This window comes from Chitinophaga sp. (assembly GCF_017745275.1).
Classification (GTDB): Bacteria; Bacteroidota; Bacteroidia; order Chitinophagales; family Chitinophagaceae; genus Chitinophaga.
Genome location: NZ_JAGHZS010000007.1, coordinates 370,093 through 427,763, shown reverse-complemented (window position 1 = coordinate 427,763; position 57,671 = coordinate 370,093). Strand labels below are relative to the sequence as shown.

The window sequence follows — 57,671 nt, the reverse complement described above, 5'->3', positions numbered from 1 at the left end:
GGTGTACCAGCCTCCCGTGGTAGCGTGGCCGAATATTTTCTCACGATAAAAGGGAATACCCCTAAGCACAGCTTATTAGATGACGTAAACACCAGTTGGTCGAGGATTCCAGGCGGTAATAAAGTAGGAGCGCTTGTAGATGCGGCTCTCGCGGCTTACAACATGGAAGACCCTTCGGCTTCCGTTCCTGCGTTGCTGGAAATACGCCGTGCCATACAAGCCTTGCCCGATGGTTACTGGCGTAATCTCAAACTGAAAGAAACCGAGCAGTTGATCTATGCCTGCGCAGGTATCTGGGCAGAAGCATATAGCGCTACTCCTACGGTGGTACCTGGCTATAATATGGAGGCTACTGTGCAACTGATCAACCGGGGAAATGTAAAAGTAACCCTTGAGCAGGTAGACCTGCCTGGTAAGCCAAATATAGCAGGCAAGCAGGAACTGGCCTACAATAAATTTACCAGCATCTCCCAAAGCCTGGCCATACCCGCTGGCACCCCGGAATCACAGCCTTACTGGTTGGCCGCCGCGCACCCGGTAGGCATGTATGTATTCAGCGATCCGTTGCTGGTAGGCAACCCTGAAAATGTGCCGGCGCTGCAGGCTACCATACGCCTGCGTATTGGCGACCAGGATTTCACCATCAGCCGTCCCCTGCAATACAAATACACAGACCCGGTAAAAGGAGAGATCTACCAGCCGCTGGTGATAGCACCGCCGGTAGTAGCAGACCTCAGCAACCAGGTATACATCTTCACAGATACCAAATCACAGGCTGTTCCCGTGAAAATAAAAGCGATGGCAGATAACGTGAAAGGTACCGTACATCTGCGGTTGCCCACCGGGTTCACCTCCGCCAACAACAACGCTACCTATGCGCTGGCACAAAAAGGCGACGAGGTAGAATTACGTTTTAATATCAACCCTGTAAAAGGAATTACTGATAATCACGTAGATACGTTCACGGTAGTGATGGAGAATAACGGGAAGGAATATACGCAAAGTATGCAGCAGATCCGTTATGATCATATCCCGCTGATTACCCTATTCCCTGCGGCCCAGGCCAGGCTGGTATCGGTAAACCTGAAGCATAATGGTAACCGCCTGGGCTATATCCCCGGCGCGGGCGACATGGTTGCTGCTTCTCTGCGCCAGGTAGGATATGATGTGACTGAGCTCAGTGAAAAAGATATCATGAACGGTAACCTGCAACAGTACGATGCCATCATCTCCGGGGTACGCGCCTATAACGTGAATGCACGTATGAAATACTGGCAGCCTAAACTGATGGAATACGTGAAGAACGGTGGCAAGCTGGTAATTCAGTACAATGTAAACGATCCCCTCGTTATCAACGACCTGGGACCTTATCCCTTTGGGCTTTCCCGCAACAGGGTAACCGACGAAAATGCCCCGGTGAATTTCATTAACCCGAAGAACCCGGTATTTCATTATCCCAATGAAATTACCGATACTGACTTCAACGGCTGGGTACAGGAAAGAGGATTGTATTACACTGTCAACGCCGACAAAGCATACGATAAACTCTTTACGATGAACGACAAAGGAGAATCACCACTGGATGGTTCCACACTGTTGGCGCATTATGGCAAAGGATGTTATGTATACACCGGGATATCATTTTTCAGGCAATTGCCCGCTGGTGTGCCTGGTGCATACCGGTTATTTGTAAACCTGATTTCTGTTAAATAGACGAGGAACGAACATGAGTAAGAAACACGAACAACACCGGCCCAAATTAAGAATTGCGGCTATATTCTGTATCATCCTGGGCTTGCTGTTGGGCTTTACCATTAAACGGGTACAGGTGGGATTGGTGATAGGCATTGCACTGGGCCTTTTAACGGGAAGCATGTGGAGTAAATCAAGCGATTAATACCATGGCATCGGATAATTTACACGAAGAGAAGCCTCCATTATTTCCAACGTGGAGGTACTGGTATGTATTGGTAATAGCGTGGCTGCTATTGCTGATCATATTGTTCTACCTATTCACCAAAACGTTTTCATGAGTCCTTTAGACTGGATGGTGCTGGTTAGCACACTCACAATAATCATTCTATATGGTGTCTGGAAAAGCCGTGGCCAGCGAAACATGGACAGCTATTTCCTGGATAACCAGTCTATGCCCTGGTATATAGTACTGTTGTCTATCATTGGTACACAGGCCAGTGCCATTACTTTTGTATCGGCACCAGGACAGGCTTACACCGATGGGATGCGTTTTGTGCAATATTACTTTGGCCTGCCCTTAGCCATGGTAGTGCTTTGTATCACCTTTGTACCCATCTTTCACCGGTTAAAAGTATACACTGCTTACGAGTACTTGGAGCAGCGGTTTGACCTGAAAACACGTACCCTCGCGTCTTCACTCTTCCTGATACAACGGGGGTTGTCTACCGGCATCAGTATTTGCGCGCCTTCTATTATCTTATCGTCGCTCCTGGGCTGGAATCTTTACTGGACCAATATGATCATGGGCGGATTGCTGATTATCTACACAGTAGCGGGAGGCACCCGCGCGGTAGCCTATACACAAACATTTCAGCTGGTGATCATTTTCGGGGGCATGTTCCTGGCTGGTTGGATGGTTGTGCATTTGCTGCCTGAAGAGATTGGGTTTAAAGAAGCGTTACAGGTATCCGGTAAAATGGACAAGCTGAATGTGATTGTCACCAAATTTGATTGGAAAGATAAATACAACATATGGAGCGGCGTTATCGGTGGGTTCTTCCTGGCCTTGTCTTACTTCGGTACAGACCAGTCGCAGGTAGGGCGTTATCTCACTGCCAGGTCAGTGAAAGAAAGCCGCCTGGGCCTGTTGATGAATGGACTGGTGAAGGTGCCCATGCAATTCCTGATACTCCTGATTGGGGCATTGGTGTTCGTATTTTACTTGTATTTCAAAGCGCCTATCTTCTTTAATGAAGCACAACTGGCGAGGGTACACAAAACAGAACAAGGTCCGGCGCTGAAGAAGCTGGAAGATAAATACAGTGAGCTCGGGCAACTGAAGCAACAGCAGGTAAAGCAGCTGGCGGCCGCCCTGGAAACAGATAACAGTAACCAGATTGCTATCGCCAAAAAGGCGTTACAGCAAACAGATGATAAATCGCAGGAGGTAAGAACAGCGGCATTGACGCTCATTAAGTCGGCCGACCCTGCAGCAGATACCAACGACACCAATTATATCTTCCTGCATTTTGTGGTGAATAGTTTACCTAAGGGCCTGGTGGGCTTGCTCATTGCCATTATTTTCCTGGCGGCCTGGGGAAGTATTGCAGCGGCATTGAATTCACTGGCATCTACTACAGTAGTAGATGTATACAAACGAATGTATAATGAACACGCCAAAGAAGATCATTACTTTAAAATGTCTAAACTGTGGACATTGATATGGGGAGTGTTTTGCATTGTAGTGGCGCAGTTTGCCGGTAGCCTGGGTAGCCTGATTGAGGTAGTGAATGTGTTGGGATCCTGGTTCTATGGCGTCATCCTGGGCATTTTTATGGTGGCTTTCTACCTGAAAAAAGTAGGAGGTACGGCTACTTTTTGGGCGGCTATTATCTCCGAAATAGTGGTGTTGGTTATTTACTGGACGGGTACTGTATCATTTCTGTGGCTGAATGCCATTGGTTGTGTGCTGGTACTTTTGCTGGCCCTGATTTTCCAGTATACTATTCCGTCTTCGGCGAAACAGGAAGTAGGTCGTTGACACAGTTGCATTAATCATATAAGAAGGCCTTGAAGTAACGGTTACTTCAAGGCCTTTTAACAATGATCAAAACAGCTGTTACCGGAACGGTTTAAAATGCGCATGCTTCGCTAGTGCCAGCATGGGTCTGTCGCCCTCACTGTCGCCGTAAGCATATATCTCTGAGAAGTTCTCGAGGCGATAAGCCTGACGGATGCGGCGTACCTTTTCTTCTCCGTTACAATTGATATCCTGTATTTTACCTGTCATCAGTTTATCTTTCACTTCGAGACGGGTGCCTAAACATACAATGTTTTCTTTCCTGCACCATGGCGCTACCCAATCTTGAGCGGAGGCAGTTACCACTACCACATGATGTCCCTGTTGCTGGTGTTTTCGTATAGCCGCCAACGCGAGCGGGCGGATCAGCAAAGGTAGACGCTCCCGGCAAAATTTGTCGCAGCCGGAGGTAAATTCGGAGGCAGGCATCTCCCTGAAAAAATATCCCAACACCTCTTCTTTCATGGCCTGTGCCGGAATCATCTTTAATTTAAACTGTAATAAAGCGGGTAACAACTGCACGATGCCGGCATACATGGCGGCCCGGCCCCTATGGAAACGGATGATTTCCCAGAGCGTATCCCGGTTGGTAATAGTGCCATCAAAGTCGAAAAAGGCAATTGTCACAATGAAAGTTTTTTGAAAATACCTTCTGGTATTAATTTGATAATGAGCATAATATATTTCCAATGCCACTTTACATACAGCACATTTTTTTTCTTCTTCATAGCTTTAAAGATAGCCTCAGCAACAGCTTCCGGTTGTGCAGTGAGCAGGGGAGGAAGTGTTAAATGTTGCGTCATACGCGTATCCACAAAGCCTGGTTGTACACTCATCACGTGTACGCCACTACGAAAAAGGCGGTTTCTCAATCCGCTCAGGTAGGCAGTAAAACCCGCTTTGGCGCTGCCATATATATAATTGCTTTGCCGTCCTCTTTCTCCGGCTACAGAACTGATACCTATAATGGTACCTTCTTGCTTTGCCGCATAACTGTTAGCCACTACATTTAATATAGATACCGCGCCGGTATAATTGGTATTGATAATGGCGGCAGCTTCCGGCCAGTTATCCTGGGCTTTTGTTTGCTCACCCAGGTAGCCGAATATACAAATAGTGATATCCGGTTGCGCTGGCAAGCCGGCGAAGAACCCGGGATGAGAATTAAAATCGGTGGCGTCAAATGCATGAACACTTGCCGTAACGCCGTAACGTACCTGCAGGTCTTGTTGCTGCGCCTGTAACGCAGCGGTGTGACGACCCGCTAATTGAATATGATATTGTTGGGCAGCAAATTTCCTGGCAATGGCTACGGCCATGTCCGAACCTGCGCCCAGTAATAAAACTATCGGCATGAGAGGTGTTTGGTTAATCAGGGGAAAACTATTTTATTAAAGATAATCTTTCAGACTGCATGGATTCAAACCGGCCATCCGGATTATACTGCTTTACAATGTCTGCAAACCGTGCCGCATTAGCATAGCTGTTGCGGAATATCCCGGGCTTCATACGGGCATCTTTTGACAGGTACAGGCGGCCACCATATTGCAGCACAATTTCATCCAGCTCATCCAGGAATTCGAATAATCCTTTACGGATAGGGAAGTCCAGCGCCAGCGTATAACCTTCCATCGGGAAAGAGATCAGGCTATCCTGTTTACCAAAAACTTTCAGCACCGCCAGGAAAGAACCCCAGCCTTTGTCGCTTATTCTTTTAAGAATAGCAATCAATCCATCCTTCTGCTCCAACGATACCACAAACTGATATTGCACAAACCCCGCTTTGCCATATCCCCGGTTCCAGTGAAGAATAGCATCCAATGGATAAAAGAAAGGTTCATAAGGAATTACCTTATGCATTACCTTCCTGTAATTCTTGTTATAATATAACCAGTTGAATGCTTTTACGGTGAAAGTATTCAGCACAAAAGAAGGCAGATTAAAGGGAATCGTCAGTTTTCGTTTAGCCGGGAGAGTAAGTGGCGCTTTTCGTTGGTGCTCACTTAGTTCTTCAGGGGTAGCATGTTCCCCTACAATGAGGATACTGCGACCGAAAGAATCGCCTTTCTGCAGGCAGTCGATCCACGCCATCGAGTAAGTGTAATGCTTATACTCGTCGAACAGGCGGATCACCTCCTCCAGGTTACCCGCTTTCAGTTGTGTTTGTTTGATATAGGCGGTGGAGATTTTCTTTAAGTCGAACTTCACCCGGGTAATCACCCCGGTTAAACCCATGCCGCCACAGGTAGCCCAGAACAGGTCACTGTGGTTATTGGCAGAGCAGCAAATAGTTTCGCCGGAAGCGGTTAATACATCCATATCAATGACGTGGCCGGAGATCGCTCCATCTACGTGGTGATTTTTTCCATGTACATCTGAAGCTACTGCACCACCCACGGTAATATATTTAGTACCCGGGGTTACCGGTAAAAACCATCCTTTGGGAACAATGATATCCAGGATCTGGTCGAGCGTTACGCCAGCTTGTACATCTATAATGCCATTTGTCGTATCCAGGGATAACATTTTATCATACTTCAGCATGGAAATGCTGTGCTTGCCCAGTGAGGCATCGCCATAACAACGACCATTGCCCCTGGCAATCATTTGGGAATGCCCTGCTATATATTCGCGGAGCTGATCCTCCTGGGTGAATGCGATTTCATCACTGACCACGGCGGGGTAATTTCCCCAATTGGATAACCGTTTTTGCATTATTCAAAAAAAGTTTTATCTGTCGGTAAATAAATTAATACATAAAAACTAAGTACCCACAGGATGATGGTCAATTGAATAAAACGGTCTTTATATAGGATTTTGGTGGGAGAACCTGTATTGTTCTCCACGTAGGTTATTTGCAAATATCGTAATAATCCGCCAATTACAAACAGCGTGGTATAATACAGGCGATAAGTCTTGAACCTGGCCTCTGTTTCCGGAGAAATAGTATACATTAAATAACATACAATCATCACCGCAGATACCAGGGCGAGCATCACATTCAGGAAATCCATGTTGTAACCGCTGGCGGCTTTCCGCATTTCCTTTCCCAGTTCCTGTTTGATCAGGATGTCATCCCGGCGTTTGGCAATGGCCATAAAAAGGGCCAGGAGGAAGATCATGATCATAAGCCATTCAGATATGGCCACATCAGCGGCAATGCCGCCTGACTTCACCCGAAGCACAAATCCGATCGACAGGATCAGGATGTCCAGTATAGAAATATGCTTTAAGCCAAAGCAATAAAGGAGGTTTAATACGAAGTAAATGCCTAGTACAAACATAAATTTCACGCTCATAAACCAGGCAATGGCGCCGCCGGCCACCACACATACAACAAAAAGTAACAGCGCACTGGTTTTGGAAATTGCTCCTGAAGCCAGCGGGCGCTTGCACTTCACGGGGTGTTGCCTGTCGGCCTCAATATCCTGGTAGTCATTGAGAATGTAAATGCTACTGGCGATCAAACAGAAAGCAGCAAAAGCAATTAACAGGTGCAATATTTTACCGGCATTGAATATTTCTCCGGCAAAGAAAAGAGGAATAAACAGAAATGCATTTTTTACCCAATGTTTTGGTCTAAGTAATTTGATGTATTTCATGGGGAACTAAAAAGTTGATTCTTGACGGGCCAAGATACAATTTATTCAATTACTTTTGCCCCGTTCCCGTCACCGGAACATTACTCTTATAGCAAATCCCAAATGTCTATGCCAGGTATTTCCCTACAAGGTCGGAAGTGGACCATTACCGAAAGTTTGATCATTATTGTGTTGGCACTGGTGCCTTTGTTCGTAACATTTCCTTACCGGGTGAATATCTTCCTCTCCTGGGAAGGAGCCTATCGCATCTCCTCCGGCCAGATTCCATTTAAGGATTTCGGCTCGCCGCTGGGATATGGATTCTGGATGATCCCCGCTTTATTCTTCAAGATCTTTGGTCCTGAAATGATTTCCCTGGTAAAAGCACAGGTCCTGGTGAATATCATGGCGGGCTTCGCTTTCCGGTCTATTCTGAAAAGCCTGGATGTTCGCCCGGGTATCAGGTTGTTATCCGTACTGGTGTTCGTACTGTCTTATTCCTTCTTTAATTTCTGGCCCTGGTATAATCATACGGTGATTGTGTTTGAATTGGTAGGACTTAGTTTCCTTTTTAAGTCCTTCTTTTCAGATAGCCGTGTACGTAGTTATATATGGATGGCCGCCGCGGCCTTATTTATCTTCCTGTCTCTTTTCACCAAGCAGGACGGCGGGGGCATGGCTTTTATGCTAAGCCTGCTTTTCCTGGCCTATAACAGTTTTCAGACCCGTCGCTGGATCGACCTGCCTGTCTTTGTAGCGATGTATGCATTCATCGCGGTTATCTTCATTGCCCCCCTGATGCCGGGCTTTGGCTACTGGTTCAATCATGGTCAGGCGCCGCACAGCTCCCGCCTGGCTTTTAACGACTTTACAGATGAAATCCTGGGTAACTCCAACTGGATCAAGTTCTGGGTGGTGTTAGTGATCTTCTGCCTGGTGGCAGGGGTGAAACAATGGAGCACCTGGTTACAGCAACGGAAAGACGTGTTATTCTTTTTACTGACCCTGGGTATCCTTGGAGAGGCTGCCATTTTCCAGGTAACCAGTTATACGCCACCGGATAATAATATCTTCTTCCATAGTTTCGCATTTGCATTTGTGGCCACGTATCTCTGCCGCCTGTTACAGGTCAACCTTGACCACATAAAGCCGCTGCTGGCTGCCACCGTGCTGGTGCTGTTCTGGTGGTCCGGTACCTGGTGGAAATATGTAGGCCGTTTTACTGATCGGCTTTTTCCTGTTCCGGAGATGGCAGATGCCCGTCATCCTGATCCTAATCATGAGAACGTGGTGAATCGTCGCAACTTTATGCTCAATGATGATAGTACAGACGTACCTGTTTCTACCTGGGTTTTCTCTGACCTGAAGCCATTCCGTAAAATATATATGCCGGAATCGACGGTGAAGGGAATGGACCGGCTCATGAACCTGCCGGTGGTGAAGGACCATAAAGAAGAGTTGAAGGTGCTGAATATGACGGAGCTGACGCCGTTGGCTGTGGTTATTCCTTACAAACCGGAAACGGGACCAGATTGTCCGCTATGGTATCACCTCGGAGTAGGGATGTTCAACAAGCAGTTGGCCATTTACAAACAGAAGGTACAGGATCATTATTATGACCTGGTTATCTATGAATATGCACCGGGCTTAAATAACTTTTTCCCGTTTGCATTGAGAGATGAATTGAAAACACACTATCACCAGGTAGACAGCTTTCTGGCACCCAGAAGACCGACAAATGCAATTATTGAAGTATATGTAAAATAATTTATGTATCTTTCAGCATGATTTCCTGGAATCAGCAACATGACGGCGTTGACGCAAATTAAAATACTATCAGTAATCAATAAAAAACAGCTCCTGGAGGGGCTGTTTTCGTTTTTATAACTTGTTGATTTATATATTATTATATCTGTATTGTTTAAGCGTCATTTTAGGTAGATAAATAACTGGTTTTTGACCACTTTTTTATTAACCAGTAAAATAAGTTTTACCGGTTAATGAATAGGTTATACCTTTGTTGGGTAAGACTAAAAACGAGGAGATATGTCTGTTTCCAAATCGATTTCTACGCTTCGGTTCGACGGTGGCATCCTGTGCCTGGATTTCGTCAATACGATTGATAACCGTAAAAAAGTAAGCACCAGCGACTACCTGGCTACGTTCAAAGATTTGTTGCTTTGGTATAGCCGGACAGGCGCCTTATCTCCCAAAATTATTCATACGCTGGAAAGGCTGGCCAAAGATTATCCGCAAAAGGCAGCCATTGTTTTTGAAAAGAGTCTGACACTACGGGAATTGCTGCATCGTTTATTCGTGGCCGTGATAGCCGGCAAATCCCCGGCCCCCGCAGACCTGATGCAGTTCAACAGCTACATCGGGGAAGCTTACGCCAATATCGAACTGACGGCGGCGGGAAAATTGCAGTTTAACGCTCCGGTACTGGAACAGGTGTATTGGTGGCTGGTGAAATCGGCCGTGGAATTATATACCGCCGGAAAGCCGGCACAGATAAAGGAATGCCCCGCCTGCGGATGGCTGTTCCTGGATAAGAGCCGTAACGGCTCCCGTAAATGGTGTAGCATGAGTACTTGTGGAGATGTAGACAAAGTAACCCGCAACTATCAACGTACTAAAAGAAAGAAACCATGAGCCAACGAAGCAGTCTGTCTTCCAAACTGATCTTTTGTCTTTTAGCGGTATACATCATCTGGGGATCCACCTACCTCGGTATGAAGATCGCCACTAAGGTGGTGCCGCCTTTTTTCCTGTCGTCACTGCGCTTCCTGGCAGCGGGAAGCCTGCTGCTGATCTTCGCCTACTGGCGGGAACGTACGTGGCCTGACCGCCGGCAGTTGCTGGCTGCTTGCGGGATCGGTATCGCCCTGATTGGCATTGGAAATACCACCGTGGCGTTAGCCGTACACTATATGCCTTCTGGCCTGGTAGCGCTGATGGTAGCTGCCATGCCCGCCTGGATCATGGGAATGGACTGGGCTTTTTTCAGTAAACAACGTCCATCCGGGTTAACGCTGGTAGGTATTGCCATCGGCTTTGCAGGGCTGTTTCTCTTGTTTAATCCTTTTGCACAACATGAGGCCCGCACCTTTCCCTTATGGCCGGTGATAGTAGTAGTGGCCGGTAATATTTGCTGGGCTATAGGTACCTTATTGGTACCGCGTCTCCCGATGCCTGCGCAAATCACCAGCACCGCCATACAAATGCTGGCGGGAGGTATTTTCTCTTTTGCGATAAGCCTTGTATTGGAACCCGGTGCCATTCATACTTTGTCAGCCATGCCCACAGAAGGCTGGCAGGCCTATGTATACCTGGTGCTCATAGGGTCACTGGTGGGATATACTTCTTATAGCTGGTTGTCGAAAAACGCGCCGCCAGGACTTACTGCTACTTATGCCTATGTTAACCCTATAGTAGCTTTACTACTCGGTTGGGCTATCGGGAATGAAGCCATTACGCCCATGGTAGGGCTTTCCGCTGCTGTGGTTATCGGCGGGGTGGTGATGATGACCCTGGGCCGCCGGTAGACCCGTTATAGTCAAATTGTATTTATTTATATGTGTTGGTGCCAGTCTTTTGGGTGCATTTTTTGTTCCACAGTGCTACTTCAACTGAATGTAATTAGCTAATAGATTATACAAACTGACTATGCGAAAGACTATTATTGTATCGAACAGGCTCCCCGTAAAGATCACAGAAACAAACGGTGAATACACCCTACAACCCAGTGAAGGAGGACTGGCAACAGGCCTTGGATCTATTTACAGAGAAGGAAACAACATCTGGATAGGATGGCCCGGACAGGAAATCGCGGACCCTAAGGAACAGGATAACATGACGAAGCAATTACGTAAAATGAACCTGATGCCCGTATTCCTGACACAAGATGAGATTAACAACTTCTATGAGGGCTTTTCCAATGAAACACTGTGGCCGGTTTTCCACTATATGGCGGTATATGCCCACTATGAACAAACACATTGGGATGCTTATTACCAGGTAAATAAAAAATTCAGAGATATTATTATGAAGGTAGCCGCACCTGGCGACATTATCTGGGTGCACGACTACCAGCTATTACTACTACCGGGAATGATACGGATAGAAATGCCGGAGATCTCCATCGGCTTCTTTCAACACATCCCATTTCCTTCTTATGAATTATTTCGCCTGATACCCTGGCGCACAGAAATCCTGGAGGGTATGCTGGGCGCAGATCTCATGGGCTTCCATACTTTTGACGACACCCGGCATTTCCTGAATGCCGCCAGCAGGTTGCTCCCTGTTAACACGTCCGCGAATGTTGTTTCTTATAACGACCGGGCCATCGTAGTGGAAACATTTCCAATGGGTATCGACTTTCATAAATACGCTGAAATGGGTAAAGAACCTGAGGTGCAGAGGCAATTGCAACAGCTCAGGGAAAACTTCCAGGAAGATCGCCTCATACTTTCCATTGACCGTCTTGACTATAGCAAAGGTATCCTGCAAAGGCTCGAAGCCTTCGAATTATTACTGCAACTGCATCCCGAGTATATCGGTAAAGTGGTGTTGTACATGATTGTAGTGCCATCCCGCGATACCGTTGCTCAATATAAAGAGCTGCGTGACCAGATAGACAAGTACGTAGGCAATGTGAATGCCCGCTTCCGGACACTTGCCTGGCATCCTATTCAATATTTCTATCGTTCTTTTCCTATTGAAACATTATCCGCCCTGTATAATTTCGCGGACATCTGTCTCGTTACGCCCATGCGCGACGGCATGAACCTCGTCAGCAAAGAATATGTGGCAAGTCGTAATAACAACGATGGTGTGTTGATCCTGAGTGAGATGGCGGGTGCGTCTAAAGAATTAATAGACGCCATCATCGTGAATCCCAATAATATAGGCGCTATTACCCGGGCCATAGTAGACGCTCTTAATATGCCGACGGCCGAGCAACAGCGGCGCATGAAACAAATGCGCTCCGTGGTGGCGAAGTTCAATATTCATCACTGGGTGAAGTTGTTTATGGCACGGCTGGATGAGGTGAATGAAATGCAACAGAACATGCTGGCCCGCCGTGTAAACCAGGAAACCGCAGTGTTAATCAGGCAGCAGTATTATAATGCCCGCAAACGTATCATCTTCCTCGACTACGATGGTACCCTGGTTGGCTTTCAGCCCAATATAGATATGGCTTCGCCGGATCCGGACCTGTACCAGCTGCTGCGCGAGTTGTCCGGTATACCAGGCAATGACCTCGTGATGATCAGCGGCAGAAACCATGAAACGCTGGGGGAGTGGTTCGGCCACCTGAAGCTGGACCTGATTGCAGAACATGGCGCATGGCAAAAGACCAAAGAAGGAGAGTGGTACCAACTTCCGGGCTTAACGGATCAATGGAAAAAGGAATTACTCCCTATCATGGAACTGGCCACTGATCGTACGCCTGGTTCATTTATAGAAGAGAAAAGCTATTCCCTGGTATGGCATTACCGGAAAGTAGAATCCGGCCTGGGCGAATTGCGCGCCAATGAATTAATGAATACACTTCGCTACTATACCGTAGAAAAAGGATTACAGGTATTGCCCGGTGATAAAGTGATTGAAGTGAAAAATGTAGAGATCAACAAAGGTAAGGCTGCCCTTAGTTGGCTCAATCATAAGAAATATGATTTCATTATGGCTATGGGGGATGATGTAACAGATGAAGACATCTTTAAAGCCTTACCCGCCAAAGCCATTACTATCAAGGTGGGAAGCCAGGTATCGGCAGCACAGTATTATTTAAGAAGTTATCATGAGGTACGGCATTTGTTGCGGACACTGCGCAACAGGGAAGCCTGAAATAGGTTTTAGCCATTAGGTTTTAGCTTTTAGCAAAATGCAGCGAAGAACATTATATATATTAATCTTCGCTGCATTTTGCTAAAAGCTAAAACCTAATGGCTAAAACCTAAAGGAATATTGGTACATCCAGTTTCATGGCAATCCGGTAAGCGGCATTCATCAAACCCACATGGCTATACGCTTGCGGGAAATTACCCCACTGGCTGCCGGTTTCGGCTTCCACATCTTCACTGAAAAGCAGTAAGTGATTGGAGTACTGGAGCAGCTTTGCAAATTCCCGTTGTGCGTCATCCAGCCGTCCTACGCACGCGAGCGCTTCAACATACCAGAACGCACATACAAGAAACGTGGTTTTGGGTTTCCCGAAATCATCGGAATGACGATAACGGTAAAACAGACCTTCAGGTGTTTTGAGTTCTTTCTCCAATGCTACCAGGTGATCACGGGCACGTTCAGAGGTCGGATCCAGGTAGTTCATCATAATAAGTTGTAACGTGCTGGCATCCAGGTGTTGACTGCCTGCTGCATTGGTATATACTTTCCTTACCGGGTCGTAACAGCTTTCAATATGTGCGGCCGCCCGGTTTTTGAGGGCCACGGCTCGTTCCAGCAAGGCATTGTTACCAATGGTGCGCGCCATCTTTTCGGCGGCGGCACAACCCGCCCATTGGAAAAGATTCGTATAGCAGTGAATGTTAGCCATATTCCGGAACTCCCAGATACCTGCATCTTTTTCATCAATGGTTTTCTCAATTTTCTTCAACAGCAGTTCTATCCATCGGTCGGAGTCTTTCCGCTCAGAGAAAATAAAACGATGGTCGGTATATAAAGGCAGCATCGAGATAAGTACCTGTCCATATATATCGTTCTGAATATGTTCGTATGCCTGGTTGCCTATACGTACCGGTTGATTCCCCAGGTACCCATCCAGGTGCGGAAGCACCGTTTCAGACAATGTTTTCTGGCCGGTAATACCGTATAATGGCTGGTAGCGGAAGTCGCCCGAAAAAGAGATATCTGTAATATATCCGAAGTAGCGCTCCATTTCTTCAAAGTGGCCAATGTGATTCAGCGCCGTGATTACATAATAGGTATCACGCATCCAGCAATAGCGATAGTCCCAGTTACGGCCACTATCGGGGAACTCCGGCAAACTGGTGGTGCTGGCGGCGATAATGGCGCCGGTGTCTTCATACTGGTGAATTTTCAGGGTTAAGGCGGCCCGGATTACATAAGGCTGAAAGTAATTGGCAATGGAGGAATGTTTGATCCATGTGCGCCAGTAGGCAATGGTTTCACGGAGAAACCGCTCAGCAGTGCTTGCCAGTGGTGCTTCCAATGGATGTCCGTAGGTGAGAATGAGATAGCGGGTATCATTGAGTACAAAGAATTCTTCATCAAAAAGATAGCTCACAGCAATATTTGTGGTAAGCCGGAGGTTTTCATCACAGCCGCCAAATTCAATGTGGCTGCTGCCGCGAAGGCGTCTTAGCTTCTCTGCACCATAGTCGCATACGGGTGTACATTTTACGCGGATACGGGGAGAGCCTTCCAGGGGTTCTATTTTACGGATCAGCATCAATGGCTTGAAGAAGCGTTCGTATTGCAGAAAGCGGGGCGCAAAATCTGTAATGCGGTAACTACCTTCCGTAGTGCTGATTTCTGTACAAAGTACATTGGTATTTTCGAGGTAGTATTGATGCGTAGCATAATCCGCTGCAGGTAATATCGAGAATTCACCTCCTTTTTTTTTGTCAAGCAGTCCGCCGAAAACAAAGGAGCTATCCATGCGGGGCCAGCAGAGCCAGTCGATATTTGTATTCTTGTTTACATGCGCCAGGAACGCGCAGTTGCCAATAATGCCTGTCTGATACGTATGTCTTTCCATAAAACCGTTAATTTTTTTGAATTACACTTTTTACCTGAAATTGTTCATGCCGGAACAAAAGCTATTCCAATAATGCCAGGTGGGGAGACGGGTCTACATTTATTAACAAAACATATCATGCTGCAATCTTAATGGAAACCCTTATTTTTAAGTATAAAGTTCCACAGCGATGCAAACAATGAAAAAGCAGCATTATCTGCCTCAATTTATAGCACCACCGCAAACAGGGGATACCCAAACTTATTTATTAGCCGGTGACCTGGGAGGTACCAAAACAAACCTTGCACTGTTTAGCAGCGCTGAGGGGCAATTGGATATGATCCGGGAGCATAAGTATGCATCGCGCGATTATGCTAATTTTTCGGAGATCATCCAGCACTTTATCAGTGAAAGCAATGACACGCCACCGCAGCGTATATGCATTGGCGTAGCCGGACCAGTAGTAAAGGGGAAAGTGGAACTGACTAATTTATCACGTGAACTGAGTGAAGATGAAATCCGTCAGACTACCGGTATACAACAGGTAGCCCTGATCAACGACCTGGAAGCCACGGCTTATGGACTGGCTACTTTATCGCCTCAACAGCTAACCACGTTACACCGGGGGGCTGCCGAACATACGGGTAACATGGCCATCATTGCGCCTGGAACGGGTTTGGGTATGGCCGGGTTGTATTGGGATGGCAGGTATCATCATCCATTTCCTACAGAAGGAGGCCATACCGATTTTGCACCCAGAACCGACCTGGATATTCTGTTGCTGCGTTATCTGCAGGAGAAATATGATATTGTAAGTTGGGAACGATTGATCAGCGGCCCGGGGATATATGATATTTACGAGTTTTTGAGAGATATAAAAGGGATGGAAGAACCTACTGCACTGCGTGCCGCGATGAATGCCGGGGATCCTTCAGCCGAAATCAGTAAGGCAGCTATTAGTGATAAGATACCAGTTTGTGTGAAAACGATGGACTTGTTTGTGCGTTATCTTGCCAGGGAATCCTGTAACCTGGTATTAAAAATGAAGGCCACCGGGGGCCTGTTCCTGGGAGGTGGGATTCCTCCTAAAATAGCAGTGCTGTTGGAAACGGGCGAGTTCTATCATCACTATATGCAAGGCGATCGTATGGCGGAGTTGCTGGCTAGTGTACCTATTCATATTGTCAATAATGATAAGTCGGCCTTATGGGGCGCAGCATTTTTTGCTGGATTATTAAAAGATTAATATTACTTTTACCGGTAACAGGAAATGGTGTCTTCCTGATCCCAACCGTCAGCCATAGGCTGTCTGATGGCGCCTACAAATATTAGCATGGTAGCTGCTGCCATATCACATTGCTATTTGTAGGATATGAATAAACTGAAAAATTCGCTGGAACAATTGACGGTAGCTTATCAGCTACTGCGCTGGACTGTATTGGTAATACCGGTAGCCATCATTGTGGGCTCACTGGTCGCCTTGTTTTTGTGGTTACTGGACCTGGTAACGCATATACGTTGGGAACACGAGTGGTTATTATTTGCATTGCCACTGGCAGGCGTACTTATTTATTGGTTATACCGGATTGGTGGCAAACAGGCCGACAAAGGGAATAACCTGATTATGGAAGAGATCCATCAGCCTGGCGGTGGCGTGCCCGCCCGAATGGCGCCGCTGGTGTTGCTCACGACTATTATTACCCATTTATTTGGTGGTTCTGCCGGGCGGGAAGGAACGGCGGTACAGATCGGTGGCAGCATGGCCGGCCTGATCGGTAAAAAACTGGGACTATCAGCAGCGGATATACGAATTTTACTGATGACAGGAATAGCTGCCGGTTTCGGCGCTGTGTTTGGCACACCACTGACAGGCGCTGTATTTGCGCTGGAAGTGCTGGCTATCGGCGTGATGCGTTATGATGCGCTGGTACCTTGCTTAATTGCCGCCGTTTTTGCAGACATCGTTTGCAGCGCCTGGAACATTCATCACACGCATTATGCTATTCATTATATAGGAGAACCCCTTACCGCTGCTATTCCTTTTATTCACTTGGACCTCTGGCTGTTGGGAAAAGTAATAGTAGCAGGGGCAGCATTTGGACTAAGCAGCGCCCTGTTTTCCAAATTGATGCATCGCATTAAGCATCACGCGAACGCCTATATTAAAATACCCTGGTTAATCCCTGTGGCAGGCGGTGTAGTTATTATATTGTTGAGCTACCTGGCCGAAACCACGGATTACCTGGGTTTAGGCGTCAGCAGTAAATCGCCTGACGGCATCAGTATATTGGCTGCTTTCGACGCCAACAGTAATGTAAACAACTGGAGTTGGCTCTGGAAGCTGGTTTTCACGGCCATCACTTTGGGAATGGGATTTAAAGGGGGAGAAGTGACACCACTTTTTTTCATAGGTGCCACTCTCGGGCATACGCTCGCACTGCTGATGGGAGCCCCGGTTGATCTCTTTGCCGGACTTGGGTTCATTGCTGTTTTTGCCGGCGCCACCAATACACCCATTGCCTGTACCTTGATGGGCATCGAATTGTTTGGCACTAATCACGTATTGTATTTCGCCATCGCGTGCTTTACAGCCTATTATTTCAGCGGACACTCCGGCATCTATGGTGCACAGCGACTGGAGGTCAGGAAGTTGAACTAACAATTTTGTTAGTACAGATTTCTTTACGCCATAGCAGGTACCTTTGACAGATGACAAATATTACAGGCATACATCACATCGCCATACAAGCGAACGATTATAAAGCCACCATACGTTTTTATGAAGGATTGGGGCTACGACAGTTTCATAGTTGGACACTGCCAGAGTTTAATATCGAATATGCAGCGCTGCTCAACATTCCAGGTAGTAATGGTTATATAGAAATATTTGACCGGAACGCTCATATTCCGGCACAGGGACGCCGTGCGTTGCCAGGGGAATCTCCTGTAACTGGTGCGCTACGTCATTTTGCGCTCACCGTGAAAGACGCCACCGTGGCTTATAACGAGGCCATTGCTTTAGGTGCTAAGAGCTGCGTGCCACCGTCGGTATTGCACCTGGGGAAACCACCGCTAACCATTCATAATTCGCTGGTATATGGACCGGATGGCGAAGTCATTGAATTTATTGAACCGCATGGAAACGTGACTGTTATGGGGGATCGATAACATTCTGTATCGGTTTTCCTGTAACAAATTCCTTTTACTTTGCAGGATAAATAAAAAATCAATAGCATGGAAAATGACATCAAAACCCCACAGTTGATTAATCCTGCGGGTTTATACGATCCAACCCCCAATGCATATTCTCACATGGCCGTGGTGCCTGCTGGCCATACATTGGTATATATCTCCGGACAAGGCGGTGAAACCGCTGATGGCCACCTGGTCAACGATTTTCGTACACAGGTTAAACAAGCTTTCGCCAACCTCGCCACGGCGCTGGCGTCACAGGGATTAACCTTCCAGGATGTAGTAAAGCAAACCACGCTGGTAGTAGATCACACTGAAAACAAACTGCATATCCTTGGGGAGGAAACATCGCTGATCTGGACGGATAAAAAGTTCCCGGTAAATACATTGATTCCGGTACCACGTTTAGCCCTTGACGGTATGTTGATAGAAATCGAAATGCTTGCAGTGAAACGTAGCTAATTTTTTTCCGGCGTTCCGGATTGAGATAGTTTTGAACCGTTTGAAATGAGATGAAAAATTCATCCTGTTTCAAACGGTTTTTTTATGCATTTTAAATGGGCTGAGAATGCAACATCCTGTGTATAGTCGGGACTGAACTTTTTTATTCGATTCTCAGCTCGTTCATTTTCAACTGTTTAGACGCCCGAAGAACCAATCCTGGATTAGGCAGCTGAATACTTCGTAATAATATCGAAGCGGCAAGAAACGAAAGATAGTCTCAGTAATAGGGGGCGCAGCATTTTGAAAATACGCGGACGCTCATACGAAATTTTCAATTTGGCGATATAAGGCAGTTACTGAGAGTGAAGTGAGATTTTGGTACAGATTATCAGCTCACTAATAATTCTGAAAATCACCGCCTCGGAGGACCTAAAAGATGAGCAGATTTTTAAACAGCTAGAAAGGCCCGCAGATAACTAAGAACTTTTTTTTAGTCATCTTTTGTGCTCAGGATTATTCCTATAATTTATAGTATATAAAATGCAGAAGGAGAATGTTTTAGATGGTTTTAATGTTCTCTCAGGAGAAGAAGTGCCTTGATAAATTTAAAGTTTATCATATTGATAATATTATTGTTAATTAATATTTTATACATGATAATTTTAAAAAATATTCAACTGATATTTTGTGAAAGTACTAAATTCTTCGTCATTAAGCCACATTAAAGTGTTCTTTGATTTATGAGAGTCAACCGCAAAGTCGCGCCTATGCTGCGTAACTGTATCACATTCCCTATTACCAGTCACCAAAAAATCAGGTCGGCATTTGTTCTCCAACTTGATTGGGGGTATATGTCAGATGCCTATCTTGATTACTATGTGAAAGAAGTGCCCCGTTTTTTTTGGTGGGAAGGATTGGGCATTACGAATGCCCGCGCCTTTAGAAAGTTCCTTACCTACCATGGGATTGAAGCCCAAGCTGTTCACCGCCGTTTTATTTACTTTCCACGCTACAAAATGCCCGGTAGCCAAATCCCTGACCGGTTATTTTTTATTGATGATGGAACAGTAAACATTTATTCCTCGAAGTTTCCGGGAATCTGCGTTAACGTTTCGTTCTACGAATCACGTTTCATGTATCGCAAATTAGTGAAGCATCTAGGTTTTAAAAATTTGGAAGTGCTGGATTGGGTTTAGCTACACTGCCTTACAAATACAGAAATCTGTATTATTTAGAGTCTGTAAATATAGAATTCTGTATAGTAGGGTAGCGCGACTCCCGTAAAGTAAAACGGGAGTATGTTTGCCATCAATTGTGGGAGCATTCATTTCGAATGAACTCATAATGAATTATGTACATGCTGTGGATTGGCTGCAAATCCACGTGAAATGCCCGGTTACTATTCAGGCCATTGATACCTTCAGGTATCATACTGAAAAACTGGATTACCAAACAAGGCAGTTCCGGGAGGTATACGAAATCTCTGTTCTTATGCCTTCCGGCGCCTTTGAAAAATGCGCCTCGCTCGTCTGCAAGCCTCATGCAAGTTTCCTCGGCGGCGATATGGGGTTACTGAAAATTGAAAATAAATTTCTCTATCAAGATAATTTAAAAGGCTTTGTTATAGAGTTGCTCCGGCAATATCATTTAAAATTCCACGCTATTAGCCGGCTCGATCTCGCGTTAGATTTTACCAGCTTTGCTGGTGACCTTAACCCGGCGGATTTCATCCGCGGGTTCCTTAACGGAACATATGTTAAGAAGCACCGTGCAAACTTTGCAATTCTCGGCTCTCATAAAGACAGTACCAACCTTTTTGAATACCTGCGCTTTGGCTCCAAAGTAAGTGAGGTTAATTACTACCTCTATAACAAGTCAGTAGAACTTGACGCCAAGAAAAATAAACCTTGGATAAGGCAAATGTGGCAATCTGCCGGGTTTCCGGCAGATGCGACTGTATGGCGTTTAGAGTTCAGCTTGAAATCAAGTTGTAAAGAACTGGTAGAATATGACTTCGGAGAAGTCACACCTGTAAAGGCTTTGGCGATTTTAGATCCTAATCAAAGTTTCACATTTTATAAGACACTTTTTCATAAACATTTCAGTTTCTATGAATCAGGTAGGGGAGGGCGTAAAGACCGCCTCACACCGGTGCTTCTGTTGGAACTTGACAAGCCTAATACGGTATTAATGAGGCTTACAGAAAAGGCAGAGTCATCGCGTATGGATAAGATATTTATTAAGCGGTGGGAAGCTGAAAACCACACTGCTAAAAGGATTGATAAGAATTATTTTATCTATGGGGCACGTATGCTCATGGAGTTTCTAATAAAGCGGGATTTGGTTACATGGTATTTACAGCATTTCCCAGGTGGATCAGCTGAACTTTCCATACTGGGGCGAAGAGCGGGACTGATTAATGAAACTTATGAACAAGCAACGATTTTCTAAGATGAGAATAACAATAAAGCTACTGACCTATAAAGACTATCAGCGTTTATTCGCTGTATGTGAAAAGACTGCAAAGCGAATGATAGCAGGGGATAGGAAGGAAATTAAAATTAAGCGCATTACACAATATCACCTCCATATATTGTATGGTGTTCCACTGGATGTAATAGAGGGGCAAAATAAGGCTAAAAAGGGGTCAGAAAGGGTATAGGCCGGGCATTAGTGCTGGTTGTGAATAGTTTCTTTGCTGTAAATCATATTTATAACATGAAACTATTATCAAATTTTACCGGTGCTGCAAAAGATGATATTTATCTTCAGAGTTCCGCACATGGAATCGGGATTTCGTTGGCTGATACAGCCCCAATTGATCTATCTAAAATTACTCTTAAGGTGGATTTTTTTTCCAAAAATCGCGGCAGCAAAGAAATTTATCCGCGCATGTCGCTCGCGACAATGTTGGAAATGAATACGTTTGAAGAAGGCTTCTATTTGCGTGACGAGAAACTTGTAAAAGGCTTGGTTAAATTGAGTCCTGATGGCTCGCTGCATTTGGAGGAGGGGGAATATATCCGCATAGCATTTGATAACGCCAATGCTACAACAGTAACGAACATCAGTTCTATCGATGCACCCATTCTGTCCAGCACCTACAAAGCAATTTCCGCCGTCACTATTACAGGTCAAACAAAAGACCTCAATGTTGCTGATAGCGTAATGCTGCATTTGCCTATTTCCAAAATCGATGAAATAGATATTGTGTATCCAACAAAAACAACCAAGTACACAGGCGCAGAACTGGAATTTTTAGCGCGCGCCATTAACGATCTCGTGTGCGTTAACAGCACCGGAAGCGACGTTGTTGCAGGCTATGATAACTACATTTCGTTAAGCTGCTTTGATGCGCTTAAAGTGGCAATCACCCCAAAGGATTATAACGCCTTCGTGATTTACACTGAAAAACACAAAAACTTTTAAGCATGTCTTTTTTAGGGAATCTTTTCAAACGTAAGCCCGGCGGTACCTTCATGGGAAATCTGCTGCGGAAAACTGCTAATACTGTTGCCGGTGCAATCCCTTTTGTGGGAGGGATCGCGAGTAAAATCGTAGGTCAAGGAGCAATGATGATTTCACAGGAGGAGGCGGATAAACGTGATTTATCTGATGCTGACTATATGACAAAATACGGACAGCAGAAAGACGGCCGCCCGATACCTGTTTTCAATCCAGCAGGCCAAACACTTCTTGCTACTGCTGCGGGCGGTGCTGTTGCTGGTGCAAATGCCGCTGTTAGCGGTTTGGAGGCACAAAAAGCCGCAGAGAATGCAGGTGTATGGCAATACCTTAAATGGCTTCCTGTAGCGGGTTTAGCCTTATTAATCTACAAAGTTTATAACAACAAAAAACGTCATAGATAATGCAAAAAATAAAAGAGTTTCTGACAACGACACCCGGTAAGGTGGCCGCAGGTTTAGCAGCTGTTCTCGTGGCTGTATTCATTTGGAAAAAAACGTCTAAAAGAAGGTAGTTATGGCTTACGGAAGGTATACAAATAGCAACTATAGCCGTGGATGGTCGAATAGATGGTCGAATAATCGACCATCATTCGACGGAGGCAAACAGCGAAAAAAAAGCGGCTGTAAAATGCGTACAGGTTGGACCAGCAGACGAACCGGTGAAAGGGTAGACGATAACCTTATCAGCGGCTGGAATAAGTCCCGCACACGTGGGTTTATCTCATTCGTTGCGATTCCCCGGAAGGAACGCGAAACTGCAAATCCAGTATATGAACATTGGGTGGTTAGTGTCCAGTTCAGCACAGGGAAAAAAACTTTTACAGGATTTTACAACACTAATCGCCGATTGTTAACTATTCCTGATCTCGCAATGGTGGCCAATCCGGGTGCACCTAACGGTGGGTATTTTGGTACATATAGAAAAAAATAAACAAGATGAAAAGTTTACTAAAAGCATTGAAATACGCCGGGGTTGTAATTATCATTTTAGAGGCAGTAAAAACTGTGGTCACAAAGGTTTCGGAAGATTACCCGGAACTGTTGGGATCCTCTAAACCTTCAAAACCTTCAGCTGATGTTGAGTAATTATGAATTAAGCCTTATCCTATCCATTGAGCAGCGCCTGGCTTTTCCGGCGCTGTCTCTTGTCCGGTCGATTGCATTTGAAACAGGTGGTACTTTTAGTCCGTCGATAAAGAACAAGAATAGTGGGGCAACCGGGCTAATTCAGTTCCTTGAATCAACTGCTGAAAAGCTGGAGAAAGGGTTGTATAAACGCCTTCCTTCAATGTCAATAGCGGAACAGCTGGTGTATGTAGAAAAGTATTTTTTGCAGTGGCAAAAGGTTTTTAAGGAGAAGCCCAAAGAGGCATTTGATGTATACGCACTGATGCTCCATCCGCCATTGTATAATAAGCCCGACAGTACTGTATTTGGTTCCTCCGGGAGCAAAATTTATGAGGGAAATAAAGGATTCGATACTGATAAAAGCGGCGTAATTACTAAAGGTGAGATAAAAAAGAAGTGGGAAGCTGCCACTGGTAAGCTGTTGAATAGTTCAAAGATTCCCATTACAACGGTAAAAACAAACAGCTTTATAGCTATGTCAATAGCTATTTTTCTGTGTGCTATGTATTACGTTTTAAAAATGCCACGATGAATAAAAAGCAAGGGTTTGAAAGCTGGAAAAAGTATCTGCTGGTTGGAGGGGCTGTATACGTCATATACAAGGTATTTGCTGGCATCCGGTCTGCTGGCAATGCTGTTAGCAGTATTGCAGAGATGGAAGCTATAGCTAAACAAAGCAACGTTAGTTCGGAGCGTATAGCGGTATGCAAAGATGTAGCTGAAAAATGCGAAAAAGCAATTTGGAATTATCATCCAATGTTTGGCGTTATACCGATTATGGATTACAGCATTGGGGAAGATGAGGGCGCCGTAATTCAGAACCTCAACCGTTTAAATACAGTGCAAGAAGCTGCATTAACAAGCCAGTTTTATGCACAAAAGGCCCGTGGCCATAGCCTTTTAGCGGATGTGCGAAAATACCTGAATGCTGATGAACAGGCCCAAATTAACACCACCGTAATAAACTCAATTTCATGATGCAGAATTACGTATTTACTGACAGCTTTTTTAAGCATATTAAAGCGCCTGCATATAAGCTGGAATTGACCACTCCAAATGTTATTAGCCGGGCTGTTATCCCTCCATTAGAGAAAATAAAATTTCAGTTTGTAGGCGAACCGGGTGTGTGGAGATCAGCTGTAGAAATCGGAGCTGTAATTGATAGCCGTAATGTAACGGACATCCCGTATCCCGGAAACAACGCTAGTGCTTCATTGTGGCTAAAGATTCCGGCATCTTTGCCGAATGTTCTTGCCGTTAAAGGAATGATTATCCCAGAACGACTAAGTAATACGGTTACCTCATGGGATGTGATGGGTATGAATGGGAATATGCACGAGATTGAGGACTTTGAGGACTTGGGTAATGGATATGTTCAAGTCATTCATTCATCGCGATACTCACATGGAAATGAAGGTGAAAGTCATGCAAATGATGTGAGGTTCGGAGTAGTATTTTCTACCCCGGAATTACCTGCAGGTGTTTCGGAGGTTGATAATTTCAAATACACTGTTGACTACCAGCACGTGCTATTAATGCCGAACAATGGAGATATAATTGATTCATTGAAAACCCTTAACTGGCAGGCATCTTGGGACTATAGTATCTTGCATAAACCGGCAGGTACTTACGCGGTTGTGAAAGATTGTCAATATATTTTGTTACGATGTTTGTAAAATATTTATATTTGCCGCGTACAACAACTAGTTAAATATCTCACCGAAGCGCCCAGCCCCGGACAGAATTTCTCATGCATAAAAGTTCTGGGGTTTGGCACGAGGTGAAAGTCCTTAACACATGGTGCTTCGGTACTACGTTGTTGTACGGTGACCAAACCCCATTTTATGGCTCGTAAGTTTAAGGCAAAACTTGTATTGTTCAAAGCATTGAGGCGGAAAAAGATACTGGAAACAGCGGCTACCGCTGTTAGTCTGCCTTTGATTTTTGATTCTCCACTTTCCCCGCATATAGTCGAATCTACGCTGTTTTTTATCTCACTATATCCAACATTGGAACACTATGCCAATACTGGCAAAATCAAGCGTTTCAATATTTCTCGCGACCCTAAAAAGGTTGTCTATTTCTCAGACATATTTCCGAAGGAATCAGTGAACGAAATGGTATTCAGTTTCATGGAGGCATTCTGTGCTACACCTGCATTTGGTGATTTAACCGTGGATCAAAATACTGAAATGGTAGCGTTTGAGTATGGACTGCGCAAGCTGGCAATGGGCTTAACGGATAAGAACTATAGATAAGCCCGTAAATATAGGCCCCCATTGTTTGGAAACCCCCGCCGGGGATGGGGTCAAGGGGAAGTGGCGCGGCGGCAGCGCCCTTCCCTTGAAATGAGCGGGTTGCTCTAAGGAAAGGAAATACCGAAGCACTATGTATTGGTATGTGGCGAAAGGCCGCGGGGATTGCTTTCCAGCAGTCCCCAATATTTTAAGCCTATAAATATCACCTATATGAGTCAAAAAAGTGATCCAAAATTAAGTGAACTAAAGATGTACAATCAACTATTATCATCTGGTCATACAACCTTTAAGGAGGCTGTTAGCTGCGCCTGTGGGTGGAGTACTGCAACTTACTATAGAAAAGTACGGTCAGGTGATTTGAGTGCAGCGGAATCGAAAGCCGTCAGGACTTCATTTTTCGAGGTGCTGGACATGATAAATCGGGTTGCAAAGAAACAGGGTTCATAAAATCAGCCTGATAGGGCATAGGGTTAATTTAAGCTGGTAATCTTACCGGCTTTTTTTGTGCGTTTGAAAAAATACCATACATTGGCAGCGATATTTTAATTAGTTGCTCTTTGATTTTTGGTTAAACAAGCGCTGTACAAACTCAATTCTTTACACCCCAGGTGCACAGCCCAGCATGACCCTCTAAAACAGCGGCCGAAAAATCAGATTTTTTCAACTCCCTAATTTTTAATAAAAAATACTTGAAACTTTCTGATAATATTGTGTCCACATTTTTCCTATAATTTATATTATGTTAAATAAAAAATTATCATTTCAAGACATAAAATTCTTTAGTCTACTCCACTTTAGCCGCCCCTGATTCAACGCTGCGACACCATTTAGCCAGGCGATTTTCGTATCGAATGATACTACCCAGCTCAAACTAACACGCCCTTCACGCGCCTAGATTCGCAAAAAACATTTTTAAACCGGATCATGCGTGAATAAATAATACTGTCGGTGAATTTTTCTTGAATCCGGGAGCCCTCTTCCCTGGCGCCTGTACAACAAATTTTCCTTCTAAATCCGCCGCGAATCACAAATAGAAATCCCGTATCGAATCAGATGCCCAATTTTTTACTGTAAAATCATTGGATGATTTTGGAAGAACCAAATCAGTGACGCTGCCCATAAAATCATAAAAGCGTGTAACCTTTATGGTTATGAACGCAATGAAGCCTTTATATAGCAGCTCTCCGACAAAACACCGGGGTTACAATCAATTCTCAGGCGACTTAGCTTACATCGTAGCTGCCGCGGGCTGCTTGGCTTTCACGTTAATGACTGTGCGATTAATGATATACGGCGTAGCCACAATCAGCAACATCAGTATTAAAATCAAAATCGCCACCAGTTCATAATAATCCATCGCATACTTCAGAAAGGCTTGCTTCTGTACTGCTTTATCCAACAACCCAGGCGCCAGCCTAGCCGCCTGATCAGCCATGAGCCCCCGCGATTCCAACGCGCCCTGGTAAGTGTGTAGTCGCTCCGATAGGCCATTATCTGCCCCCGATAAGCCATCACTTAAACGCATAGCGTGTGTTTTGGTGAAGTAGAGTGAAAAGTAATTGATCAGCGCTGTACTCATACCAAAGAAAGTATATCGTATAAATACCCCCGCTGTAGATGCAGACACACTAATACTCTCCGGTACAGAAGAAATAATGAATAACACAATCGGCGTTAACAACATACCGGCTCCCCAACCCTGAATCAGCAACGGCAAAATAAAAGTAGACTGATCTGCTTCTGAGGTAAACAGGAAATACATCACACTATGAAACACCAGCAAGCCAAAGAATCCGACCAACCAGATAAATTGTAATGGCCTTTTCCTGATCACCAGTCGTGTTGACATAACAGATCCGATAACAATCCCTATCAGGTTGTAAATCAGTAATTCGTATGTATGCAGCGGATCCAGTCCCAATACCGTAGCAAAGAAGCTGGTCGTGATATTGAAGGATCCACGGATCAGGTAAAGTCCCGCCAGTAACAAAATCCCAAATAAAAATGCTCTTGATTTAAATACGTCTATATGGATGAATGGACGCTTCCGGTGCAACTGTCTTACAACAAAAGTGATGGTGAGCAGCACAATTCCAATAAGGCATCCAATAATGCGTGGATCCTGCAGCCAGTAGTACTGCTGTCCGTAAATCAGGATATATCCCAGCATAATCAGCATAGGCGCATACAGAAAGAAACTGGTCCAATCCAGTTGATACAATGGTACCCGGCGCACCAGGTGCACGCGGTTCATCAACAGCAGCAACAATACAGCACCCGGTACAAACGAATAAATGACCATCTTATAAAGGGCATTATATTCGAAATCATCTACTAAAGGCGCAGTAATTAACGATGTTAACGATCCGGAGCAAAGTATCATCCCATAAAAAATAGCATAACCTGTTTCACGGGCATGCTCTGATTTCAGGCGGCTGAATAACAACGTTAAACAAATACTGGTGACACCACAATTCAATACCCCTTGCAAAAAGCGACAAATGAAAAGTGCAGGCAATTCGCGTGTGTGATAGCACCAATACGTTACCGCCACCTGCAGCACCATACAAATCAGGAAATACTCTTTCGTGGCAATACGGCTGAAAAAACGTTTCTCCATCGGCGTGAAAGCCACCAGCGCGGCGTAGTATACCAGCATGGAAAATTGTATATCCTGCGGCTCTGCCCCATAAAATCCCGTAGCGGCGTTCACGTTAGCCGTCGACAATGCAAACAACATCACCGTAGGAAACAACACCAGGAAAATGGTTAGCCGGATCAACCATTCCGGCACCCAGGAACGAAATATCTGCTTACCCTGCCCCATAACTATTTACGTTCTTTTGCAATAGATACATTCACATTCATACCGGCAGACAGTAATTTCAATTCTTCGGGAGAGCCGTCGAGGCGGATACGCACCGGGATACGCTGGGCTATCTTCACAAAGTTACCCGTGGCGTTGTCTGGCGGCAACAGGGAAAACCGGCTGCCAGTGGCACCTGACAAGGATACTATCTTCCCGGTAATTTTTTTCCCCGGATAGGCATCTACTACAATTTGCGCCCTTTCACCTACATTCATATGGCGAATTTGTGTTTCTTTAAAGTTGGCAACTACCCACTTACCTGCTTCCCAATCCACGATGTAGGCCATTACCTGTCCGGCCTGCACCAGTTGTTTGGGCTGAATGGTCCGGCGGCCCATCTTTCCATCATATGGCGCAGTGATAATGGTATAGGATACATTGAGATCGTTTTTAGTCACCACTGCCGCTCTACGTTTTATTTCTGCTTCCAGTGCGTTCTGCTGCACCCTGGCATCATTGATTTTAGCGAGAGATGCCTGGTAGGCATCGATGGCGGTATTATAATCTGAACGGGCAACAGCCAGTGCTGCCTCTACCCTTTCCAATTGCTGTTTGGTGGCGGATTCTACGTCGTATAGCTTTTTATAACGATCATATTCCTGTTCCTGGTGAGTGAGCTTTGCTTTGGCTGCCGCAATCTGCGACTGGTACACTTTGGAAGATTGGGCGGTTGTAGTAACATTACTTTCCAGGATACTTACCTGTGCTTGGGCATTTAACAGCGACGCTTCTGCTTCCTGCTGTTGTGCGGCATACTCCCTGTTGTCAATGATAATCAGTGTGTCCCCTTTTTTTACTTCCTGATTTTCTTCATACCGGATCTCTTCAATATAACCGGTCACCTTTGCCACTACCGGGTTGATATATTCATCTATCTGTGCGTCGTTGGTTTCTTCGAACTTCATCTGGTACAGCAATGTCCTTATTCCCCAGATAGCCAGGCATACCACTACAATAGATGCAATGATGGTAGTAATACGTGAAATAAGCCTGTCCGTTTTATTCGTAGTGGTGTTTGTGTTCGTCTTCATATATTAAAGGTTGCCTGTTGCTTTCAATAATTGATAGTATTGTAATTGTGCGGTTACGGCCGCAGTGGTAAGGTCGAAGCGGGATTGCAGCAATTGTGTTTCTGCATCCAGCAGGTCTGTCAGTAACGACAACTGGTTGAAATAGGTATTATTGACAATCCGGTAATTCTCTTTGGCCTGTGTAATATTTTCGTTGGCTACGCCGATGCGGGTCAGTGCTTCGGTATAGCGCAGGTAGGCGGCTTTTACATCTTCCCTGACATGATCTTTGGTATCCGCATGTTCAATTTCCTGGCGCTCCAGGTTGATCTTTGCTTCCTGCTTTTTATGTTTGTTCTGGTATAATGCGGAGATGGGTACCCCTGCTTTAACCCCTACTTGTCCAAGGCCATATAAGGCGATGGAGTAAGGATAAAAGAGGATTTGTGGATACGTATAGGCATACTCCGCATAGAGCCCTACTTTGGGCAGAACGTTACTTTTCACATCTTTCAATTTCAGTTCACTCAGCGCCGTTTCTTTTTCTGATATCTTAAAGGCAAAGGAATGCTCATACGCATCTGCCAGGTAATCTTCGTAGGTGCGTGCAGGTGCCTGCGGCAGCAGCAGCGTGTCTATGGCCAGGTGGTTTTCTACACTATCGGCCTGCCCTATCATGATATTCAGCCGCTGGTTAGCGATGGCGATCCCATTTCGTATTTCCAGCAGCGTCATTTTCTGTTTAGACAATTTCAATTCAGCGCGGAGCAGGTCACTTTTCAGGACGACGCCATTTTTATGTAGCTGCCGGATTTCCGTTAATTCCTTTTCGCGTTCCGCGATATCCTGCAACATCACTTTTTCGTACATCCGTCCCCGGTAGACATCGAAGTAAAGCGCAGCGGCCTTATAGCGTATCTCAGTACCAGTAAGGTTTTGCTGTTCTTTTGCCAGCTCAGCTTCTGTTTCCCGCACTTTAATTTCGCGGGTTGTTTTGCCACCGTTATAAACGTTGAGATAGGCATCGGCGCCGAACTGGTAATAGCCATGTACAACAGGATATTGTGTAGGTGCATTAAAAAGACCATCTTCATAAATGGCCAGGTTGGAAACACGGGCATATACCCCATTGGCCTTTACTTCCGGCAGGCGCTCGTCTTTGGCCGCTTTGGTGCGTGCTTCCATGCCCTGAACACGCAAATACTGCATTTGTAGTTGCCGGTTATATACATCTGCTTTCTTCCATACATCCGTTAACGTTAGGGTATTTTGCTCAGGGTTCTGACTGGCCGCCGTTTGGATACTGAAGAATGCAAAGAGCATCACTCCGGCCAGCCACTTATTAGTAATTGTAGACATATCTATTGTGATGAAGATGCAAAGTTCCAACCCTATCAGTTAATTTATTTTCTATAAATTGCCATAAAATTGTTAGATCCGGCCAAATGAAAGATATTAATCCACAACTGGTATTGGAAGACGTTGATGCCATCCCGGAATCCGCGTATGTGTGGCACTGGAAAACGGAACATCACTTTTCCTATCATCAACATAACAAAGGACAGCTCACCTATGTTGAGGGAGGAGCCGCTTTTTTGTACACAAAAGATAAAACCTATTTCCTCCCTGCCCGCCACTACATGTGGGTGCCAGCGGGCGTGGAACATTACTTTCAACACCGTTATCCGGCTAACTTTGTCCGCACCATCTACTTCTTCAGCGAACCGGAAGATCAGCTGGATCCTTTTTACACTAAGACGGGCATCTACCCTGTCAGCAACCTCCTACTGGAAATGATCCTGCACACTGCCACCTGGGATGGCGACATATTGCCCAACGATAAACGTTTCATTTTCATCAAAGCCATCAAAAACATGTTACCGGAGATCAGTTCGGTACCATTACCTATTACTTTGCCTACCACGGAAAACCCGCGGCTGCGCCCTGTATTGAAGTATATACAGGAAAACCTGGGAGAGCCATTATCGCTGGAAAGTGTAGGCCACGAATTCAACTACAGTGAACGAACCCTCACCCGTTTATTTCGTTCTACCATGGATATTTCCTTCTTCCAATACCTGAAACTGGCCCGGATGATCAAAGCCATGGGATACCTGCTGGAAACACAGAAAACCATCAATGAAATAGCGTGGGACACCGGTTACAACAGCGTTTCCGCCTTCAGTAATACCTTTTACAAACTGGTGGGTAAAAGGCCGAGCGACTATCAGATGTGAATAGAGCGGAAAGCATAAAGCAGAAAGCACAAAGCTATTGCAGCGAGTGGATCAAAGCGAATATTATATCTGCGACAATCATCCGCTGCAATAGCTTTGTGCTTTCTGCTTTCTGCTTTCCGCTCAAATAAATTTGTTTGCATTTATCAGGGGTTTTACTAATCTTGAAAAACAATCAAGATCTGCTTCATGAACTTAAAGAGAACACCGTTGATGCTACCATTGCTGATGGCGGGCATCGTAAGCCTGTCATCTGTACAGGCGCAACAAAAGAAAAACACGCCCGCTTCACCGGCTCCCTCGCTAAAGGAAGACATCCCGTCGCACTGGTCGGTAACGCTTAACCCGGATACTACGGTAACTACCTATCACGACGTCACCGTGAAAGGCCAGAAGATCCCCTATAAAGCTATTGCAGGTACGCAACCGGTGTGGGACCAGGACGGTAAAGTATTAGCCGGACTTTTCTACACCTATTACGAAAGAACAGATGTGAAGGACCGCAGTACGCGGCCCTTGGTCATCTCTTTCAATGGCGGTCCCGGTACGCCTTCAGTATGGATGCAGATAGCTTATACCGGTCCTCGCCTGCTGAATATAGATGCAGAAGGCTACCCCGTACAACCCTATGGCATACACGAAAATCCTGAATCCATCCTCGACATCGCAGATATTTTATACGTAGACCCGGCTAATACCGGCTTCTCCCGGTTAATCGGGAAAGACGTCCCCAGGGAGAAATTCTTCGGGGTGAATGCAGATATCCATTACCTGGCCGAATGGATCAACACATTCGTGTCACGCCAGAACAGGTGGGCATCTCCCAAATACCTGATAGGCGAAAGTTATGGTACCACCCGGGTATCCGGATTAGCCCTGGAATTGCAAAATGCACAATGGATGTACCTGAACGGTGTCATCCTGGTATCGCCTACAGAGCTGGGTATTGCACGCAGCGGTCCGGTTGATGCAGCCCTGCGTCTGCCCTACTTTGCCGCAACCGCCTGGTACCACAAAGCGCTGCCTGCGGATCTGCAACAGAAAGACCTCACCGCCGTTTTACCTGAAGTGGAAGACTTTACCATCCGCGAACTGATCCCGGCTATCAGCCAGGGTGGGTTCCTGGACGACCAGCAACGTAAAACCATCGCCGCTAAAATGGCACGCTACTCCGGGCTCTCTGAGAAAGTAATTCTGCAGCATAACCTGGACGTACCTACGGGATTTTTCTGGAAAGAGTTGTTACGGGATCAAGGCTATACGGTAGGCCGGCTCGACTCCCGTTACCGTGGCATTGACCGGGAAGATGCCGGCAACAACCCGGACTATAACGCAGAGCTGACGTCCTGGTTACATGCCTTTACACCCGCTATCAATATCTATTTGAGAGGAGAACTGAAATTCCAAACCGACTTAAAATACATGATGTTTGGCCAGGTATTTCCCTGGGATAATAAAGGCGATAACACCGGCGCCAATCTCCGCGACGCTATGGCCGCCAATCCTTACCTGCATGTGATGATACAATCCGGTTACTATGATGGCGCCTGCGACTATTTCAATGCCAAATACAGTATGTGGCAAATGGATCCAGGTGGCCGTTTGAAGGACCGCCTCTCCTGGTATGGCTATCGGAGTGGTCATATGATGTATTTAAGGAAAGATGACCTTGCAGCAGGGAATAATGATATCCGGGCATTTATCAATGCCTCGATACCGAAAGCAGGTCAACCAGCGAAATATTGAGGAAGCCGAAAGCATAAAGCTATTATAGCGAATGAAAAGAGCGGGCATTATTTAGTTATCCGCTTTGATCATTCGCTATAATAGCTTTATGCTTTCGGCTTTATGCTTTATGCTTTATGCTATATTTTATATGTTACTCCCAGTGTGAGATATACGTTATACAATGGGAACGACATTCCCTGAAAATCGCCCGGGAAGACAGGACGCAGCCCCCAGTTAAGGTTACCATTCACACTGAGTTTTTTACCTACCCGGTAAGCAGCGCCACCTTGCAAACCAATATCAAATGTGCGCATGTTTTTACCGAAGTCGAAGGTGGCTTCAGAAATAATCACCTTTTCACCGGTAGGTCCGCCATTACGGATATAACCATCGGACACCGTACCATGGAAATTAGAACTGAATAACCAGGCAGCATAACCACCCAGGTTAAAGCGCCATCTGTTGTTAGGCGTAAATACCGCACTTACCGGGAACGACACATAAGCATTGCGTACAATAGTTTTGTTTTTACCGGAGAAATCTCCCTGAAAACGGCCACCATCTTCAGTAGTGATGATGGTAGGGAAATATTGTACTTCATCTTTTGTACCCATTCCTTTATAATCCAGCTTAACGGCTACAGCAGCGCCCCATCTACCGGTTACGCGGTAGGATAATTCATACCCCAGTGACGGAGAGAATTCAGGCCAATAACCATTTACTTTACGGATGGTATTGGGAAAGCCTATTGGCGTAGTGGCCCCGAAATTAAGGCCAGCAAGAATGCGATGCTCAAACCCGGGCGCGAAACCACTGTTTTTCGTTTGTTCTTTTCCGTTATCCTGCGCAAAGGTGTTAGTTGCTGCAATCAGCATACCCAGCACCAGTCCTGATATTTTGATTTTCATATTCTCTGATTAATCTTTTACTCGTGTACAATTTCAACGTTATCCAATATCAACCTACTGCCTACTGCGCCCCTGTAATGATCTCCTTCTTTACTGGAGGACGCAATGATGGCCATCATTAAAGGCTGGCCTGATAATACGCTTTTACCCGGAACGGCAACAAACGGAATATCAAAATGAGTCCAGTCATTTTTCGCGGTGCCATCTGCTAACACCGCAGTAGCTACTACCCTGTCGGAAGTCAGGATGTTAGTGGCATCCAGGCGGGTGGTACCGGTATACAATACTGCGTAAATGGAGCATTCATCCGTTTTGCCTGGTACTGGTGTCGCATCTTTATCGATGAAAGTGGCACCTGGCTGATATTTATAATCACCTGTAAAGCTCTTAGGAATAATACCTGTGTATGATTGTCCGAACTGGGTGCATTTCAGCGGGTTCTCCAGCAGGTAATCTGTTACGAAATTACCCATGAACATAGAACCGGCGAATAAATGAATCCCCATCCATCCCGACAAAGCATTACCTGGCTTGGTTTCCATCACAGCGGCATATTTACCGTCTTTCGCTTCCGTAGTTGCATGCAACGGGAAATCACTGATTTCATTTACACCCGTGATAGCAATACCAATATTACCGGAAGCCCAGATATTGCGGCCATCATCAGATAATGGATTCACGTATTTCCAGGAAGCGCCTGCAGCAGAAACGGTATCCCATCTTTCAAATCCAAATTTCCATACACCTGTCTGCACTACTTCTACCGTATATTTTCGTTGGGTACCGGTGGCTGAAGTGACTACATACTCTTTCAAACCGCTTTCATTAAACTTCAGCGAATCACCGGAGGCAGGCGATACGCGTCCTCCTGCGCTCACTTTGATCAGGGGCGCGATTCCTTTCTGATATGCTTCTTCTGTCAGGTACAAGCGGATTTGAGATTTTGTCTGATCAATAAAAACATCACTGGTTATCTGATCAGGTGCTACAGTAAAAGTTTCGATGTCTGCTTCCGGGTTAAGTGGTGCATCCTTAATACAGGACTGTAGCGCGCCCACCGTGGCCGCTACATAACATAGTTTCCGTACATTCATTTTCCGTTCGATTTGTTAAAACGTCGCGAAGGTACGAAACATGCAGTAGACGCCATGGTGATACCAGAACATGAAAAATTTATTGCTGCACAATTCGCAGGCTATCCACTACCAGGCGACTGCCAATGGCGCCTTTATAGCTATCACCATCTTTACTGGAAGAAGCTACAATAGCCATCATCATTTTATCATTCCCTGTATATTGACGGACCTGTACAAAAGGTACATCAAATTTTGTCCAACCGGCCCTGGGACCACCATCCGGAATGCTGGCACGAGCCAGTATCCTGTCGGATGTTTGAATATTAGTGGCATCCAGGCGCTCTGTACCAGCATATAATACAGCATAAACAGCACAACTGTCTTTCATGCCTGCTACAATATTTCCTGCTTTATCCTGGTATTTCTCTCCCGGTGTATATTTATAATATCCTGTGAAACGGGCCGGCTTACCCAGGTAGGGCTGCCCGAATTGAGTGGCTTTCAATGGCGCTGTTAAGGCATTCATCGGATCAAAAACACCGAGATATAAGGAGCCGGCAAATAATTTTATACCTACAAGATTGGATAACGCAGTACCTGTACGGGTAACCAGTTCTGCAGCATATTTCCCATGATAAGCATCCGTAGTAGCCCGCAACGGATATTCCAGCGGATCTTTCTTTACGCCTGATAAGGCCACACCGGGGTTACCGGAAGACCATGCCTGGGCAGTATCCACACTACTACTATCTATCTCTACGGTATATTGATATTTATCTTTCGCATTCAGCAACCAGCTTTCAAAGTCCCAGGCAAATACACCAATATTGGTGACCTCCACGGTATATGTTTTTTTGTTTTTACCACTGGCGGAAGTCACTACATATTTTGAGCTACCAGGCGTATGAAACTTCAGCGAGTCGCCGGATGCAGGCACTACTGTGGCGCCTGATGACACTCTGATAACGGGCACTACACCTTTATCAAACGCTTCAGGTGTAAGTGATAAAATAATTTTGTTGTTTACCTGGTCTATGAAAACGTCCCCGGTTAAGTATTTGCGGTCAATCTTAAATGTTTCGATATCTGCTTCGGGGTTGACAGGCGCCTCTTTTATACAGGCGTAAAATGATAGCATCAGTACTAATAGGCAACTTACTTTGGTTACATTCATATGAAGACTGGTTAAATAAGGCGACATTCTACTCTTCTCAAAAGTACATTTTTATTTCCTGCCCTACATATATGGATAAATTGCTATCATTGTAGCATGGCAGATACACAGCGAATAAAACGGGTGTTGATTTACGCAGCGAAGTGCGTAACAGGTGTACTGGTAGTGTTGGGGCTATCCTGGGTTACTAATTACAAGGACATTATCTGGGTGCTCATTTCTGTGATGCTGGTATTATCGCCGGATGGCTCAGACGCAGTAACGTTGGCGGTTACACGGATTAAAGCAAATGTGGTAGGTGGCATCTCCGGATTTTTGTTGATCCTGGTACATCCTCATTTGATCCTGATGATGTGTGTGGCAGTATTTATTACAGTGGTTATCTGCAATTTGCTCAACCTGGAAGCTGCCACCCGTACAGCATTGGCCGCTACTATTATTGTAATGACCCATGAAGCTGGTACACATGTATGGGATACGGCCGTTGAAAGAGTGCTGTCGGTGTTAGCCGGTTGTTTGCTCGGACTGGTCATTACCTTCATCTTCCATAACAGATATACCCGGCAAACAGCGGAGATGATCCTTCCCCGGATCGATAAAGGCGGCGAATAACGAGGGGTACAGAATTGCTTCAGAATTGGCCACTACATTTGGCTGATTAAGGAGTGATGCATGAAGAAAATGATATTCTCAGCAGGACTGGCCTTAGGCGCCTTTACCTGCTCCAATAGTGTAAAAGCACAGGATACGGATTCCCTTCCTTCTCAAAAAGATTCTATTCAAACGATAACGGCTGTCCCCCGATTTAATGTCGCCGGGCCACAAAGTACAGCCTTTCACAGCAGTGTTGTGGGCCTTGCAATACCGGCAGCCATGATCGGCTATGGTTTCATTGCACTCAACAATCCTACCCTGCGGGATTTGAATTCCAGTACCAAATCGGAACTGAAAGAAGACCATCCAACATTCAGGACGCATATTGATAACTACCTGCAATACTCGCCAATAGCTGCCGTTTACATCCTGAATGCAGCCGGTATCCATGGCAAACATAATTTCAGGGACCGTACTATAATTTTGGGTATCTCGGCGCTGTTGACCGCTGGTTCTGTGGAAGGTATCAAACACTGGACGCATGAGGAACGCCCGGACGGATCTGATTTCCTGTCGTTTCCCTCCGGTCATACTGCTACAGCCTTTGCGTCTGCAGAATTCCTCCGGCAGGAATACAAGGACGTATCGCCCTGGTATGGTGTAGCAGGTTATGCGGCTGCCACGGCCACCGGTGCCCTGAGAATGTATAATAATAAACACTGGCTGAGTGATGTGGTAGCAGGTGCCGGTATGGGCATATTAGGCACTAAAGCGGCTTATTGGGTATATCCCTGGATACAACGTAAATTCTTTAAAGAGGGAAATCGTCCGGCCGATAAAGTGGTAATGCCCTACTACAATCCGCAATTTCACAGCGCAGGGTTAAGCTTCATTTTCTTTCCCCGCTAATCCATCTTACTAAAACAAAAACCTTATTCGAACAGATCCCGAAAGCCCGGTAGCGATAATGGGCATATATTAAAGAAATAAGAGGGATATTACTGGTAGATGATGTGGGGGTTAACCCCTAAAGCTGACCTGGTTACAAACACCTGTTTTTGGCAATGGGGCAAAGTTGCTGGTTTCCGGTGAAATAATTTGTAATTTATTTGTTAACGACCAAAAATAGGACTTCTTTTTATAAAAAACTATTATAAATAGGTAAAATAATCCCACTTTCTTTAACATTGAATTTACAGTTCAATGCATAATCCCGCATATTTTAGCAGTATCAAAATGATAATCAAAATATTGTTAGCCTAAACTGTAGCTGACGAAAGCCACAACAATCCCGTCCTCAAAAGCTGTTATTATATGTATGTTCCGGTAATTATTTTCCTCTTTTTCCTGATGTGGTATATCTATTTCAGAATCCAGAGTTTTCGCGGTACCCATTTTAAAGAAAAGAAATTCAAGCCCATTGCAGGGGAAGACGCCATGCAAGCCGTTAGAATTGTGGGCGTATCCAACAGTGTATTCACCGTATCCAGGTACCTCCGTAGTGTCAAAAACCTGTCTGATAAAAGATTCATGACAGTTGCTGTTGACCAGGTGATTACTACCACCATGGGCACCACTCACCAGGCACGCCTGATTGAAAACCTGGCACCCGGAGAAGAACGGCGTTTAGGCCACACCGATAATGTGAGAGAAGGCAAATACCAGATCTATATCGGCTACGAAATATTATGGGCAAGATATACGCCCACACCCGTCTGGTACAAGGAAAAAAAGCCGGAAGTAGCCACAGCTGCCAGTTTATACAATGATATGCTGCGGCAACACCAGGACTCCCTGATCCAGGCCATAGAAGCGAAAAGAGATTTATTGACCTGATAAAGACACTTCCCGTCGACCAAAGAAACTAAGCCATACCATCGAAAAAAATACACCAAGCAAAGATCCCGCAGAAACATCTTCCAGGAAATGCTGGCTCATATACATGCGGGAATACGCTACCAGCAAGGCCAGTAACAGGTAAAGCAGGGACCAGTATTTATTCCTCGTATAATAAGACAATACTGTGGCGGCAGTAAATGCACATACACTGTGCCCGGACGGGAAACTCAGGTTGTTATCCAGTACTACTACGCCCGGTACGAAATAGATATCGTGTAATCGTTCAGAAAAATAACGATGTGGGCGGGGAAAGGCGACAAGCGCTTTCGTGGTAAAACTGATCGTTGCTGTAAACAGGTAAGCTGTGGCCATCACAACGCTCATCCGCCTGTTAATCAATAACAGCAACCCGCAAATCAATACTGCAGCACTGGTACTGCCCAATTCCGTGATGTATGGGAAAAACCGGTCCCCCGCCGGTGTATGCAATCCATTAATAAAAAAATAAGTGCCTGTACGGCTGCTTAACCCCAACCGGATGGCCAATGCCGACGCCACAACAATTACATAAGGCCATATAAAAAATTTCAGTTGCTGGTACACGCCAACAAACCGCTGCAGGAAAGTATTCATGAAATGACTACCGGGTTAAACGGCGATGATAATTAATCTGGCCGAGATGATAATTTAGATGTGTACTCAGGTGCACCAGGAAATGCCCGGTGGTCATACCATCAAAGAAAACTTTCTCCGGGTATACCGCGTCCAGGTCTTCCGCTGTTAACCCGGCTATAACGGTCAGGACAGTACGACGGGTGCTGCCTACCAGTACCAGCAAGTCCTCCGTAGGCACGTTACGGGCGCTGAATTCCAGTTCCCTGTTGCGTACGTACCCGGATTTTCCGAGTATAGCGCCAACAAAGTGTTGCAGATTACCACAAAGGTGCAAACATAAATTCCCGGCGGAATTAGTGATCCCCGGCGCTACGCGCCAAACGGCTTCAGCGCTCTCGTATGCAGCTATCTCCTGTTCCAGTTTGCTGAGATCCCGCTCAAATAAGTTGATTAAAATACCCGTAAGCATAGGCTAAAGATAGGAAATGTAAGGCGGATCATCGCTTAATATTATTGTAAACAATTTCCGGCACATGCTGTGCCTGTTGCAGCTCCTATCGGGAAAAGCCCCCGTTCTGCCAGCTCCGCCACCGATAACGCCAACGGATATACTTTTTCTTTCCGTTTTCTCCCGGTAGCAGCGAACCGGGTCCGCAGGATGACTAACCAATCTACACCATCACTCCCAGCCCTCTGCGAAAATCATAACGTTTGTCCGCATTGCATGCGTGAAGATTACGACTACAATGCGGACTACTGCAAATATTGCGGCACTAAGCCAATGCTTATTGAACGCTAAAGAGTGGTTGTACATCCAATATCGCTTTCTGGTAAGCGAGGTCGAAATCCTCCCATTTACCGGTCAGCCCAAAACGATACTTACTACCGTCGATCAGTTCAAATTCCGCAACTTTCTTGTTAAATCCCTGTTTACCTCTTTGGAAGTTAGTAATATCCGCCAATGGGAATTCGTGGCTCTTTTTATTCCGGGTCAGCAACCAGCCGATAACGCCGAATAAAAGGAACATCAACATAGGCCTGTTTTCAAAAACAATTCTTTGATTCGTGATACAAATAGCACCTTGCTTTGCCTGCCACGCATTTTTAAGATAAACTGCATTTACTTTGTACAGAACGGTTTCCTGTGGGTTAAGGGGCCACTTTACTTTAATACTCTTCATGGTAACTAACAATATGGTCAGGCGCAAAAATATAATAATATTGTGAATCTAAACTGCAAATAAATGATCCTTACTTCCATCCTGGACAACGACTTCTATAAATTCACGATGCAGCATGGCGTGATCAAATTATTTCCGAAGGCCCGTGCACGTTATACTTTCATTAACCGGGGGCACCACTCCTTTCCCCCGGGTTTTGCAGAAGCACTACAGGCGGCGGTCAATGATATGGAACAACTACGGCTTACCCGGGATGAAAAACAATACCTTGCAGTCACTTGTCCCTACCTCGATCCCACCTACCTGGATTTCCTGCAGGGCTATCATTACAACCCGGCGGAAGTAAAGATCACCCAGGTGGAAGATCAACTGGAAGTACATGTAGAAGGCTATTGGTATCGCACTATTTTATGGGAAGTGCCACTGATGTCGCTCATCTGCGAACTCTATTACCAGCTCACCGGACAGCAACGTGTAACCGATGACGAAGTGGTGCGGATTACCCGCGAGAAAATTGAACGCTACAAACAGATGGCTATTACCATCGCGGACTTTGGTACCCGGCGCAGACATTCACTCGCCGTGCATCAGCTGGTTGTAAAAACCCTGAAAGATTATGGAACAGGTTGCTTTATTGGCAGCAGCAATGTGCACCTGTCTATGAAAAATGGCGTAAAACCCGTCGGTACCCACGCCCATGAATGGTTTATGTTCCATGCCGCCAAATACGGCTTTAAAATGGCCAATATGCTGGGACTGGAGAACTGGGTGCAGGTATATCGCGGCGACCTGGGTATTGCATTGTCCGACACTTATACTACCCCCGTCTTCTTTGAACAATTCGATAAAAAGTTTGCTAAGCTGTTTGACGGTGTCCGGCACGACAGCGGCGATCCGATTCTCTTTGCTGATCGCACCATCACCCACTACAAAGGCAAGGGCGTAGATCCACTGAGTAAAACAATTATCTTCTCTGATGGACTGGACTATGAAAAAGTAGCCAATATTGCGGACTACTGCCGGGGAAAAATAGGCATGTCGTTCGGAATAGGTACCAATTTCACCAATGACGTAGGATTAACGGCCCTGAATATTGTGATTAAAATGTATGAGGCACTGCCCGAAGATGCGCCGCGGTGGACGCCCGTGGTGAAACTATCTGACGTAAGCGGGAAGTATACCGGAGATGAAAAAATGATTGAACTGGCGATAGAAATGCTGAAGGCATAAAGCAGAAAGCAAAAAGCAGAAAGCTATTATAGCGAATGATCAATGCGGATATTTGCAAAGTTCATTCGCTATAATAGCTTTTTGCTTTTTGCTTTTTGCTTTTTGCTTTCTGCTTTTCGCTCCTACCAACTCCCGAGTCCAATCCCGGTATCTCCTTGCTTTACATCGCCGGATTGGAACCCTTTCTTGAACCAGTACATGCGTTGTTCAGAAGTACCATGTGTAAAGGCATCCGGTACTACCTGCCCCGTGGCTGCTTTCTGGAGGCGGTCGTCGCCTACAGCGCTGGCAGCATTCAGGCCGGATTCAATATCACCCGGATCCAGGAAAGGCTTGATCTGGTTAGCTCTATAAGCCCAAACGCCGGCAAAAAAATCAGCCTGGAGTTCCAGCATCACAGACAATTTATTGTATTCTTTTTCGCTCAAACGGGAACGCATCGCCTGCATCCGGCCGCTGATGCCGAGCAGGTTCTGAACGTGATGCCCCACTTCATGCGCAATGACATAGGCTTTGGAAAAGTCGCCCTTCACCCCAAACTGTTGCTCCAGCTCATCAAAGAAAGATACATCCAGGTATACCCGGTGATCTGTCGGGCAGTAGAATGGTCCCATGGCCGATTCCGCGAAACCGCAACCGGATTCTGTTCCTTTTTGGAACAATACCATACGCGGTGTTTCATAGGTTTTACTCCTTTGCTGGAACTCCTGTTTCCAGACCCGGTCCGTGCTGTTCAACACTTTAGCTGACATGACCTCAAAGGGGCTGGCATTTGCCGTCGTCAGCTTTTCGGATTTCTCCGTAGACTGACCAGGGCCCTGTGCCTGTTGTACCGCCTGCATTACCTGTTGTGGGTCCTGTTTAAAGAGCAAGGCCAGTACTATTATTATAATACCGCCAATACCACCGCCAATGCCAACTGTGCGCATACCGCCACCAGTACGTTTCTCGACGTTGTCGCTCATTTCTTCATCATCAAGACGCATAAGTAGATTTTAAATTTAAATGGTGAAGTTTCTTACCCCGAATGTACATTTTTCATATGTATTCACCCACTTTTCCCGTTACTAAACAAAAGCATTTTGCTGCCTGTTAACTTATCATTGTCATTTTATGTATAAACACTACTCAATATGAAAATTAAACAGATCCTGCTGGCTGCCCGCCCACAGGGAATGCCTGCAAGTACTACGTTTAAAACCGTAGAAACCACCCTGCCCCAACTAATGCCTGGTGAAGTATTGGTAAAGCCCCTCTATTTTTCGGTAGATCCGTATATGCGTGGCCGTATGAACGACAGCAAGTCGTATATCCCTCCCTTCCAGGTGGGTGAACCTATTGAAAGCGGCGGCGTGGCGGAAGTAGTAGAAAGTAAGGATGATCAGTTTTCCGCAGGAGAAATAGTGATGCCCGGCGGACCACGGCCCTTTCTGCCCTGGGCTACCGCTGCTATCTTCCCGGCTAATCATCTCCGGAAAACAGATAATAATATTCCTCCTACCTATTACCTTGGCCTGTTGGGAGTTCCCGGTCTTACCGCCTACTTTGGCCTGGTAGACATTGGTAAACCCAAAGCAGGTGAAACGGTAGTAGTATCCGGCGCCGCAGGCGCAGTAGGCATTATAGTAGGGCAAATTGCCAAAATCATGGGATGCCGTGCGGTAGGTATTGCCGGCGGCGCCGAAAAAATAAAACTGCTGACAGATACCTTTAACTTCGACGCCGCCATCGATTATAAAGGTAACCAGGATATAGATGCCGCCGTGGGCGCCGCCTGTCCCAATGGCGTAGATATCTATTTCGATAATGTTGGCGGTGACATTTCCGACGCTGTGATCCGGCACCTGAACTTCTTTGCCCGCGTACCGCTCTGCGGCCAGATCGCATTATATAATTCAACAGAAGTACCGGTAGGGCCACGTATTCAGCCGGTTATGGTGACCCGCAGCGTTTTAATGCAAGGCTTCACCATTGGCAACTATGCTCCCCGTTTCGCTGAAGGCGTAAAACAATTGGCTGAATGGGTGAAGGCAGGTAAAATAAAATATACTGAAACAGTGATAGAAGGATTCGATGAATTACCTGCCGCATTACTGGGATTATTTTCAGGCAGAAACAGTGGTAAGATGATAGTGAAAGTGTAATTTTGGGTATGACGAACCCAGTTGTTCATACCCGCATTAAAAAAGTTGCCGCCGCCGGTATTACCGATACCAGCGATACACTGGCCACAGAAGAACCACTTGAAATCAGGCTGGTACATGGGCCCTCCCATAACCGCCGGCAGCAGAATATATCCGTAACAATGCGTACGCCTGGTGAAGATAAGGAACTGGCTGCCGGCTTCCTTTTCACAGAAGGCATTATCAACAGCCAGGAAGCCATCCAGGAAATCCACCTGTCTGCGGAGCAGGATCATCAAATTGCCACCGTACATCTCAAACCCAATGTAGTAGCCATCTTAGGGAATGTAGCCCGCAACTTCACCGCTACAGCAGCTTGCGGCGTTTGTGGTAAAACAAGCGCCGCCGATATTCATACAGCCGTTGACGTTAATAACAGTTCCGTACAGTTTTCTTCCCGTCTCCTGTTTCGGCTGCCTTCCCTGTTGCGGCATGAACAGGCGCTCTTTGCCACCACCGGCGGATTACATGCCGCCGCCCTGGTAGATCAGCAAGGTCAACTGCTCCTTTTACGGGAAGATATTGGCCGCCACAATGCGGTAGATAAGATCATCGGTGCGGCAATGGCACAACAATGGCTACCTTTAAAAAATCATTTGCTGCTATTAAGCGGACGCGCAGGATTTGAGCTGATACAAAAAGCTGCTGCCGCAGGCATTCCAGTGATAGCCGCTATTGGTGCGCCTTCCAGTATGGCCGTAAAAATGGCCACACAATGGAATATCACCTTGCTGGGCTTTTTAAAAGAACAACGATTTAATATTTACACTCACCCTGAACGAATTGGTTTCGAAGAAAATAATATCACCTATGCTCAAGGATAGTGCAGAAAACCCGGTGAAGTTCACCGGTATTAAACTGGGGCCGCCTAAAACAGTGGCCGCCGGCATCCCTGCCGTGGTATCCAGTATGCGGCATATCCTGGAAGAGATGAATGCCTTTCGTGGTATGAAAGCCCTGCTGATGCTGAATCAGAAAAAAGGATTCGACTGCCCCGGCTGCGCCTGGCCTGATCCCGACGATGAAAGATCCGGTTTCGCAGAATATTGTGAGAACGGCGCCAAAGCAGTGGCAGAAGAAGCTACGACAAAAAAACTCACCCCCGGATTTTTTGCACAACATAGCATAGCGGAGCTGGGCGCGCTATCGGATTATGAAATAGGTAAAAAAGGCAGGATTGCCCAGCCTATGTACCTAGCACCGGACGCCACCCACTATACCCCTATCTCCTGGGAAAATGCCTACCAGCTCATTGCCCGGCATCTGCACCAGTTGGCCTCCCCAAATGAAGCCATTTTTTATACTTCCGGGAGAACCAGTAACGAAGCCGCCTTTTTGTATCAACTGATGGTACGGGAATATGGTACGAATAATCTGCCGGATTGTTCGAACATGTGCCATGAATCCAGTGGTGTGGCATTAAACGAATCATTGGGTATAGGAAAAGGATCTGTGACTTTGGAAGATATACATGAAGCGGAAGTCATCATTATCCTCGGACAAAATCCAGGTACTAACCACCCGCGTATGTTGACGGCATTACAGAAAGCCAAAGCCAACGGCGCTACCATCATCTCCGTAAATCCTTTACCGGAAACTGGCTTGCTGAACTTCCTGAATCCGCAAACAGTTAAAGGAGTATTCAATATAAAAACACATCTCACCGATATTTTCCTGCAGGTAAAAATCAATGGTGATATGGCTTTGCTGAAAGCCTTATCGCTTTTATTACTGCAGGAAGAAGAACGCGCACCCGGTGCCGTTTTTGACCAGGCCTTTATTGCCGCCAACACGCAAGGCTACAGCGATTATATCGCCCACCTGAAAACACAGTCGTTGCCACAATTGATGGCCGAAACCGGTGTAGCTCCTGAACTGATACAACAAGCCGCACAGGCATTATTCCATAAAAAGAAGATCATTGCCTGCTGGGCCATGGGGCTTACGCAGCATAAAAACGCTGTAGATACCATCCGGGAGGTTGTGAACCTGCTACTGCTAAAAGGCAGTATCGGCAAACCCGGCGCAGGTACCTGCCCGGTACGTGGCCACAGTAATGTGCAGGGCGACCGGACCATGGGCATCTATGAACGTCCCTCTGCCGCTTTCCTGCAGAAAATAGCCACCGTTTACGGCTTCAAGCCACCTGCCGAACATGGCTACGATGTAGTCAATGCCATTAAAGCGATGTATCATCACCAGGCAAAAGTGTTTATTGCCATGGGCGGCAACTTCCTTTCGGCTACACCAGATACCCTGTATACCGCACAGGCGCTGCGCAACTGTAACCTGACCGTACATGTATCTACCAAGTTAAACCGGAGCCATGTGGTACATGGTAAAGAAGCCCTCATCCTGCCCTGCCTGGGACGAAGTGATAGAGACCTGCAGCAAAACGAACAACAATTTGTGACCTGCGAAAATTCTATGGGCGTGATCCAGATGTCGAAAGGTAACCTTGACCCGGTATCCACTCATTTAAAAAGTGAACCGGCTATTGTTTGCGAACTGGCGGCCACCTTGCTGGGCGAAACGTCCCGCGTTCCGTGGGCTACTTATGCGTTGCATTACGATCACATACGGGATGCCATTGAAAAAGTTATTCCAGGCTTCGATGATTATAACAAAAGAGTCCGGCATCCGGGCGGATTTTATCTGCCTAACGGCGCCAGGAAAGGACAGTTCAACACCGGAACGGGGAAAGCTAATTTCCACGTAGCACCGGTGCTGACCACGCCATTGGCCAGCGACGAATACATGATGATGACCATCCGTAGCCATGATCAGTTCAATACCACTATTTATGGATTAGATGACCGCTATCGCGGCGTATACAATGAAAGAAGAGTGATATTTATGAACCCGGCAGACATCGCAGCAGCGGGCTTTCATCCGGGCGATGTGGTAGACCTGTATAACTATCACGGGCAAACGGAGCGGATAGCAGAAGGCTTCATCATTGTATCCTTTTCTATCCCGGAAAAATGTACCGCCACATATTTCCCGGAAACCAATGTGCTGGTACCGGTAGACAGTGTAGCGGACAAAAGCAATACTCCCACCTCCAAACTGGTGATCATTAAAATAAAACATTCCGCGATAAAACGATAGCGTATGAATCCGATCATATGGCAGGCAGAAAAATGGACGGCGACAGAATATTTCACCCTGGCGGAAAATGGCCATGGCTGGCTCGCCAGCGGTTGTATTAACGGTGTTAGAGACAACACGCCATTTTGTATTCATTATGAAATAGACATCACGGCCACCTGGCAGGTGTCTTCATTTCACATACGCCAGCAGGGCATTGCCCCCACAGAACTACGGCTGACCTCAGACCTGCATGGACACTGGTTTGATAAAGACAATAACCATATTGATGCTTTTGATAACTGCATGGATATTGATATTTCGCTGACGCCTTTTACCAATACCTTACCGGTAAAACGACTCCCGTTTGAACCCAACGAAAGCAAAGTGCTGGACATGCTGTATATCAATTTACCTGACTTCGAACTACAGAAAGTACAGCAACGCTATACCAGGCTTAGTGAGTACAAATACCAGTACGATAACATTTCGAATGATTTCACCGCAGTGCTTCCCTTTGATGAGCACCACATCGTGAAAGACTACCCCGGGATTTTTACACGCATTAATTATTAACCTAACAACAAGGCGGTTTCGCGCACCAACTCTGCAAAAATATCTGCTGTACTCCAGGCCCTGGCTTTGCCGGCAGCCTGGCCGGCCCACATGGCGATAAACGCCGGGTTATCCAGCTCCCTGGCTATTGTACGGACGGGCTGTGTGAGTGCATTCTGGTAGGGATAATCATTTACCGGCAGGCCCGACGCCGCTACTTCTGTGATCAGCGTATTACGAATACCCCGGGCCCAGCGGCCTGAGAAAGCGCGCGTAAGTAGTGTATCCGTATCCGTTATACCTGCCAGCGCTGCTTTATGCGGGGGCGTAGCGGCACTTTCATGTGCACGCAGGTAAATACTGCCAGTTTGAACGGCGCTGGCTCCCAGCATTTTTGCAGCTACCACACCACGACCATCCATGATACCACCGGCCGCAATAACGGGAATGCGCACACGATCCACCACCTGTGGCAATAAAGCCATGATACCGGTTTGGGGTAACTCTCCCGGTAAAAAGGAACCGCGGTGACCACCCGCTTCTATGCCCTGTGCAATGATAGCATCAACACCCGCCGCTTTCAGCACCTCCGCTTCTTCTGCACTGGTAGCTGTTCCCATCAGGTATATATGATGCTGCTTCAGCAAGGCAAACCCCGCTGCATCCGGCATACCGAAAGTAAAACTCACATATTTAATACCCGCGGAGATAAGGACGGGTAGCTGGTCACGCCAGGAATAATAAGGAATCTCTTCAAAGTTCACCGGGGTAACAGTCAACCCATTGGCCCTGTACAGGCGCTGCAGGAATTCCTGCATATCGTCAAAAGTCTTACGATCCGGGTGAAGAGGGGGTTCATAAGTAAACAGGTTCACCTCAAATGGCTGTTGGGTCAGCGCTTTCACTTCACGAATCAGGGCGGTTACTTTTTCCGGTGGCAATCCACCTACAGGTAAAGATCCCAGTCCCCCGCTGTTACTCACTGCGGCTACCATTGCAGGCGTTGTAATGCCTAGCATCGGCGCCTGTATTAATGGATAAGTGATACCCAGGGTACGGGTAAATTCATTCTTCCATTCCATGACCAACAATTTAGCCAGATAAAAATACGGAAGTTTCGCTTACCGGAAATTCAATACAGAAGGTGCGCGCAGGGCAGAAACATCAAACCGGAAATCTACGATGGTGGTGATTTCCAGCATTAGCTTCTTCATAGGATCTGGTGCATTGGGATAATAATATCCAGATACCTTGATGGTATTCAACGAAAGGTTTTCATTACGTACCCGGAAGCCTCCGCCAATACCCAGGTACATGGGATTGCGCAGCAGGTCGTCGTTATTGTTGGTGATCATAGATGCCTGCAGGGAAGTAAAGAAGTTAAACTTAAAGCCAAGCAATTTAAGCGGACTATAATACACCGTTTCTGATCCCAGGTTCAAACGTTGAAAGCCGTTCAGCTTTGTGTTCTTATAGCCCCAAATGCCGTATTCCATATTGACATTAAGCGGCTTGTTAAAAAATGGATTGGGGCTGTTGAGGTAGTCGGCATTAAAAAACTGGCGGAAGCGGGATTTACGGATGTTTATCAGGCGGCTGTAATACTCCAGCCTGGCGTGCATAACGGCATCTTCCGTAGCAGATCTCAACCAATAAGTACCGAGTCCGACGGTGGTATTGAAAAGTCCCTGCTGCCGGGTGGTCCAGAATTTCTGAGCTTCCACCCCTGTATACAGGCGCCGGCGGCCTTTCCAGCTTTCCCATCCGCTGGTGGCGCTGACGTTATAGCCCAGGGGAATATCTTCTGTGCGGCCAAAGCCAAAGAAATAATGCGCTTTGAAATAATCTATCCGGTAGGCCTCTAATTTTAGGAGATACAGCCGATGGTTGTTATAAATAGGATCGTTCTTATACCGCTCCTGGTCCGGCTTTCGTTGAAAGGATAAATTATAGTGCCTGGCCAGTACGGCAACATTGGGCTTTCTGCCAATGGTACCGTCATGTTTATAGTTGTTGATAAAGTTATAACCAATCCACCCATCGATGATGGAGTAATTATACTCCCTGAAAGCGGTGTCACCGGGTGAAGGCATGGCTCCCCTGATGTTGATAGACCAGTTCCTGGACAGGGCCAATCCTCCTACCAGCTTGGCAGCATTGCGATACAGCGGTCTGTCGAAGTTTATAAACACTGCTCCCTCAAAGGCATTTGTATCCAGCTGGGCATAGTTGTTCAGGGTAGTGTAGCCCACGCTCATATCAATGAAGGATCCAAACACGTTATATTTCGTATAGCGTACCTCGGTGTTCCAGGTGGGAGAATAGTCCGATCGCCACTGCATCCCTACCTTCAGGCCCTGACCTGCGCCAAATAAATCATTATTGGATACACTGGCCCGGATGTCTTTAGCACTGAACTGCGACAAATCCACGCCATATTCAAAGAGATCTTTGGTCACCACTTCCACATCGAGTGAGTCACCGCTCATATTTCGCACATACAACCGGGCATCCTGTATGAATGGCCTGTTACGGAGGTAACGCTCATTGTCCGCCATCTCAAAAGGATCCAGCATTTGATTCTCCCTAAAAAACAGCGATTGCCGGATGACCCACTCCCTGGAGTCATAATGCAGGCGGTTGGCCAGGTGAATTAATTTCATGTTGGAGGAGAAAGTGGTATCATTGATGTTGCTGGGACCAAACACCTTCACCTTTCTATAGTAGATATTTCTGATCACTTTGCCCGCAAAGGGGGTAAAATATGCCTCACTTTTAATAATGGTGCTATCATTATCATTGGAGCGAACGGGTTCGTCCTGTTTGGTAATACGCTTAATAAGTGTATGACGATATTCTTTATTGCGGATAGAATCGCGGTATTCCCCGATTTTTTTGAACAAACCGCCACCCGTCTTATGTGGGATCGTATCTCCCGCATGCGGGAACTGCTGTCCCCGGGCGTATACAAACGCGGGACAATGCAGGCTAATCAACCAGCATAAGACAGTTATTGTAGGCCATATTTTGAAATCGTTCATCAAGGCTAGCAGCAGGCAACAAGTATATTGAAAAAAAAATGGAATTGCAACTACAGCAATTATTGTACAACAGTAATAGCTTTTAGCTTTTAACCATTAGCTTTTAGTTTAAACGCCAAATGCTGCGGGAATGGATAAAAATGGAATGCTAATTGAACGGACAATTGGCAGGAAAGTTACAAATAGCTACTAAAAGCTGATAGCTAACTGCCAGCAGCTATCCTCATTGTTCACTTTAAAGCATTACTTATGTTACGTTGGGCACTTATCTTCTTTATCGTAGCGATTATTGCTGCTATTTTCGGATTTGGAGGAATTGCAGCCAGCGCCGCTGGTATCGCAAAAATATTATTCTTTATTTTCCTCGTATTATTTGCGATATCATTACTGACAGGACTACTACGAAAATAGCTTTTAACAAATGCAGCGAAGAACAGGTCTTGTTATCTTCGCTGCATTTACCAAAAGCTAAGGGCTGATCGCTAAAGCTATTTAACGATACTGGTTTCCCAACCATCGTACTCCGCATTTACCTGCTGAGCCAGTTCCCAGAGACTCATCACTACGCTGTCAATAATTGATTCGCTGGCTTTGTCCGGACGGGAAATGCAAAGTTTATATGGAAATTCCGGGTTATCGGTTTTGTCTTCTCTGGCCAGTGTAAAGCCATTTTCTTTAATATGTTCCCAGTAAGCCACTTTATCTTCTTCTGTTCTGAAGTGGATCCAGTGTTCTATTGGACGTTCTTTCTCCGCAACATCGCCATGCTGCTGGAGCATGCGTAACACTTTCCTGTTTTGTATACGCTGAAATTCATATACGTCAGGAAAGAGGTAATCGAAATATAATTCCCAGTTATTATCTTCCTTCACCCCATAGTCATAGCGGTAATCCGGGAAATTAATCATGGCATCTGCTATGAATTTATCATGCAGCAAAGTAGTGCCTGCGTAGAAGTAAAAATCACGTACACCATTGGAAAAAGTACGGCCAACAAAATGCGCATCCAGCTTAGTTTGTAGCTGTTCTACCAAACTATCCTCAATTTCACCCATGATGGCAAATTCATCGTTCTGCGGAAATCCGTCTTCACGTGGATGATTCAGATACACGGTTATATATATGGCATTCGGCTTTTCCTTTAATGGCGCAAATCGTCTCAGATCAAGGTCAAGGCCTATTACTGCTGGACTTTCTTCAATATGACACGTATAAATATCCCAGTCCGGTCGGTAATCCTTATGCATATAAAAAAATTAAAATAACGCAACAGCGGGCTGTAAAGATACGTTGCTCTCCGTTACAATGGAAAAGATAAACTTGTATTGGCCCCTTTTTTATCCACAAAATTTAACGTATGCTTCATATTGGCGACCACACCGTTACACCGGATATACACCGGGATTAACACTATTTAACAATCGGGTATTTTTTCCGCACTCACGCTACAACCAGCCACCATAAACAATCCTGCTCAATTCTGTAGTTGAAACAGCGGACTGTAGAGGATTCTGTTCAACCTTTCATCCCAAAAACAGGCATTTCCTCCTGCATAAAAACTAATTTTACCCCGCTATAAATTGTTGGAAGCTATTATGAGAAAAATTGTATTGTTATTTACAGGCTGGCTATTGTTATGTTGTTCTATCACTATGGCGCAACAACCTGGAGGCAAGGCCCCCTCGGCCAGTACCGGAATTATTTATGGTAAACTGCTCGACGCACAAACCGGTAAACCTATTGAATATGCATCTGTGGCATTGCTCCGCCCTGATTCATCTGTGCAAACCGGTATGCTCTCCAAAACCAACGGAGACTTTAGTTTTGAAAACATTGCACTCAATAAATATATTCTCAAGATCAATTTTATTGGTTACGAAACAATCTATAAACCTGCTATCCTTTCTGCTAAAACCACCAGCCTGGATATAGGAAATATCAAACTGAAAGCGAATGTTAAGTCACTCGCAGCGGTGAATGTGGTAGGCGAAAAACCAGCCTTCACCATGGCCATCGATAAAAGAGTATTTAATGTAGATAAAAATTTATCGAGCATTGGTGGTACCGCTACAGACGTATTAAAACAGGTACCTTCTGTGAATGTGGACATTGATGGCAACGTTACCGTTCGTAACGGAACACCAACTATCTTCATTGATGGACGCCCCTCTACACTCACCCTGGACCAGATCCCGGCGGATGCTATTCAGAATATTGAAGTGGTTACCAACCCTTCTGCTAAATATGATGCAGAAGGCATGAGTGGTATTTTAAATATTGTACTTAAGAAGAATAAAAAGGCAGGCATTAACGGCTCCATCAATGCGGGGGCCACTTCTCTCGGCAGCACCAATGGTGGCGTGGATTTCAACCTCCGCCAGGAGAAGTTTAACTTCTTCATCAACTACAATATCCGTAATCGCAAATCACCGATGACCAGCCGCCTGTTCAGAAAAAATATAGGCAAGGATACCACTACATATACTGAACAGCTGGAAGACGGCGACTTCTATCGCAAGTTCCAGACAGGCCGCATCGGGTTCGACTGGTTCATTGATAACCGCAACACCATTACTGTTTCGGAGAATATTACCGGAGGTAATTTCAACAAATACAATGAACAAACTGTGAATGAACTGGATGCCGGACGTCAGAAAGTACGCTATGCTACCGGCATTGACAATACCCTGAACGGTTTCCGCAACTATACTACCCAATTGGGATATAAGCATACGTTTGCAAAAGAAGGCGAAGAACTGACGGCTGATTTTACGTATAACCACGCCACCGGCGACAATAGCTCCGGGTTCTCTCTCCAGTACTACGACCTGGCAGGCAAACCGGTTTATGATCCTAAAAAGCCGGAATTACGCAATGGCAGCGGGGAAGGGAAAACTACTTATCTCACCGCCCAGATAGATTATGTAAAACCGCTGACCGAAAAATCAAAAATTGAAATGGGGCTGCGCAGCAATACCCGTCAATTTGATAACTTCACCAACACCTACGGAAAGAACTATCCTTCCGGTGATTTCACCCTGGATTCTGCCCTGTCCAATAACTATCACTACCAGGAACAGATTAACGCAGGCTATGTTAGCTATACCGGCGCCAAAGATAACTTTGGCTACCAGGTGGGCTTACGTGCCGAACAGTCGAACTATGATGGAGAAACCAGGCTGGGTGAGAAATCTTCTTATAAGATCAGCTACCCGGTAAGCTTTTTCCCAAGCGTATTCCTGTCGCAGAAGTTTAAAGGTGATCATGAAGTACAACTGAACTACAGCCGCCGCATACGTCGCCCATGGTTCCGGGACCTGCTCCCTACCATCGACTACAGCGGACAAAGTGCCAGCACCGGTAACCCGGATCTGAAACCGGAGTTTACTAACTCCTTTGAGCTGTCGTACCTGAAAGACTTTGCACATAAACACAACCTGCTGGTATCTTTATACTATCGTAATACGACCAACGCGATTACTGATTTTTATGTAGATACCACCCTGCAATTGAATGGACAGTCACAACACGTACTGCTCTCCTATCCTATCAATGCGAGCACCCGGAACTCCTATGGCGCAGAGTTCACGCTGAGAAGTCAACTGACAAAAAACTGGGACCTGACCACCAACATCAACCTGGCACAGACCAAAATTGACGCGACCGGCAGCAATGGTAACAATTTATCTAACCAGGGCCTTACCTGGTTCGGTAAATTAAACAGCAACACCAAACTTCCTTGGAACCTCACGTTCCAGGTAAGTGCAGAGTATGAGTCCAAACAAATTTTACCACAGGGAGAAAGAGAACCGAAATGGTCTATGGATGCGGCGATCAAAAAAGATATGCTGAAAAATAAAGCCTTATCAATTTCCCTTGGCATTAATGATATCTTCAATACAGACCGCAATCTGTCTTATACCACTACCAGCTTTTCAGAGCAGGAAAACTACCGCAAACGCCTTTCCCGTGAGCTGAGATTGAATGCCACCTGGCGTTTCGGTAAAATGGATATGAACCTGTTCAAACGGAAAAATAACAAATCCAAAGAGAACAACAATGATATGGGTGGAGGTGATAACTATTAATTCGTAATTTGTAGTTCGTAAACAACAGTTATGGACTCTATTTATCACACTATTACCCTCCGTTTCCTGGCCGAGCCCTCTGATGTAAATTTTGGCGGAAAAGTACATGGAGGCTCGGTTATGAAATGGATTGACCAGGCAGGCTATACCTGTGCAGCCAATTGGAGCGGACAATACGCCGTTACTGTATATGTGGGAGGCATCCGCTTTTTCAAACCTATCGCTATCGGCGACCTCGTGGAAATACACGCCAGCATCATTTATACCGGCAACACCAGCATGCATATTTCCATTGATGTATTTGCAGGTAATCCACGGCAACAACAGAAAACCAAAACCACTCACTGTGTCATGGTTTTCGCCGCGGTAGATGATAACGGTAAAACGGTAGCGGTGCCGAAATGGGTTCCACGAACCGCCAATGAAATCACCATGGAAGGCTATGCGAAAAAACTGATGGATTTACGGAAAGATATCGACGAGGAAATGAAACCATATATGTAGGAGTAGCTGTTAGGCATTAGCTTTTAGCTTTTAGCAAATGCAGCGAAGATAAATACTTTAGAAAGATATAAAAGGAGAAGCCCTTCCAATGTGGAAGGGCTTCTCCTTTTATATCTCCGCTGCATTTGCTAAAAGCTAAAAGCTAATGCCTAACTGCTACTCCTAACTGCTAAACTGCATATCACTCAAACTTCTATATAGCCCATCCAGTCCTATCAGTTCACTATGCGTACCTTCTTCCACGATATGTCCTTTATCCAGCACAATGATTTTATCTGCTTCACGAATGGTAGCCAGTCGGTGTGCAATCACAATAGAAGTGCGCCCTTCCATCAATTTATCCAATGCATCCTGTACCAGTCGCTCTGACTCAGAGTCCAGCGCAGATGTGGCTTCATCCAGAATGAGGATCCTTGGATTTTTCAGTACGGCCCTGGCGATGGCGATGCGTTGCCGTTGTCCGCCGGAAAGTTGTATACCACGTTCTCCTACTACCGTATCCAGTCCTAACGGGAACCGCTGTATGAATTCCCAGGCGTTGGCTTGTCTGGCTGCGGCTTCCAATTCTGCTACAGAGGCCCCGGGCTTACCGTAAGCAATGTTTTCTGCAATGGTACCACCGAAGAGGAACACATCCTGTGGTACCACCGCCATTTGAGAGCGTAGTTCTGATAAGGGGAATGTGGTGCTTTCTTTCCCGTCGAACAGGATGCTGCCACTCACCGGATCGTATAGGCGTAACAGTAAGGATACAATTGTGCTTTTACCGGCCCCACTGGGCCCAACGAGCGCCACCTTCTGATCAGCATACACGTCAAAGGACACGTTGTTCATAATGCTAAGATCCGGGCGGGACGGGTAATGAAAGGATATATTGCGGAAGCTGATTTGTCCGTCCAACTGGTTTTCCGGCGCTATTTCCGCCACCGGCGATATCGCTTCTTCCGGTTCATCGAGAATTTCCAGCAGGTGTTCTGTAGCACCTATGCTCTTCTGCAGGTTGGTATATACTTCGGCGAGCCCGGCAATGGAGCCGCCTATAAAAAGCGAATACAACACGAAAGATAATAGCGACGAAGTAGGCATCCCCATGGACACACCTCTCCAGATAACTGCCACCAGGGCACCGAAAATACCCATGATAATGAAGGAGGAAAAGGCGCCACGATACTTACCGCTTTTCATACCAATGCGGGCGGCTTCGTTGGTACGTTGCCGGTAGCGCGCGATTTCAAAAAATTCGTTGGCAAACGCCTTCACGTTCAGAATACCCTGCAGTGTTTCTTCTACTACTGTATTGGAGGCAGCTACCTGCTCCTGTACCTGTTTGGAAAAGCGGCGGATAAACTTTCCAAAAAATACGGCGGCCACCATCATCACCGGCAGGATGGCCAGCATAAAGGCGGTAAGCTTGGGAGAAGTAATCAGCAATATAACTACACCTCCTATAATGATGATCATTTGCCGGATAAATTCTGCCAGCGTGGTGGTAAAGGTTTCCTGCAACAGGGAAATGTCTGAAGATATACGGCTGCTCAATTCACCTACCCTTCTTTCAAGAAAAAATTTCATCGGCAGGCGGATCAGGTGACTGTAAATGGTTTGGCGAAGGGTTGCCAGGGTCTTCTCTGTTACATTAACAAATAATACGATACGAAAGAAGGAAAAGATGGCTTGTCCTCCTAACACGGCCACCAGCATTACACCGGCTTTATTGAGGCCATTCACCAGGTTTACATTGCTGCCGGGATCTACCAGGTTGCCCAACAGTTTGGGAAAAGCAAGTCCGGCTAAACTCGAGATCAGGAGGAAAAGTAAGCCTAGTGCAAATTCAGGCCAGTAAGGTTTTACATAACGGAACAGGCGGAATGTTTTTTTCAGGGATGCCAGCTTAATGGGTTGTTTCGGTGAGGAGGCTCCCAGCTCGTTTTCATGTTGCATTTTTCAGATATAGCTTGATTATATAGAGGTAGACGAACAGGAATCAAATATATTGAAAAAGCGGGATAAAAATTTATAACGCCTCCGGGCTTGAACTGGCTGTACAAATCCGGAGGCGTTGTGCCACGGGCCTAGGGGCGCCGTGATCTGTTTTTGGATGAATCTTCTGTTCCTGTACCATACCGGGAGGAGTCTTCGCCCGGATTAATGGCTCCTGGCGGCATTTGGGCAGCCGGGGCCGTG

At 45.9% G+C, this 57,671-nt stretch carries 55 protein-coding genes and 1 riboswitch (2 of these 56 only partly in view); of the genes, 35 read left to right on the top strand and 20 right to left on the bottom strand.

What is annotated here, in order from left to right; all coding sequences use genetic code 11:
- The 3 genes from J7623_RS21260 to J7623_RS21250 form a co-directional block, all read left to right on the top strand.
- Positions 1-1,713 carry the 3' portion of a PIG-L family deacetylase gene (locus tag J7623_RS21260; RefSeq protein ID WP_291924162.1) on the top strand. Its footprint begins 768 nt before the window's first position, so only the last 1,713 of its 2,481 coding nucleotides appear in the window; its start codon lies off the left edge, out of view; it ends in the stop codon at positions 1,711-1,713.
- A gap of 13 nt (positions 1,714-1,726) precedes the next feature.
- Positions 1,727-1,897, top strand: coding sequence for a hypothetical protein (locus J7623_RS21255; protein WP_291924161.1), 171 nt, complete (start codon positions 1,727-1,729; stop codon positions 1,895-1,897).
- A gap of 132 nt (positions 1,898-2,029) precedes the next feature.
- The gene (locus tag J7623_RS21250) at positions 2,030-3,736 is read left to right on the top strand and encodes a sodium:solute symporter (RefSeq protein WP_291924160.1); all 1,707 of its coding nucleotides are present in this window, start codon (positions 2,030-2,032) and stop codon (positions 3,734-3,736) included.
- 78 nt (positions 3,737-3,814) lie between these two features.
- Here the strand turns inward: J7623_RS21250 and J7623_RS21245 are convergent, their stop codons facing one another.
- The 4 genes from J7623_RS21245 to J7623_RS21230 are packed head-to-tail and all read right to left on the bottom strand — an operon-like array spanning position 3,815 to position 7,377.
- Entirely contained in the window at positions 3,815-4,402 is a 588-nt protein-coding gene (locus J7623_RS21245) for an HAD-IB family hydrolase (RefSeq protein ID WP_291924159.1), read from the bottom strand.
- Positions 4,399-5,130, bottom strand: a complete 732-nt coding sequence (locus tag J7623_RS21240; protein WP_291924157.1) for an SDR family oxidoreductase — start codon at positions 5,128-5,130, stop codon at positions 4,399-4,401. The genes J7623_RS21245 and J7623_RS21240 overlap by 4 nt, the downstream gene beginning before the upstream one ends.
- 28 nt (positions 5,131-5,158) lie before the next feature.
- Entirely contained in the window at positions 5,159-6,490 is a 1,332-nt protein-coding gene (locus J7623_RS21235; RefSeq protein WP_291924156.1) for an FAD-binding oxidoreductase, read from the bottom strand.
- A complete protein-coding gene (locus tag J7623_RS21230) occupies positions 6,490-7,377 on the bottom strand; it encodes a decaprenyl-phosphate phosphoribosyltransferase (protein ID WP_291924154.1) in 888 nt (295 codons plus the stop codon). The genes J7623_RS21235 and J7623_RS21230 overlap by 1 nt, the downstream gene beginning before the upstream one ends.
- 108 nt (positions 7,378-7,485) lie before the next feature.
- On the opposite strand from J7623_RS21230, the gene J7623_RS21225 reads away from it, so the two are divergent.
- From J7623_RS21225 to J7623_RS21210, 4 genes are all read left to right on the top strand, one after another.
- Positions 7,486-9,123, top strand: coding sequence for a hypothetical protein (locus J7623_RS21225; RefSeq protein WP_291924152.1), 1,638 nt, complete (start codon positions 7,486-7,488; stop codon positions 9,121-9,123).
- Between the two features lie 279 nt (positions 9,124-9,402).
- On the top strand, positions 9,403-10,008 hold the full coding sequence (locus J7623_RS21220) for a CGNR zinc finger domain-containing protein (RefSeq protein ID WP_291924150.1): 606 nt from the start codon (positions 9,403-9,405) through the stop codon (positions 10,006-10,008).
- Positions 10,005-10,901, top strand: a complete 897-nt coding sequence (locus J7623_RS21215; protein WP_291924148.1) for an EamA family transporter — start codon at positions 10,005-10,007, stop codon at positions 10,899-10,901. The genes J7623_RS21220 and J7623_RS21215 overlap by 4 nt, the downstream gene beginning before the upstream one ends.
- A gap of 121 nt (positions 10,902-11,022) precedes the next feature.
- Positions 11,023-13,206, top strand: a complete 2,184-nt coding sequence (locus tag J7623_RS21210) for a bifunctional alpha,alpha-trehalose-phosphate synthase (UDP-forming)/trehalose-phosphatase (RefSeq protein ID WP_291924146.1) — start codon at positions 11,023-11,025, stop codon at positions 13,204-13,206.
- Between the two features lie 109 nt (positions 13,207-13,315).
- Here the strand turns inward: J7623_RS21210 and J7623_RS21205 are convergent, their stop codons facing one another.
- The gene (locus tag J7623_RS21205) at positions 13,316-15,097 is read right to left on the bottom strand and encodes a glycoside hydrolase family 15 protein (RefSeq protein WP_291924144.1); all 1,782 of its coding nucleotides are present in this window, start codon (positions 15,095-15,097) and stop codon (positions 13,316-13,318) included.
- 169 nt (positions 15,098-15,266) lie between these two features.
- Between J7623_RS21205 and glk the strand changes: the two genes are divergently transcribed.
- The 14 genes from glk to J7623_RS21135 all read left to right on the top strand — a co-directional run bounded on the left by glk (position 15,267) and on the right by J7623_RS21135 (position 25,565).
- Complete coding sequence (glk, locus tag J7623_RS21200) at positions 15,267-16,322, top strand: glucokinase (protein WP_291924141.1); 1,056 nt, start codon at positions 15,267-15,269, stop codon at positions 16,320-16,322.
- A gap of 11 nt (positions 16,323-16,333) precedes the next feature.
- Positions 16,334-16,405: riboswitch (Fluoride riboswitch) on the top strand.
- Between the two features lie 43 nt (positions 16,406-16,448).
- Positions 16,449-17,735, top strand: coding sequence for a voltage-gated chloride channel family protein (locus tag J7623_RS21195; RefSeq protein WP_291924139.1), 1,287 nt, complete (start codon positions 16,449-16,451; stop codon positions 17,733-17,735).
- Positions 17,736-17,785: 50 nt separating this feature from the next.
- Positions 17,786-18,244, top strand: a complete 459-nt coding sequence (locus J7623_RS21190; protein WP_291924137.1) for a VOC family protein — start codon at positions 17,786-17,788, stop codon at positions 18,242-18,244.
- A 66-nt stretch (positions 18,245-18,310) separates the two neighbouring features.
- Positions 18,311-18,730 (top strand): RidA family protein, encoded by a 420-nt coding sequence (locus tag J7623_RS21185; protein WP_291924135.1) that lies wholly within the window; start codon positions 18,311-18,313, stop codon positions 18,728-18,730.
- Between the two features lie 722 nt (positions 18,731-19,452).
- Positions 19,453-19,908: a hypothetical protein gene (locus tag J7623_RS21180; protein ID WP_291924132.1), complete on the top strand. Its 456-nt coding sequence runs from the start codon at positions 19,453-19,455 to the stop codon at positions 19,906-19,908.
- A 106-nt stretch (positions 19,909-20,014) separates the two neighbouring features.
- A complete protein-coding gene (locus J7623_RS21175; protein ID WP_291924131.1) occupies positions 20,015-21,163 on the top strand; it encodes a hypothetical protein in 1,149 nt (382 codons plus the stop codon).
- Between the two features lie 267 nt (positions 21,164-21,430).
- Positions 21,431-22,141: a hypothetical protein gene (locus J7623_RS21170; protein WP_291924129.1), complete on the top strand. Its 711-nt coding sequence runs from the start codon at positions 21,431-21,433 to the stop codon at positions 22,139-22,141.
- A 2-nt stretch (positions 22,142-22,143) separates the two neighbouring features.
- Positions 22,144-22,581 carry a hypothetical protein gene (locus J7623_RS21165; RefSeq protein ID WP_291924127.1) on the top strand — a complete coding sequence of 146 codons (438 nt, stop codon included), beginning with the start codon at positions 22,144-22,146 and terminating at the stop codon, positions 22,579-22,581.
- A 226-nt stretch (positions 22,582-22,807) separates the two neighbouring features.
- Positions 22,808-23,110: a hypothetical protein gene (locus J7623_RS21160; protein WP_291924125.1), complete on the top strand. Its 303-nt coding sequence runs from the start codon at positions 22,808-22,810 to the stop codon at positions 23,108-23,110.
- Positions 23,111-23,115: 5 nt separating this feature from the next.
- Complete coding sequence (locus J7623_RS21155) at positions 23,116-23,265, top strand: hypothetical protein (RefSeq protein WP_291924123.1); 150 nt, start codon at positions 23,116-23,118, stop codon at positions 23,263-23,265.
- Positions 23,258-23,839 carry a hypothetical protein gene (locus J7623_RS21150; RefSeq protein ID WP_291924122.1) on the top strand — a complete coding sequence of 194 codons (582 nt, stop codon included), beginning with the start codon at positions 23,258-23,260 and terminating at the stop codon, positions 23,837-23,839. Before J7623_RS21155 ends, J7623_RS21150 begins: the two co-directional genes overlap by 8 nt.
- Positions 23,836-24,285 (top strand): hypothetical protein, encoded by a 450-nt coding sequence (locus tag J7623_RS21145; protein ID WP_291924119.1) that lies wholly within the window; start codon positions 23,836-23,838, stop codon positions 24,283-24,285. Before J7623_RS21150 ends, J7623_RS21145 begins: the two co-directional genes overlap by 4 nt.
- The gene (locus J7623_RS21140; RefSeq protein ID WP_291924117.1) at positions 24,282-24,983 is read left to right on the top strand and encodes a hypothetical protein; all 702 of its coding nucleotides are present in this window, start codon (positions 24,282-24,284) and stop codon (positions 24,981-24,983) included. Before J7623_RS21145 ends, J7623_RS21140 begins: the two co-directional genes overlap by 4 nt.
- A gap of 168 nt (positions 24,984-25,151) precedes the next feature.
- Positions 25,152-25,565, top strand: coding sequence for a hypothetical protein (locus J7623_RS21135; protein WP_291924115.1), 414 nt, complete (start codon positions 25,152-25,154; stop codon positions 25,563-25,565).
- Between the two features lie 1,228 nt (positions 25,566-26,793).
- Here J7623_RS21135 and J7623_RS21130 read toward each other — a convergent pair.
- The 3 genes from J7623_RS21130 to J7623_RS21120 are packed head-to-tail and all read right to left on the bottom strand — an operon-like array spanning position 26,794 to position 30,803.
- Positions 26,794-28,392 (bottom strand): MFS transporter, encoded by a 1,599-nt coding sequence (locus J7623_RS21130; protein ID WP_291924113.1) that lies wholly within the window; start codon positions 28,390-28,392, stop codon positions 26,794-26,796.
- A gap of 2 nt (positions 28,393-28,394) precedes the next feature.
- Complete coding sequence (locus J7623_RS21125; protein ID WP_291924112.1) at positions 28,395-29,465, bottom strand: HlyD family secretion protein; 1,071 nt, start codon at positions 29,463-29,465, stop codon at positions 28,395-28,397.
- Positions 29,466-29,468: 3 nt separating this feature from the next.
- Positions 29,469-30,803 carry a TolC family protein gene (locus tag J7623_RS21120; protein ID WP_291924111.1) on the bottom strand — a complete coding sequence of 445 codons (1,335 nt, stop codon included), beginning with the start codon at positions 30,801-30,803 and terminating at the stop codon, positions 29,469-29,471.
- Positions 30,804-30,889: 86 nt separating this feature from the next.
- Here J7623_RS21120 and J7623_RS21115 point away from each other — a divergent pair, with 86 nt between their 5' ends.
- Positions 30,890-31,681 (top strand): AraC family transcriptional regulator, encoded by a 792-nt coding sequence (locus tag J7623_RS21115; protein WP_291924110.1) that lies wholly within the window; start codon positions 30,890-30,892, stop codon positions 31,679-31,681.
- A 189-nt stretch (positions 31,682-31,870) separates the two neighbouring features.
- Complete coding sequence (locus J7623_RS21110; RefSeq protein WP_291924108.1) at positions 31,871-33,427, top strand: carboxypeptidase; 1,557 nt, start codon at positions 31,871-31,873, stop codon at positions 33,425-33,427.
- 119 nt (positions 33,428-33,546) lie between these two features.
- On the opposite strand, the gene J7623_RS21105 is transcribed toward J7623_RS21110, so the two are convergent.
- The 3 genes from J7623_RS21105 to J7623_RS21095 all read right to left on the bottom strand — a co-directional run bounded on the left by J7623_RS21105 (position 33,547) and on the right by J7623_RS21095 (position 36,567).
- Positions 33,547-34,317 (bottom strand): porin family protein, encoded by a 771-nt coding sequence (locus tag J7623_RS21105; protein ID WP_291924106.1) that lies wholly within the window; start codon positions 34,315-34,317, stop codon positions 33,547-33,549.
- Between the two features lie 17 nt (positions 34,318-34,334).
- Positions 34,335-35,411, bottom strand: a complete 1,077-nt coding sequence (locus tag J7623_RS21100) for a PCMD domain-containing protein (RefSeq protein WP_291924103.1) — start codon at positions 35,409-35,411, stop codon at positions 34,335-34,337.
- Positions 35,412-35,490: 79 nt separating this feature from the next.
- Positions 35,491-36,567 carry a PCMD domain-containing protein gene (locus J7623_RS21095; RefSeq protein WP_291924101.1) on the bottom strand — a complete coding sequence of 359 codons (1,077 nt, stop codon included), beginning with the start codon at positions 36,565-36,567 and terminating at the stop codon, positions 35,491-35,493.
- Positions 36,568-36,663: 96 nt separating this feature from the next.
- On the opposite strand from J7623_RS21095, the gene J7623_RS21090 reads away from it, so the two are divergent.
- From J7623_RS21090 to J7623_RS21080, 3 genes are all read left to right on the top strand, one after another.
- On the top strand, positions 36,664-37,179 hold the full coding sequence (locus J7623_RS21090; protein ID WP_291924099.1) for an FUSC family protein: 516 nt from the start codon (positions 36,664-36,666) through the stop codon (positions 37,177-37,179).
- Positions 37,180-37,239: 60 nt separating this feature from the next.
- Positions 37,240-38,070 carry a phosphatase PAP2 family protein gene (locus J7623_RS21085; RefSeq protein WP_291924097.1) on the top strand — a complete coding sequence of 277 codons (831 nt, stop codon included), beginning with the start codon at positions 37,240-37,242 and terminating at the stop codon, positions 38,068-38,070.
- Between the two features lie 405 nt (positions 38,071-38,475).
- The gene (locus tag J7623_RS21080) at positions 38,476-38,997 is read left to right on the top strand and encodes a hypothetical protein (RefSeq protein WP_291924095.1); all 522 of its coding nucleotides are present in this window, start codon (positions 38,476-38,478) and stop codon (positions 38,995-38,997) included.
- On the opposite strand, the gene J7623_RS21075 is transcribed toward J7623_RS21080, so the two are convergent.
- Positions 38,986-39,633: a phosphatase PAP2 family protein gene (locus J7623_RS21075; RefSeq protein WP_291924093.1), complete on the bottom strand. Its 648-nt coding sequence runs from the start codon at positions 39,631-39,633 to the stop codon at positions 38,986-38,988. The two genes, J7623_RS21080 and J7623_RS21075, sit on opposite strands and share 12 nt — an antisense overlap.
- Before the next feature lie 7 nt (positions 39,634-39,640).
- On the bottom strand, positions 39,641-40,084 hold the full coding sequence (locus tag J7623_RS21070) for a DinB family protein (protein WP_291924091.1): 444 nt from the start codon (positions 40,082-40,084) through the stop codon (positions 39,641-39,643).
- A 69-nt stretch (positions 40,085-40,153) separates the two neighbouring features.
- On the opposite strand from J7623_RS21070, the gene J7623_RS21065 reads away from it, so the two are divergent.
- A complete protein-coding gene (locus J7623_RS21065) occupies positions 40,154-40,414 on the top strand; it encodes a hypothetical protein (RefSeq protein WP_291924089.1) in 261 nt (86 codons plus the stop codon).
- Here the strand turns inward: J7623_RS21065 and J7623_RS21060 are convergent.
- Entirely contained in the window at positions 40,401-40,796 is a 396-nt protein-coding gene (locus tag J7623_RS21060) for a GRAM domain-containing protein (RefSeq protein ID WP_291924087.1), read from the bottom strand. The two genes, J7623_RS21065 and J7623_RS21060, sit on opposite strands and share 14 nt — an antisense overlap.
- Before the next feature lie 63 nt (positions 40,797-40,859).
- Between J7623_RS21060 and pncB the strand changes: the two genes are divergently transcribed.
- Positions 40,860-42,026 (top strand): nicotinate phosphoribosyltransferase, encoded by a 1,167-nt coding sequence (gene pncB, locus J7623_RS21055; protein ID WP_291924085.1) that lies wholly within the window; start codon positions 40,860-40,862, stop codon positions 42,024-42,026.
- Positions 42,027-42,148: 122 nt separating this feature from the next.
- Here pncB and J7623_RS21050 read toward each other — a convergent pair whose 3' ends face one another.
- Positions 42,149-43,012: a neutral zinc metallopeptidase gene (locus tag J7623_RS21050; RefSeq protein WP_291924083.1), complete on the bottom strand. Its 864-nt coding sequence runs from the start codon at positions 43,010-43,012 to the stop codon at positions 42,149-42,151.
- A 147-nt stretch (positions 43,013-43,159) separates the two neighbouring features.
- On the opposite strand from J7623_RS21050, the gene J7623_RS21045 reads away from it, so the two are divergent.
- The 4 genes from J7623_RS21045 to J7623_RS21030 are packed head-to-tail and all read left to right on the top strand — an operon-like array spanning position 43,160 to position 47,875.
- On the top strand, positions 43,160-44,170 hold the full coding sequence (locus J7623_RS21045) for an NADP-dependent oxidoreductase (RefSeq protein ID WP_291924081.1): 1,011 nt from the start codon (positions 43,160-43,162) through the stop codon (positions 44,168-44,170).
- 8 nt (positions 44,171-44,178) lie between these two features.
- Positions 44,179-45,033, top strand: a complete 855-nt coding sequence (fdhD, locus tag J7623_RS21040; RefSeq protein ID WP_291924079.1) for a formate dehydrogenase accessory sulfurtransferase FdhD — start codon at positions 44,179-44,181, stop codon at positions 45,031-45,033.
- Positions 45,020-47,320 (top strand): FdhF/YdeP family oxidoreductase, encoded by a 2,301-nt coding sequence (locus J7623_RS21035; protein ID WP_291924077.1) that lies wholly within the window; start codon positions 45,020-45,022, stop codon positions 47,318-47,320. Before fdhD ends, J7623_RS21035 begins: the two co-directional genes overlap by 14 nt.
- A gap of 3 nt (positions 47,321-47,323) precedes the next feature.
- Positions 47,324-47,875 carry a putative glycolipid-binding domain-containing protein gene (locus tag J7623_RS21030; RefSeq protein ID WP_291924075.1) on the top strand — a complete coding sequence of 184 codons (552 nt, stop codon included), beginning with the start codon at positions 47,324-47,326 and terminating at the stop codon, positions 47,873-47,875.
- On the opposite strand, the gene J7623_RS21025 is transcribed toward J7623_RS21030, so the two are convergent.
- A complete protein-coding gene (locus J7623_RS21025) occupies positions 47,872-48,936 on the bottom strand; it encodes a nitronate monooxygenase (RefSeq protein ID WP_291924073.1) in 1,065 nt (354 codons plus the stop codon). The two genes, J7623_RS21030 and J7623_RS21025, sit on opposite strands and share 4 nt — an antisense overlap.
- 39 nt (positions 48,937-48,975) lie before the next feature.
- Positions 48,976-50,850, bottom strand: a complete 1,875-nt coding sequence (locus tag J7623_RS21020) for a hypothetical protein (RefSeq protein WP_291924071.1) — start codon at positions 50,848-50,850, stop codon at positions 48,976-48,978.
- 294 nt (positions 50,851-51,144) lie between these two features.
- Between J7623_RS21020 and J7623_RS21015 the strand changes: the two genes are divergently transcribed.
- Positions 51,145-51,306, top strand: coding sequence for a DUF1328 domain-containing protein (locus tag J7623_RS21015; protein WP_291924069.1), 162 nt, complete (start codon positions 51,145-51,147; stop codon positions 51,304-51,306).
- Between the two features lie 77 nt (positions 51,307-51,383).
- Here J7623_RS21015 and J7623_RS21010 read toward each other — a convergent pair whose 3' ends face one another.
- On the bottom strand, positions 51,384-52,142 hold the full coding sequence (locus J7623_RS21010) for a DUF695 domain-containing protein (RefSeq protein ID WP_291924067.1): 759 nt from the start codon (positions 52,140-52,142) through the stop codon (positions 51,384-51,386).
- A 348-nt stretch (positions 52,143-52,490) separates the two neighbouring features.
- Here J7623_RS21010 and J7623_RS21005 point away from each other — a divergent pair, with 348 nt between their 5' ends.
- The gene (locus J7623_RS21005; RefSeq protein ID WP_291924066.1) at positions 52,491-54,983 is read left to right on the top strand and encodes an outer membrane beta-barrel family protein; all 2,493 of its coding nucleotides are present in this window, start codon (positions 52,491-52,493) and stop codon (positions 54,981-54,983) included.
- 30 nt (positions 54,984-55,013) lie between these two features.
- Complete coding sequence (locus J7623_RS21000; RefSeq protein WP_291924063.1) at positions 55,014-55,487, top strand: acyl-CoA thioesterase; 474 nt, start codon at positions 55,014-55,016, stop codon at positions 55,485-55,487.
- A gap of 162 nt (positions 55,488-55,649) precedes the next feature.
- On the opposite strand, the gene J7623_RS20995 is transcribed toward J7623_RS21000, so the two are convergent.
- Both J7623_RS20995 and J7623_RS20990 read right to left on the bottom strand, forming a co-directional pair.
- Positions 55,650-57,428, bottom strand: a complete 1,779-nt coding sequence (locus tag J7623_RS20995; RefSeq protein WP_291924060.1) for an ABC transporter transmembrane domain-containing protein — start codon at positions 57,426-57,428, stop codon at positions 55,650-55,652.
- A gap of 131 nt (positions 57,429-57,559) precedes the next feature.
- Positions 57,560-57,671, bottom strand: the 3' portion of a protein-coding gene (locus J7623_RS20990) for a hypothetical protein (RefSeq protein ID WP_291924058.1). The gene runs 137 nt beyond the window's last position; only the last 112 of its 249 coding nucleotides appear in the window; the start codon falls outside the window, past its right edge; it ends in the stop codon at positions 57,560-57,562.

Bases quoted from the DNA above. Each gene is read 5' to 3' on its own strand.
- J7623_RS21255 (WP_291924161.1), top strand. From the start codon at position 1,727: ATGAGTAAGAAACACGAACAACACCGGCCCAAATTAAGAATTGCGGCT.
- J7623_RS21250 (WP_291924160.1), top strand. From the start codon at position 2,030: ATGAGTCCTTTAGACTGGATGGTGCTGGTTAGCACACTCACAATAATC.
- J7623_RS21240 (WP_291924157.1), bottom strand. From the start codon at position 5,130: ATGCCGATAGTTTTATTACTGGGCGCAGGTTCGGACATGGCCGTAGCC.
- J7623_RS21235 (WP_291924156.1), bottom strand. From the start codon at position 6,490: ATGCAAAAACGGTTATCCAATTGGGGAAATTACCCCGCCGTGGTCAGT.
- J7623_RS21230 (WP_291924154.1), bottom strand. From the start codon at position 7,377: ATGAAATACATCAAATTACTTAGACCAAAACATTGGGTAAAAAATGCA.
- J7623_RS21225 (WP_291924152.1), top strand. From the start codon at position 7,486: ATGCCAGGTATTTCCCTACAAGGTCGGAAGTGGACCATTACCGAAAGT.
- J7623_RS21220 (WP_291924150.1), top strand. From the start codon at position 9,403: ATGTCTGTTTCCAAATCGATTTCTACGCTTCGGTTCGACGGTGGCATC.
- J7623_RS21215 (WP_291924148.1), top strand. From the start codon at position 10,005: ATGAGCCAACGAAGCAGTCTGTCTTCCAAACTGATCTTTTGTCTTTTA.
- J7623_RS21210 (WP_291924146.1), top strand. From the start codon at position 11,023: ATGCGAAAGACTATTATTGTATCGAACAGGCTCCCCGTAAAGATCACA.
- J7623_RS21205 (WP_291924144.1), bottom strand. From the start codon at position 15,097: ATGGAAAGACATACGTATCAGACAGGCATTATTGGCAACTGCGCGTTC.
- glk (WP_291924141.1), top strand. From the start codon at position 15,267: ATGCAAACAATGAAAAAGCAGCATTATCTGCCTCAATTTATAGCACCA.
- J7623_RS21195 (WP_291924139.1), top strand. From the start codon at position 16,449: ATGAATAAACTGAAAAATTCGCTGGAACAATTGACGGTAGCTTATCAG.
- J7623_RS21190 (WP_291924137.1), top strand. From the start codon at position 17,786: ATGACAAATATTACAGGCATACATCACATCGCCATACAAGCGAACGAT.
- J7623_RS21185 (WP_291924135.1), top strand. From the start codon at position 18,311: ATGGAAAATGACATCAAAACCCCACAGTTGATTAATCCTGCGGGTTTA.
- J7623_RS21180 (WP_291924132.1), top strand. From the start codon at position 19,453: ATGAGAGTCAACCGCAAAGTCGCGCCTATGCTGCGTAACTGTATCACA.
- J7623_RS21170 (WP_291924129.1), top strand. From the start codon at position 21,431: ATGAAACTATTATCAAATTTTACCGGTGCTGCAAAAGATGATATTTAT.
- J7623_RS21165 (WP_291924127.1), top strand. From the start codon at position 22,144: ATGTCTTTTTTAGGGAATCTTTTCAAACGTAAGCCCGGCGGTACCTTC.
- J7623_RS21160 (WP_291924125.1), top strand. From the start codon at position 22,808: ATGCGTACAGGTTGGACCAGCAGACGAACCGGTGAAAGGGTAGACGAT.
- J7623_RS21155 (WP_291924123.1), top strand. From the start codon at position 23,116: ATGAAAAGTTTACTAAAAGCATTGAAATACGCCGGGGTTGTAATTATC.
- J7623_RS21145 (WP_291924119.1), top strand. From the start codon at position 23,836: ATGAATAAAAAGCAAGGGTTTGAAAGCTGGAAAAAGTATCTGCTGGTT.
- J7623_RS21140 (WP_291924117.1), top strand. From the start codon at position 24,282: ATGATGCAGAATTACGTATTTACTGACAGCTTTTTTAAGCATATTAAA.
- J7623_RS21135 (WP_291924115.1), top strand. From the start codon at position 25,152: ATGGCTCGTAAGTTTAAGGCAAAACTTGTATTGTTCAAAGCATTGAGG.
- J7623_RS21130 (WP_291924113.1), bottom strand. From the start codon at position 28,392: ATGGGGCAGGGTAAGCAGATATTTCGTTCCTGGGTGCCGGAATGGTTG.
- J7623_RS21125 (WP_291924112.1), bottom strand. From the start codon at position 29,465: ATGAAGACGAACACAAACACCACTACGAATAAAACGGACAGGCTTATT.
- J7623_RS21120 (WP_291924111.1), bottom strand. From the start codon at position 30,803: ATGTCTACAATTACTAATAAGTGGCTGGCCGGAGTGATGCTCTTTGCA.
- J7623_RS21115 (WP_291924110.1), top strand. From the start codon at position 30,890: ATGAAAGATATTAATCCACAACTGGTATTGGAAGACGTTGATGCCATC.
- J7623_RS21110 (WP_291924108.1), top strand. From the start codon at position 31,871: ATGAACTTAAAGAGAACACCGTTGATGCTACCATTGCTGATGGCGGGC.
- J7623_RS21105 (WP_291924106.1), bottom strand. From the start codon at position 34,317: ATGAAAATCAAAATATCAGGACTGGTGCTGGGTATGCTGATTGCAGCA.
- J7623_RS21100 (WP_291924103.1), bottom strand. From the start codon at position 35,411: ATGAATGTACGGAAACTATGTTATGTAGCGGCCACGGTGGGCGCGCTA.
- J7623_RS21095 (WP_291924101.1), bottom strand. From the start codon at position 36,567: ATGAATGTAACCAAAGTAAGTTGCCTATTAGTACTGATGCTATCATTT.
- J7623_RS21090 (WP_291924099.1), top strand. From the start codon at position 36,664: ATGGCAGATACACAGCGAATAAAACGGGTGTTGATTTACGCAGCGAAG.
- J7623_RS21085 (WP_291924097.1), top strand. From the start codon at position 37,240: ATGAAGAAAATGATATTCTCAGCAGGACTGGCCTTAGGCGCCTTTACC.
- J7623_RS21080 (WP_291924095.1), top strand. From the start codon at position 38,476: ATGTATGTTCCGGTAATTATTTTCCTCTTTTTCCTGATGTGGTATATC.
- J7623_RS21075 (WP_291924093.1), bottom strand. From the start codon at position 39,633: ATGAATACTTTCCTGCAGCGGTTTGTTGGCGTGTACCAGCAACTGAAA.
- J7623_RS21070 (WP_291924091.1), bottom strand. From the start codon at position 40,084: ATGCTTACGGGTATTTTAATCAACTTATTTGAGCGGGATCTCAGCAAA.
- J7623_RS21060 (WP_291924087.1), bottom strand. From the start codon at position 40,796: ATGAAGAGTATTAAAGTAAAGTGGCCCCTTAACCCACAGGAAACCGTT.
- pncB (WP_291924085.1), top strand. From the start codon at position 40,860: ATGATCCTTACTTCCATCCTGGACAACGACTTCTATAAATTCACGATG.
- J7623_RS21050 (WP_291924083.1), bottom strand. From the start codon at position 43,012: ATGCGTCTTGATGATGAAGAAATGAGCGACAACGTCGAGAAACGTACT.
- J7623_RS21045 (WP_291924081.1), top strand. From the start codon at position 43,160: ATGAAAATTAAACAGATCCTGCTGGCTGCCCGCCCACAGGGAATGCCT.
- fdhD (WP_291924079.1), top strand. From the start codon at position 44,179: ATGACGAACCCAGTTGTTCATACCCGCATTAAAAAAGTTGCCGCCGCC.
- J7623_RS21035 (WP_291924077.1), top strand. From the start codon at position 45,020: ATGCTCAAGGATAGTGCAGAAAACCCGGTGAAGTTCACCGGTATTAAA.
- J7623_RS21030 (WP_291924075.1), top strand. From the start codon at position 47,324: ATGAATCCGATCATATGGCAGGCAGAAAAATGGACGGCGACAGAATAT.
- J7623_RS21025 (WP_291924073.1), bottom strand. From the start codon at position 48,936: ATGGAATGGAAGAATGAATTTACCCGTACCCTGGGTATCACTTATCCA.
- J7623_RS21015 (WP_291924069.1), top strand. From the start codon at position 51,145: ATGTTACGTTGGGCACTTATCTTCTTTATCGTAGCGATTATTGCTGCT.
- J7623_RS21010 (WP_291924067.1), bottom strand. From the start codon at position 52,142: ATGCATAAGGATTACCGACCGGACTGGGATATTTATACGTGTCATATT.
- J7623_RS21005 (WP_291924066.1), top strand. From the start codon at position 52,491: ATGAGAAAAATTGTATTGTTATTTACAGGCTGGCTATTGTTATGTTGT.
- J7623_RS21000 (WP_291924063.1), top strand. From the start codon at position 55,014: ATGGACTCTATTTATCACACTATTACCCTCCGTTTCCTGGCCGAGCCC.
- J7623_RS20995 (WP_291924060.1), bottom strand. From the start codon at position 57,428: ATGCAACATGAAAACGAGCTGGGAGCCTCCTCACCGAAACAACCCATT.